Source organism: Streptomyces sp. NPDC033165, from assembly GCF_055577965.1.
In genome coordinates this window covers 55629-111269 of sequence record NZ_JBVIPK010000010.1, presented here as the reverse complement: position 1 = coordinate 111269, position 55641 = coordinate 55629, and the positions used below count along the sequence as shown (strand labels likewise).

Here is a 55641-nt window from a genome sequence, read left to right as displayed (position 1 = left end):
CGGCCACCCAGGATCGGCGGAGTTCGGCGGGCAGCAGGTCGTGCGGCGAGAAGGTCACGCGAAGCTCCAGGGGTCGGGAACGGCGGGGGCACCATGCGCGTCACGGCTGATGGAGCCCGGGAACCGCGCGTCGTGGTGGAGGGTGGAGAGATCGGTGGTGACGGCAGTGGCGGTGAGACCCCGCTGACCCAGCCGGGCCAGCGCGTCGCTCGTGGAGAGTTCACGCAGGTCGTACGAGGCGGCGGACTCGGCGCTCGCATCCGACGGGGCGATCCAGCCGTCGGCGGTCGGCAGCGGGTGCCGGAATCCGGCGGGCCGCCGGGCGTCCTCCCCGGAGGCCGCCCGCCGCAGCGCGGGGCCGGTCAGGGTGTCGGCGGCGCCGAGGAGGGAGGAGTCCACCCGTACGCCGCTGCCGGTGCGTTCCCTGAGCAGCAGCCCGGCGAGCACGGCTTCGGCGCCGTGCAGTCCCCCGAGCACGTCGAGCAGGGTCATCAGGGAAGGGGCGGGCGCCTCGCCTTCGGGACGGACCGCCTCGCCCACCCCGGTGCGGGCCTGCACCATGAAGTCGGTACCCATGGGGGCGTCCTGGAGCCGGTCGGCCCAACCGCTCGTGTAGGCGTAGACCAGGGCGGGGTTGACCGAGGTGAGGTCGTCGGCGTCGAGGCCGAGTTCGGCGGCCTTGCCCGGGGCCCAGTTGTGCAGGAAGACGTCGGCTTCCGCGGCCATCTCCCGCAGTCGACGCCGGTCGCCCTCCGCCTTGATGTCGATCTCCACGGCCTTCTTGCCCCGGTTGAGCGCGAGCCAGCGGGCGGATATGCCGGAGCAGGCGGGTGGCATGCCACGCAGCGGATCGCCGCCCGGCGGCTCGATCCGGATGATCTCGGCCCCCAGCAGACCCAGGAGGCAGGCGGAGAGGGGGGCCTGAATCCGTCGGCCCGCCTCCAGGACGGTCAGCCCGGCGAGCGGCTGGGCGGAGGAGGGGGCGGCTGCCGTACGGGGGTTCGTCGAGGCGGGGCCGCCGAGCGGCCGCAGCGACCAGGGCGCTGAGCCGTCGGTCTCCAGAGCCCGCTCCGCCAGGGTCCTCAGTACGCAGACCTCGGCGCCGGAGTCCACCGCGGCCTGCCGGATCCGCGGGAGGGGGTGCGCCCGGGTCGTGGTGTGGAGTGCCTCGGGGAGGGGGGCGCAGGCGGTGGCGTAGCGGAACTGGAAGGGCCGCCACCCCGCCCGTATCGCGTCGGCCGGGGCCTCCAGGGCCCGCCAGAATCCGGCCCAGGCCTCCGGGTCGAGGGTCTCCAGCTCGAACAGCACTCCTTCGGCCGAGGTGAAGGGCGGTCCCCCCGGGGCGAGTTCGGTGGATTCGCCCTCGTCGGCACCGGCCGCTGCCAGGTACTGGGAGACGGCGAGCAGCCCGGCCCGGTCGGCACGGGCGGTGAGGTGCGAGGACGTGGCTCCGCGGGCCTGCCCGACGAGGCCTGCGAGCAGTCCTTGGACGGTGAGGACCGCGGTGGCCGTCGCCGCGTAGTCGACTGCCAGGCCGCGCGGGCTCCCGTCGCGGCGGCCGTGGACGGCCATCATGCCGGTCGCGGCCTGTACGGTCGCCTCGTCGACGAGCCCGCCGGCGGGGTTCCCCCAGGCCGCGGTCGCGCAGGCAGGATCGAAGCCCCCGCCGGAGAGCGTGATGCGGCCCGACGGGTCTGTGTGGTCGACCTCGTCGGGTCGCGCTCCGAGCAGCCACAGGTGCCGGGCGACGACACCGGTGATCTGCGGGGGCCCTGACGTGCCGAAACTCAGTGCGTCGAGGGGCCGGTCCGTCTGCGTGGTGGTGGGCAACGCCATGCCTCTCCTCTCCCGGCGCAACGGTGGCCGTCGCCCGGGTCGAACGGGGTGCGGGAACTCGGAGAGGTAGTCACCCGACCAGTTCCACAGACAGAGAGTCGGACAGCAGTTCCCGTGGGTTCCCGGAAATGAGGAGGAATGCAATGGCGAATTCAGCTACCGCACGCGTTGGATCGACTCAACACGCTTCAGGTGCTGGTGAGTTGAGCGAGAGGATCGACACCTTCATCCGAACGAGGGTGATCCCCGCCGAGACCGTGCTGGACGCGGGTGGCGGCGACGCGACCGGCGCCCTGAGGGAGTTGCGGGCCGCGGCACGGGCCGCCGGGCTGTGGGCCCTGCCGCTCCCGGCGGACCTGGGCGGCGGCGGCCTGACCTTCCCCGAGTACGCGGCGCTCGCCGAGACCGAGGGCGCCAGCGACCACGGTCCCGCCGCACTGGGCTCCGCCCCGCTGCTCGACGTCACCATGCTGAGACGCCACGGCAGCACCCGGGTGCGCGAGGAATACCTGAAGGGGCTGGTGGCGGGCGAGATACACAGCTGCTACGCCATGACCGAACCGGGTGCGCCGGGCACCGCCCCGCTCCTCACCGAGACCCGGGCCGAGGCCCGGCCGGACGGCAACTGGTCTGTCAGCGGCCGCAAGTGGTTCACCTCCGGCGCCGCGGGTGCCGATCTCGTCACCGTGATGGCACGCACCGGGGGGACGGCACGCGATCGTGACGGGCTGGCCCTGTTCGTCGTACCGACCGGCTCACCCGGGTTCCGCGTCGTACGTGAGCTCCCCGTACTGGGGGCGGCGGGCCAGTACGAGATCGAACTCGACCGGGTGGTGGTTCCCGCCGACCACCTCCTCGGCGCGGAAGGCGACGCCCTGGCCATCGCGGGCGAACGGCTCGCGCTCGGCCGCACCCTGCGCTGCCTGCGCTGGCTCGGCCAGGCCCAGCGGGCCTTCGACCTCATGTGTGAACGTGCCGCCACCCGCGACGGATCGCGCGGGCCCCTCGCCGACCACCAGTTGGTCCAGCAGCACGTCTTCGACGCGCTCCTCGCCCTGCGCACCACCCGCCCCCTGGTCCACGAGGCGGTCGCGCTGATCGCGGCGGGCAGGGACGCCCGTACGGAAGTGGGGCTGGCCAAGGTCGCCGCCGCCCGGATGCTCCAGCAGGTCACCGACTCCGCCATCCAGGTGCACGGCGCCGCCGGGCTCGGCCCCGACACCGCGCTGCCGTCCCTGTTCCGCGGCGGGCGGGCGGCCCGCATCCTGGACGGCCCGGACGAACTGCACATCACCTCGGTGGCCGGCCGGGTACTGCGCGGCTACGGCCAGGGGCACGGTTCCCCTACACACGGGTGATGTCGACAAGACCGTCGAGAGCGGCCAGTCCGAGGGCAAGGAAGAAGTCGCCCCAGATCAGTTCATGGCGCACCGCCAGGCCCTTGGCCGCGTCGTAGCAGCCGTCCAGGAGCATGCCCGCCGGGCGCCCGGGCCCCGGTCCGGTGAGGTGGGCCTCGACCAGGCGGTTCAGGATCGCCACGGCCCGGTGCGAACACGCCGCCGCCCGGGGTCCCCCGGCACGCGCCAGCTTGAGCAGTGCGACGGCGGTGATCGCCGCCGCCGAGGTGTCCACCGCCCCCTGCGGCCTGGACACGTCATCGGGCGGGACGACCGGCCCGGTCAGCACCTCCGTCCGCGCCAGCAACTGCTCGGCGGCCAGGGCGAGCCGCTCCGGCCGCCGGCCGGCCACATCCGGACGCAAGCGCGCGTCGGCGACGGCCAGGAGCATCCACGCCTCGCCCCTGCTCCAGCCCGGTGCGGGGTCCTCGCGGGGGCGCCACCCCGTTGCCGCGTCGAACTGCCAGGCAGGCGTCGGCCGGCCGACGCTCCCGGCGGGCCCCTCGCCGAGAAAGAGGCCGAGGTGCCGGTGCAGATGTGCCGCCGCCACATTCGGCCCGTCGCCGCCCGCTCCGGCCAGGAGGGGCACCAGACCCGGTACGGCGTCCGCCCGGGCCAGGAGCCGGGGTCCGCCGAACGCCGCACCCCAGGGCACGGTCCCGGACTCGGGATCGTACGAGGCCAGGCAGGCCCGACCGGCCGCTCCTCGCAGCGCGGCGGCTTCCTCCGCGTCGAAGGCCGGAGCCGTGGCGTACCAGAAGATCAGCCCCCGGGTGGCGGTGTCGGCGTCCACCCACGGCGCCAGACGGGCCGTGCACCGGGCCGCGGCGAGCCGGTCCGCTTCGCTGCGCGTGCAACGGGCTCGCAGCCACAGCAGCCCGGCCCAGAAGCCACCGGTCCATGAACCGCGGCCGGTCGTCGTCCACCGGCCGTCGCCGGGCTCGGCGTACAACGGGAAGCGCTCGCCGACCTCGGCCTCGGTCGCCGTCACCCGGCCGACGACGGCTGCGAGCGCCCGGCCGGCCCAGTCGTCGGCCGTCATCCCGCCGTCCCCGTCCGCGGGCGCCGGTCCCTTACGCTCCAGAGGAAGGCGACCGCACCCGCCGCGGCGAACTCCACCGCCACGAGCAACCAGCCCGTCCCGTACCGGCCGCTCTCCGCGAGCAGGCCGAACAGGGGCGGGCCCACGGCGAATCCGGCGAAGAACCCGGCCGCCACGAGCGCCGAGTCCGCTCCGGCCCGGCCAGGTGCGGCACGCTGCATGACCAGCACCATCGAGACGGCGTTGCCGGAGACCGCGAACACCCCGATGGCGACGGCACCGGCCCACACCAGCGGTACCGCGAGGAGCCCGGCTGCCAGCAAGGCCGCCGCACCCACCGCACCGCAGGCCAGCAGACCCGGCAGCCACTCGGCGCGCCCCGGGCGGGCGGCCTTCGACCAGCCGATCCGCCCGAGGATGCCCGCCACCCCGAGGACGGCGACGAGGCCGCCGGCCACGGTCGGCCCCATCTCCAGGCGCTCCACCCCGTACAGGGCCAGGTAGGTGTTGACGGAGGCGATGCCGGCTCCCAGGAACAGCGAGAAGCCCGCCAGCCACGCCACCATGCCCCGTGGCACGTACGACGTGGGAGCGGGCGGAGCCGACGCCGCCGACGGGTCCACCGGCAGGGCGCGCAGCGCCCACACCCCGGCGAGCAGAGCCACCCCGGCGGCGGTCCACACCGCGCCGCGCCAGCCGAGACCGCCCGCGAGCGCGGCCAGCGGCAGCCCGGCGGCGAACGCTCCCAGCTGCACACCGGACTGTTTGAGGCCGGTCACCGCACCCCGCCGGGCAGGTTCGACCGTCGCCAGGATCGCCTTGTTGGTGGCGGGGTTGGCCAGAGCCTGGGGTATTCCCCCCAGCGCGACCGCACCCAGCAGCAGACCCGCTCCGGGAGCGGCCCCGATCAGCGCGAGCGCGAGGGCGGAGACGAGGAACAGGAGCACCAGCGAACGCCGGGGCCCGATCCGGTCCACCATCCGGCCGCCGCTCGGGGACAGCACGGCAGCCGTCCCGAATCCGACCGTGGTCGTCAGTCCCAGCATCGTGGGTGTGATGTCCAGCGCCTCCACCAGGCGCGGCCCCAGGGCGCCCAGCAGGAACAACTGCAGCATCGAGAACGCCATGGCGCAGGTCAGCAGCGCGTTCACGGCGCGGGGCTCCCGCCCTCCCCCACCCGGCGCTGTCGCTGCCGTTGTTCTCTCCGCCACCACAGAAGTCTCCGTTCCTCACGCGTTGCAACAGCACGACCCACCGAGAAGACAGTCGGGTGAACCGGCGCTCCGGTTCCCTCATTCCCGTCCGGAGTCCTGTGACGACGTTCCTGCGCGGAGCCCGAAGGCCGACGCCACACACGCCACATGATGTGCTCGGAGGATCAGTGCGAGACGATCGGCAGGCTCACGAAGCCCTCTTCCACGCTCGCGAGGAGACCGACATGAAAATGCTCATCAACGTCCCGGAGACCGTCGTCGCCGACGCCCTGCGGGGTATGGCGGCGGCGCACCCCGAACTGACCGTCGATGTGGACAACCGGATCGTCGTGCGGCGGGACGCTCCCGTGGCGGGGAAGGTGGGGCTCGTCTCCGGGGGCGGGTCGGGGCACGAGCCGTTGCATGCCGGGTTCGTCGGGCCCGGCATGCTGTCGGCGGCCTGTCCCGGGGAGGTGTTCACCTCGCCCGTGCCGGACCAGATGGTGCGGGCGGCGGCGGCCGTCGACAGCGGGGCGGGGGTGCTGTTCGTCGTCAAGAACTACACCGGTGATGTGCTGAACTTCGAGATGGCCGCCGAGCTCGCCGAGGACGAGGGCGTGCAGGTCGCCCAGGTGGTGGTGGACGACGACGTGGCCGTCAGCGACAGTACGTTCACCGCGGGGCGGCGCGGTACGGGGGCGACCCTGTTCGTCGAGAAGATCGCCGGAGCGGCGGCGGACGAGGGTGCCCCGCTGGAGCGGGTCACCGCACTGGCGCGGCAGGTGAACGGGGCCTCGCGGAGTTTCGGGGTGGCGCTGAGCGCGGTGACCACGCCGGCGAAGGGCAGCCCCACCTTCGATCTGCCGCCCGGGGAGCTGGAGTTGGGCATCGGCATCCACGGCGAGCCGGGGCGTGAGCGGCGGTCGATGATGACGTCCGGGGAGATCGCCGACTTCGCCGTGAACGCGGTGCTGGAGGATCTCCGCCCGACCGGCCCCGTGCTGGCCCTGGTCAACGGCATGGGGGCGACACCGCTGCTGGAGCTGTACGGGTTCAATGCCGAGGTCCAGCGGGTGCTGTCCGAGCGGGGTGTCACCGTGGCTCGTACGCTCGTCGGGAACTACGTGACGTCGCTCGACATGGCAGGCTGCTCGGTGACGCTGTGCCAGGTGGACGAGGAACTGCTGCGACTGTGGGACGCGCCCGTGCGGACGGCCGCGCTCCGCTGGGGCTGCTGACGCCCCCTGGGACCCGACCGAGGAACAGGAGATCACGTGCTCGACGCCGACTTCTTCCGCCGCTGGATGGCCGCCACCGCGGCCTCCGTGGAGCGGGAGGCGGACCATCTGACCGAGCTGGACTCGGCCATCGGGGACGCCGATCACGGAAGCAACCTCCAGCGCGGCTTCACGGCGGTGACCGCCGCGGTGGGGAAGGAGGCCCCCGCCACCCCGGGCGCCGTGCTCACCCTGGCCGGGCGGCAGCTCATCTCCACCGTCGGCGGGGCGTCCGGGCCGCTGTACGGGACGCTGCTGCGCCGTACGGGCAAGGTCCTCGGGGAAGAGGCCGAGGTGACGCCGGACCAGTTCGCCCAGGCCTTCGCCGCGGGGGTCGCCGCGGTCGGGCAGCTGGGCGGGGCGCAGGCCGGGGACAAGACGATGCTCGACGCGCTGCTGCCTGCGGCAAAGGCCCTGGCCTCGTCGTTCGAGGGCGCCGCGAACGCGGCCCGCGCGGGCGCCCAGGCGACGGTGCCGTTGCAGGCGCGCAAGGGGCGTGCCAGCTATCTCGGTGAGCGCAGCATCGGGCATCAGGACCCGGGGGCGGCATCGGCGGCGCTGCTGGTGGAGGCCCTGGCGCGGACCGCGGCGGACGGGGGCGGCGCATGAGCGGCGAGCCGCAGGTGGGCATCGTGCTGGTCTCCCACAGCGGCCCGGTCGCCGACTCGGTGGCCGAGCTGGCCCGGGGGCTCGCCGCCGGTGGGGTGACCGCACCGGTCGCGGCGGCAGGAGGACTGCCGAACGGCGGGCTCGGTACGAGCGCCGAGCTCATCGGCCGCGCCGCCGCATCGGTGGACCGTGGCGTCGGGGTCGCGGTCCTCGTGGACCTGGGCAGTGCGGTCCTCACGGTGAAGGCGATGCTCGCCGAGGGCGACGAACTGCCCCCGGACACCCGGCTGGTGGACGCGCCGTTCGTGGAGGGTGCGGTGGCCGCCGTGGTGACCGCATCGGCGGGCGGCGACCTCACGGCGGTGGAGGCGGCGGCCTCGGAGGCGTACGGCTACCGCAAGACGTAGGGGCCACGACGAAGGGGTTAGGTGATATGCCGACAGGAAGGCGCAGCGCGGGGCTTCTTCTCTTCCGGGTCACGGGAACCGGGAGCGGCGGTGAGCGGGACGTCGAGGTGCTGATCGGGCACATGGGCGGCCCGTTCTGGGCGGGGCGGGAGGCGGCCGCCTGGTCGGTGCCCAAGGGCGAGTACGGGCCGGAGGAGGACGCGGAGGCGGCGGCCCGGCGGGAATTCGTGGAGGAGCTGGGGGTGCCCCTCCCGCCCGGCGACTGGATCGCGCTGGGCGAGGCCCGGCAGCGCAGTGGCAAGACGGTGACGGTGTGGGCGGTCGAGGCGGAGCTTGACGTGGGCTCCGTGGTGCCGGGGACGTTCACGATGGAGTGGCCGCGCGGCTCCGGCGTACAGCGGGAGTTCCCGGAGATGGACCGGTTCGCCTGGTGTACGCCCGAGGTGGCCGCCGAGCGGCTGGTAGCGGGCCAGCGGGTGTTCGTCGACCGGCTGCGCGCTCAGGTGCGCGGGAGGGCCGCCTCCCCCGAGGCGTAGACCGGCGTCGCCCCTGCCGGGCGGCCGTCGCGCAGTTCCAGGACGTCGCCGGTGAAGCGGGCGCGGAAGCTGCGGTCGTGCGAGACGACGACGACCGCTCCCCGGTACTGGTCGAGGGCCGCCTCCAGCTCCTCGACCAGGCTGAGCGCGATGTGGTTCGTCGGCTCGTCCAGCACCAGCAGATCGGCCGGCCGGGTCATCAGGCGGGCCAGCGACAGCCTGCGCTGCTGGCCGATGGAGAGCGCCGCGACGGGCACGGCCAGGTCCTCGGGCCGGAACAGGCCGAGGGCCAGGAGCTCGTCGGCGTACTCGTCCAGGAAGCCGGGGCGGCCCGCCGCGAAGGTGGCGAGCAGGGTGCGCCAGGTCGGCCGGGCGGGCAGCTCCTGCGGGAGGTAGCCGACCCGGGCGCGGCGGTGGACCGTGCCGGTGTCGGGCGTCAGGTCCCCCGCGAGGACGCGCAGGAGCGTGGACTTTCCCGCACCGTTCTCTCCCGTGACCAGCAGGCGCGCTCCGGACTCCACGCGCAGGGAGGGGAGGTGGAGGCGGTCGCCCACGGAGACGGAGTCCAGTTCGAGGAGCGTCCGGGGGGCGGCGCCCCGGCCCTCGGACGCGGCCGTCCCCTCGGTTTCCGTCGGGCGGCCGGTGAAGGCCGGCGGGCGGGGCGGGGCCGGTACGGGGGTCCGGCGCAGGGCCTCCAGCCGGGTGCGGGCGGCCCTGACCTGGCCGGACAGTTTCGCCTCGTGGGAGCGGCGGTGCTTGCCGAAGCCCTGCTTGGGGTCCTTGCCGGTGGCCGCGAGCCGTTGTCCGGCGGCCTCGGCCAGCTCTTCGGTGCGGGCCAGCTCCGCCAGGTACTCCTGGTGTTCCTGGGCCCGGCGGCGGCGGGCGGCGGCCTTCGCGGTGCGGTAGCCGTCCCAGCCGTCCCCGTACCGGGTGACCGTGCGCAGGTCGCGGTCGACCTCCAGGATCACCGAGGTGACGCGCGCCAGGAACGCCCGGTCGTGGGTGATCGTGACGACGGTGCCCCGGTGGGCGCGCAGGTGCTCCTCCAGCCAGCCGACAGCCCGTGCGTCGAGGTGGTTGGTCGGTTCGTCGAGCAGCAGCAGTTCGGGGGCGGCGGCCAGGACGCAGGCCAGGGCCAGCCGGGACCGCTCGCCGCCGGACAGGGTGGCGAGGGCCCGTTCGCGGGTGATGTGGGCGAGGCCGAGTCCGTGCAGAGCGGCTTCGGTACGGGCGTCCGCCCGGTAGCCGTCGCGGTCCTCGTAGGCGGCGAGGAGGTCTCCGTACGCCGCGAGCTCCGCGTCCATGGGCCCGGGGCCGCCGGGCTTGCGCTCCGAGAGGGCCGCCTCCGCCGCGCGGATGCGGTGTTCGAGGTCGCGCAGTTCGGCGAGGGCCGCGTCGACGGCGTCCTGTACGGTCCCGGCGGGGTCGAGGTCGAGCGTCTGGGCGAGGTAGCCGGTGCCGCCGGGGAACCGAACGGTGATCTCGCCGCTGTCCGGCGCTTCCACCCCGGCCAGCAGCCGGAGCAGGGTCGACTTCCCGGAGCCGTTCTCGCCGATCACGGCGGTCTTCTCGCCGGGCCGGACGGTGAGGGTGACCTGGTCGAGTACGGAGCGGTCCCCGTACGCCTTGGAGATGTCCTTGACGGTCAGTTGAGCGCGGTCGCGCTGGGGGTGCATGGGTGCCTGTTCCCTGGGTGACGGCCCGCGACAGCGCGCACGGGGGTGCGGCGGGAGAGCGGGGCGTGGATGCCGGACGGCGGAGGGGACGGCGAGGGCACGCGCGGCTCGCGAGCGCGCGGCGGCCGTCCGGGCCGGGAATCAGCGGAAGTAGTAGTACGAACCCATGGCGTCGAGTGTAACGGGGGTGCCGCCACCCGTGCCGGGGATTTCTCCCCGGGGGTACCGGGCGGGCCACGGGGAGCGGGGGCGGGGTCAGTCGCCGGGGGGAAGGACGGCCCGGCCGTTGCTCCGGCCTTCGCGCGGGTCAGGGCGCAGTGGCATCAGGGGACGGCTGGGGGCCCGGGCGCTCTCTCAGACAGCGGCGGCCCGTCGGCGCAGCCGGTCATCGGCCGGTGCCCGGCGCAGGGCGAGCGCGGCGATGTCGTCGCGCCGGACGCCGTCGGAGAAGTCCTCCAGGTCGGCGTGGAGCGCGGCGAGCAGTTCGCGCGGCCCCCGCCCGGCCCAGCGCCCGACCCGGTCGTCCAGGGGGTAGAACGCCCCGGCGGCGTCACGGGCCTCGGTCACCCCGTCGGTGACGACGAGGAGCGTCGCGTCCGGCGGGAGGGCGAACGACTCGGTCGTACGGATCTCCCTGCTGAGCCCGGCGAGGCCGAGGGGCACGTACGTCCGGTGGAGCGTGACGGCCGAGGCCCGGCCCTCGTGCAGGAGCCTCGGCGGCAGGTGGCCGCAGTTCACGGCCTCCACGCGGCCGCTCTCGTCGAACCCGAGAACCAGCGCGGTGACGAAGCGCTCGGCCTCCCCCGTCTGGGCGGAGAAGACGTTGTGCCGGACGACGGCGTCCTCCAGGGCCTCCACCACGCCGGTGAGCGTGGGCTCGCGGATCGCCGCCTCACGGAACGCGGCGATGGCCGCGAATCCGGCGCCGATGGCCGCGATCCCCTTGCCCTGGACGTCCCCGATGATCACCCGGGTGCCGTGGGGCGACTGGACGACCTCGTAGATGTCGCCGCCGACGAAGCGGTCCTCCTCGATCGGCTCGTAGAGCCCGTGTGCGAAGAGGTGATCGGTCACGACGGGCAGTGGCCGCAGGATCTGGCGCTGTAGCGCGACGGCGGCGGAGCGCAGCCGCGCCATCTCGGTGGCGTGGCGGATACGGGCGGCGCAGGCGGCGACGCCGAGAGCACAGGCGAGCACGGCGAAGCCGATGCCGAAGACGAAGTCCCAGAAGGTTCCGTCCGCGCCGACCCGGAAACCGACGACGACCGTGGTGATCCACACCGCGACCCAGACCGTCTGGCGGAGGGTGCAGTAGACGGAGGCCAGGGCCGGGACGACCACGAGCAGCGGAACGACCCGCAGCTCGTCGCCCGTCGTGTGGTCGAGGAACACCACCAGCACGGTCAGCAGCGCCAGCCCGGCGGCCAGCGGCCAGTCGCCGATCCGGCCCGCGGACGCCGCGATGACGCCCGTGTCCGGGGCGACGGCCGGTTCCGTACCGGGCAGGGCGGCATTCCGGGTCCGGGCCGCGTTCCGGCCTCGTGCCGTGTGCTGCTTCCGTGCCATGCGCAGGTTCCTCATGGGCACGGCCTGTCCTCCCGCTGGGTCTGTCGTCGCCGCCCGCACTTTCGGCCGGTCCCTTCCAGTTGACCGGGACCCGGGCGTCGGCGCAGGAGGGCTTAGGACCCTCAGGGGGTGCCGAAGGTCCCGGGCGGGACCTGTGGCCCGGGACTTTCGGCCCCGGCGGGGCCGGGTCAGCGCAGCGGGGGCCTGCGGGGCGTGTCGGCCGACGGAGGCTTCGCGGGGGCGAGGGCGGAGAGGAACTCCGTCCGGCGGCGGAGCCGGAAGCCGAGCGATTCGTAGAGCCGGATCGCCCCGGTGTTGGACCCGGCCGCGTGCAGGAACGGGGTTTCGCCGCGCTCGCGGATTCCGTGCGCGACCGCCAGGACCAGTCGGCCGGCCAGCCCCTGCCCCCGTACGGACTCGTCCGTGCAGACGCCGCTGATCTCGGTCCAGCCGGGCGGGTGCAGCCGCTCCCCTGCCATCGCCACCAGCGCCCCGTGCCGCCGGATGCCCAGGTAGACGCCCATCTCGACGGTGCGCGGCAGGAAGGGGCCGGGGCGGGTTCGCGCCACCAGGTCCAGCATCTCCGGCACGTCCGCCGGGCCCAGCCGGACCGCTTCCGGGTCCGGGGCCGCGGCCACCGACTCGTCGACGAGCTGGACGCCCTCGGCCCGGAAGAGGATCTCCCAGTCGTGCGGCGGCGGCTCCTGGAACGCGGTCAGGGCTATGGGGCCGTCGTCCCCGGCGAGCGCCGCGACATCGGCCCAGTCCTGGGCGTCCGGGGCGTCGGGGAGCGCCAGCCACGGGCTGACGTCGACGGGGTAGCGCAGGATGCGCCCGCGGCGCACGGCGAAGTGGGCGTGCGGGCCGGTGAGGGAGGACCGGGCGGGGTTGTCCAGCGGATGGTGGCGGGACGGGGGGAGCGGGTCGGCCTCGGGGCGGGCCTGGTGGTGTGCCGTGGGGCTGCCGGGGTGCTGCACGGGACGTTGCGCCTTTCCGGGTCGTCGGCGTCGGACGGCGGACGGCCGCGTCGAGCACGCCACGCCCACCAGGGGAAAGGCCGATGCCCACGGCGCGTATTCCACGACCGGCCGCTGTTCATGAGACCGCGGTCGACCGAGCGAGCCGCCCGGCCCCGGTGGCCCGCCCCCCGCCGCCCCGCGCGCGGCGCACGCCCGCGCGAAGGAGCGGCGAATTCGACTCATCCCTAGGCCGATACGCGCCGGTCGGGCCCCAACTGCCCCTCGCCTGTGGCACTCTGGTGGCGACCGCCCCACCGGGCTCCCCCGTACCGGTGGGGCGGTTCTGCGCGCCTCCGCGGCTTCCGCCCTCCCTGTGACGGCACTTCAGTGCCGAACAAGGCTCATTTCCGGCCAACTCGCGCCACGTGGCCAGATCACCTTCCTCTTTCACGTATGACGGCCCCGACTCAGGGCAGGCGACGAGACCTCATGGCCTACGACCAGGGGAGCGTGACGGAATGACGGAGCACAGTGCGCAGATCGCCGGTACGGAGCGGGCGGGCGCCACGGAGGAACTTCCGTGGATCGAGGACGCCGGGAAGGTCGCCCCGATGGACGCGCGCCGGCTCTCACGCCTCTTCTTCGACCGCCTCCAGGTGCTGGACGAAGGCACGCACGAGTACCAGTACGCGCGCAACACCCTCATAGAGATGAACCTGTCCCTGGTCCGCTTCGCCGCCGGCCGCTTCCGCAACCGGGGCAGCGGCGACATGGAGGACATCATCCAGGTCGGCACGGTCGGGCTGATCAAGGCGATCGACCGGTTCGACCTCTCCCGGGAGGTCGAGTTCACGTCGTTCGCGGTGCCGTACATCGTGGGTGAGATCAAGCGGTTCTTCCGCGACACCAGCTGGGCGGTGCATGTGCCCCGGCGCCTCCAGGAGCTGCGGGTCGACCTCGCCAAGTCGAAGGAGTCCCTCGCGGGCGACCTCGACCGGGACCCGACCGTGCCGGAGCTCGCGGAGCACCTGGGCATCGAGGAGTCCGAGGTCACCGAGGGCATCGTCGCCTCCAACGGGTACACGGCGGGTTCCTTGGACATGCCGACCGACACCTCCGAGGCCGGGCCCCACGGGACGGCGGGGCGGACGTTCGCCGACGTGCTCGGCGAACCGGACCCCGCGATGGAGACCGTCGAGAACCTCCACGCCCTCGCACCGCTGCTGGACGAACTGGACGAACGTGAACGCCGGATCATCGACATGCGCTTCGGCCGCGAGATGACCCAGGCGCAGATCGGCGCGGAGCTGGGGATATCGCAGATGCATGTGTCCCGGCTGCTGAACCGCATGCTGGGCAGGCTGCGGAGCGGCATGCTCACCCAGGAGTGACCCCTCGGCCCGCAAGCCGCGGACCGCGGGCCGCATAGTCGTTGCGGTTCTGACTGATGCATCAGTCAGAACCGCAATGCCTTCTTCTTTAGCCGAGATCGACCCATCTGAATTGAGGTTTTCTCAACACACCGTTACGGTGGCTGACCATGCAGCAGGACGAGGTGGCCGCACGGGTCCGGCAAGTGATCGACGCGGCGGGGGTGAGCGCCCGGGAGTTCGCGCGGCGGATCGTCATCGATCCGTCGAAGCTCTCCCGTTCCCTGAACGGGGCGCGCCGCTTCACCGCCGCCGAGCTGGCCCGTATCGCCGATACCGGCGGCGTGGACATCGGGTGGCTCCTCGGCTCGGCGGCCGGTACGGCAGCGGCACCGCCGCCCGTACGCTCGCCGTCCCACCCCCGCCCGTCCTCACCCGCACCGGAGGGCGGCAGGCCCTTGCAGATCGTGCGCGAGACGGTCCGGCTGATCGCCGAGCGCGGTTTCCACGCCGTACGGGTCGCGGACATCGCCGCGGCCTGCGACACCAGCACCGCGGCGATCCACTACCACTTCCCCGGCCGCGACGAACTCCTCGAAGCGGCCGTGCGCTGGTGCATGGACGAGGACACCCGTCGCCGCGCGGAGGCCACGGCCGGGACCCGCCATGCCGGGGACGAGCTGCGCCTGCTGATCGCGCTCCAGACTCCCCGCACGGATCAGCAGCGGCGGCAGTGGTGCGTCTGGCTCGACCTGTGGGCGGAGGCCGCCCGGTCCACCACCGTCGGACGGCTCCACGTGGAGTACTACCGCCAGTGGCGGGAGACGGTCGCCGACGTGATCCGGCGCGGCATCGAACAGCGCGTGTTCCGCCCGGTCGACGCGGACGGAGCGGCCCTCGCCCTCACCGCGCTGATCGACGGGCTGGCCTCCCAGGTCCTGGCCACCGAGCCCGGCCGTCCGGGCACCGACGCACAGTCCATGCACGACGCGCTGCTCGCCCATGTGGACGCCTGCCTCAGCGCGCCCACGCGTGCCTGACCGCCCGCCCGCCCGCCTCCGAAGAATCCCCCCCCGAAGACTCCCCACTCCCCACTCCCCACTCCCCGAGAGGAGACGCCCCCACATGCCCGTGAACCAGGACGTCATCATCACCTGCGCCCTCACCGGAGCCGGTGACACCGTCGGTCGAAGCCCCCATGTTCCGGTGACCCCCGAGCAGATCGCCGTGTCCGCCGTCGAGGCCGCCGGGGCCGGGGCGGCCGTGGTGCACATCCATGTCCGTGAGCCGGACACCGGCGCGCCCTCCCGCGACCCCCGCCTGTACCGCGAGGTCGTCGAGCGCATCCGGGAGAGCGGCACGGACGTCGTCATCAATCTGACCGCCGGAATGGGCGGGGACCTGGTGATCGACCCGCAGGCCCCGCTCCGCAGGCTGCCGGGCACCGACCTGGTCGGCGGGCTGGAACGGCTGCCGCACGTCGAGGAGTTGCTGCCCGACATCTGCACCCTGGACTGCGGTTCGCTCAACTTCGGCGACGGCAGCAACCTCTACGTCTCGACCCCCGACATGCTGCGCACCGGCGCGAAGCGCATCCAGGAACTCGGGGTCCGGCCCGAGCTGGAGATCTTCGACACCGGGCAGCTGTGGTTCGCCAGGCAGCTCCTCGCCGAGGGCCTGCTCGACGACCCCACGGTCTTCCAGCTCTGCATGGGCATCCCGTGGGGCGCGCCCGCCGACCCGGGCGTCCTCCAGTCGATGGTCAACATGCTGCCCACCGGCGCCCAGTGGGCGAGCTTCGCCCTCGGCCGGATGCAGATGCCGTGGGTCGCGCAGTCGATCCTGCTCGGCGGACACGTCCGGGTCGGCCTGGAGGACAACCTCTACCTGGGCAAGGGCGTCAAGGCCACCAACGCCCAGCTGGTGGAGCGCGCCGTACGGATCACCGAGTCCCTCGGCTCCCGGGTCGCCACGCCTGACGAGGCCCGCAAGAAGCTCGGCCTGCGCCCGCGCACCTGACGCTCTCCCCTCGCCTCCCCTTTCCCCCCTCGCCCCCCTCGCCCGCCTCTCCCGCCTCTTCCCCCCCACCTCGTTCTGGAGTGCCGTCTGTGTCTGTCACCCCCTCGGCCGCCGTGCCCGCCCCCGCCCCCTGCGCCCCGGAGGACGTACGCCGCGTCGCGTGCATCGGGGCCGGGGTGATCGGCGGTGGCTGGGCCGCCCATTTCCTCGCCCGCGGTTACGACGTCACCGCCTGGGACCCGGCACCCGACGCGGCAGCCCGGCTGCGCCGCCTGATCGCCGCCGCATGGCCCGCGCTGGAGCAGCTCGGCCTGGCCGAGGACGCGTCGCCGGACCGGCTGACCGTTGCCGCGACACTCGAAGAGGCCGTCGCCGAGGCCCAGTTCGTCCAGGAGAGCGCCCCGGAGAAGCTGGACCTCAAGCGCGACCTGCTGGCCCGGCTGGACGCCGCCGCCCCCGCCGGTACGGTGATCGCCTCGTCCACCTCCGGCTACCCGATGACGGACATGCAGACCGAGGCCGCCACCCCCGGACGGCTCGTCGTCGGACACCCCTTCAACCCGCCCTACCTCATCCCCCTGGTCGAGGTCGTCGGCGGCGAACGGACCGCTCCCGCGGCGGTGGAGTGGGCCTCGCGCTTCTACGGGGCCGCGGGCAAGTCCGTCATCACCATGGACCGCGAGGTGCCGGGCTTCATCGCCAACCGGCTCCAGGAAGCCCTGTGGCGGGAGGCCCTGCACATGGTCGCGAACGGTGAGGCGACCGTGGCGGAGATAGACGCGTCGATCACCGAGGGACCGGGGCTGCGCTGGGCGGTGATGGGCCCGATGCTGACGTTCGCCCTCGCGGGCGGCGAGGGCGGCATGGCCCATATGCTCGACCACTTCGGTCCCTCCCTGAAGTCGCCCTGGACCCGGCTCGAAGCCCCCGAACTGGACCGCGCCTTGTACGACGCGGTGGTCGCGGGCTGCGAGGAGGCGGCCGACGGCCGGAGCATCGCCGACCTGGTGGCCGAGCGCGACCGGGGCGTGATCGACGTCCTGCGCGCGACCGGTCGCCTGCCCCGGTCGGCCGAGGAGGCCACCCGATGAAGGAGCAGCAGACCCCTGAGGCGACAGCGGAGACAGCGGTGGCAGAGGAGGCAGAGATGACAGAGGAGACGGCCGCGGTCGGGGACGCCACCGAACTCCCCCTGGTCCGCCGGACCGTGCGGCCCGAGTGGATCGACTACAACGGCCATATGAGCGAGGCGTTCTACGTCCTGGTCTTCGGGCACGCCACCGACGCCATGATGATCGAGACCGGCCTGCACGCCGGATACCGCGAGAGCACCGGTTGCTCGCTCTACACCGTCGAGTCCCACATACGCTACCTCCGCGACGTGGCCGAGGGCGCTCATCTCGCCATCCGCACGCGCTTGTTGGGGACGGACGCGAAGAAGGTGCGCCTCTGCCACGAGCTGTACGCGCTCGGCTCGCCCGACGCCGTACCGGAACCGGAGGCCGCCCCGGTCGCGACGAGCGAACTGCTCGCGCTCCACGTGGACCAACAGGCGGGCCGCACCACACCGTTCCCCGAAGCCGTCCGGGCACGGCTGGCGGGGCTCACCGAACCGGCCCCCGCGTGGGCGGGCCGCTCCATCGCCGAGGTGCCGACGCCCCGCTGAGCCGGGACGGAACCCGCCGCACGATCCAGCGCGGCGCGGACATCGTGGTCCACTTCCGGTCGCAGGCGGCCGAAGGCGACCGCGCACCACCAGCAGGGCTGCCTGTCCGACGCGGTGGGGCGGCATCCGGTCACGGTGAACCGACCCCGTTCACCGCGCCGGGCGGGCCCCTGCCAGTACGGCGGTGTGCACGGCCCGGGCGATCCGCGCGCCCCAGGCGGAGCGGGGTCCGGCGAAGGGTTCACCGCCGGCCGGGCCCGGTTCCGGGGCGGCGACGCACACCGCGTCCGTGGGGGTTCCGGAGCAGTCGAGTCCGGCGTCCAGGAGCGCCTGGACCTTGGCTTCGGTGGCGGTGGCGACGGCGTTGACGAGGGCGGCGTCGGACAGGGCGACGGGGACGGTGACGACGATGTTGACCGTGCCGGGCTCGTGCGGTGACCCCGTGCTCTCGTCCGGGACCGCCGCCCACCCCCGTACACCGAGGCCCGCGGTGACGGTCGCGGTGACGCCGCCGTCGTGCCCGGTGGTGTACGCGGCGACTTCGGCCGCGGTCATCAGCCCGGCGCCGGGGCCGGTGAGCCCCTCCGCCGCGGCGATCTCGGCGAGGTGGCGGTCCGGGTCGAGGCGGGGGTAGCCGCCGGGGACCTGGACGTTGAGGATCCAGGCGCGGGCCCCGATGCCGCCGCCGAGTACCGCGCTGCTGCACACCCGGACACCCGGTCCCAGCCGCCAGAGGAGGTGGTGGAGGCGGTGCCCGTCCTCGTGCCGGTCGCGCAGTTCACCGCGTTGCGCGGGCAGCTGGACGCGTACGGAACGGATGGCGCACCCCTGGTGGCTCGGCAGGTCGGCGGGTCGGCGGGTCGGCGGGTCGGCGGGTCGGCGGGTCGGCGGGTCGGCGGGTCGGCTGTGGGCTTCCCCGAGGTCGCCGTGACCCCATGATCCTATGCGGGGACCCCCTGATCCTTTGCGGGCACCCGCAGACCTCGTGCGGGCGGCGCCGCTCCCGCACGGACACCGCACGCCTTCACCCGTTCGGCCTAATTCCGGTCGGGGCCGCACCAGCCCGTCGTACCGCGCCCGGCGCCGCTCGCCGGGCCTCCCGGAGCCCGCCCCGGGAGGCTCCGTGGGCGCGGCCCGGGCGGGCGGGCGGTTGCAGCGTCCATGCGGGTGAGGCGCGATGGAAGCCGGACGCGCCACATCTGGTGGAGCCACCCACAGGGCGTGCCCGAGAGGAGGAATCGGTTATGGGAGCCGCTGACGGTTTCACGGATTCCGGAGAGCTCGACGGTCTGACCGTGTACGACAACCAGGGCGAGAAGGTCGGCAGTGTGGGCCGGGTGTACGTCGACGACGCCACCGGCAAGCCCGACTGGGTGACGGTCAAGACCGGCCTGTTCGGCATGAAGGAGAGCTTCGTACCGCTCGCCGGAGCCCGTCGAGTGGGCTCCGACCTGCATGTCGCGCATCCGAAGGAGAGCGTCAAGGACGCGCCTCGGCTGGACGCGGACGCGCATCTCTCCGTCGCCGAGGAGGAGGAGCTGTACCGGCACTACGGCCTGAACCGGAAGTCCGGCAATCTCGGTGAGAACCGGCCGACCGGCATGGACGCGCCGACGGTCGCCGGGACCGGGACGATGGGTGGGGCAGGTGCCGCGGGGACGGCCGGAGCTGCCGGTGGGGCCGCTGCGGGCATGACCCGTACGACCGGAACGGCCGGGACGCCGCCGGGCGCCAAGGCGACCGGGAAGGCCACGACGGTGGGGACGGGCGCCGGAGCGGCGGGTGCGGGCACGACGGCAGGAGCGGGCATGGCCGGGGCAGGCAGTGGTGGTACGGGCAGGCATCGCGACACGGACGCCGCCACCACGGCGCGCCCGCTGGCGGGTGCCGGAGCGGGCACGTCCCGGGCCGCCGACATGAGCGGCAAGGATGAGCTGATCCGCTCCGAGGAGCAACTGCACGTCGGCACGGAGGAGTACGAGAGCGGCAAGGCGCGGCTGCACAAGTACGTGGTGACCGAGGAGGTCACCCGGACCGTGCCCGTGTCCCACGAAGAGGTACGCGTGGTCCGCGAACCCCTCCAGCCCGGCCAGAAGACCACCGGCACCACGGATATCGGCGAGCAGGACGTCGAGGTCACGCTGCACGCGGAGCGCGCCACCGTGCGCAAGGAGGCCGTGCCGGTGGAACGGGTCCGGCTGGAGACCGAACGGGTCACCGAGCAGAAGGAAGTCTCCGCCGAGGTCCGCAAGGAGAAGATCGACTACGCGGACGGCAAGGACATGGGCACCGGCAAGGACGCCGGTGGCGAGTTCGGCCAGGGGCGCCGCCGCTGACCGCGCAGCCGTTTCACCGGTGGCCTCCACGGCCGCTCCCACGTCCTCGGCCGCCGGGCGGGCTCGTACCTCCGAGTCCGCCCGGCGGGCTGTCCGCTGCCGTCCTCGGTTTCAGCGGCGCGGCAGGAACCGTACCGAGGGCCGCCCGTCCGGGCCGTCGGGGGTGACGACGGCGCGCACCCGGTAGACGTCCTCGATGAGTTCCTCGGTGAGCACCTCGGCCGGGGCGCCGCCCGCGACGACCCGGCCCGCCTTCATCACGGTGATCCGGTCGCAGAACATCGCGGCGAGGTTGAGGTCGTGCAGGGCGATGACGCTGGTGACGGGGAGGGCGGCGACCAGGGCGAGCAGGTCCAGCTGGTGCTGGATGTCGAGGTGGTTGGTCGGTTCGTCCAGGAGGAGTTCGCGGGGTTGCTGGGCCAGGGCGCGGGCGATCTGGACGCGCTGGCGTTCGCCGCCGGACAGGGTGTGCCAGGACTGCCCGGACCGGTCGGCGAGGCCGGTGCGCCGCAGTGCGTCGGCGACGGCTTCCTCGTCGGTGCGGTCCGGGGCGGACCAGGCGCGCCGGTGCGGGATGCGGCCCAGGCGTACGACGTCGAGGACGCTGAGGTCGACCTGGGTGACCGCGTGCTGGTCGACCACGGCGATCCGGCGGGCGACGGTACGGCGGCCGAGACCGGCGAGGGGATGGCCGTCCAGGGTGACGACCCCGGTGGCCGGGGCGAGGAGGCCCGCGAGAATCCGCAGCAGGGTGGACTTGCCGGAGCCGTTGGGGCCGAGGAGCCCGACGGTGGCGCCGGGCGGCGGGGCGATGTCGACCCCGTCGAGGATGAGCCGTCCGCCCGCATTCCTGCTGACCCGCTCGGCGCTCAGCCCGTGGGCGGGGGCGGCGGTGTGCGTCATGCCGTTCTCCGGGTGCGGTAGAGGACGAGGACGAAGACCGGGACGCCGATCAGGGCGGTGACGACGCCGACCGGCACCTCCTGCGGGTCCAGGACGGTCCGGGCGAGGGTGTCGACCCACACCAGGAACACGGCCCCGGCGAGCGCGGTGACCGGGAGCAGTCGCCGGTGGCCCGAACCGGTCAGGGCACGGGCGGCGTGCGGCAGGACCAGGCCGACGAAGCCGATCGCCCCGGCCGCGCTGACGAGGGCGGCGGTGAGCAGGGCGGTGGTGCACAGCAGCACGATCCGGGTGCGGCCCACGTCGACACCGAGCGCCGCGGCCGCGTCCTGCCCGAAGGCGAAGGCGTCGAGCGTACGGGCGTGGGCCAGGCAGACCACCAGGCAGACGGCGAGGACGGCGGAGCAGAACGCGACCTCGCTCCAGCCGACGCCGCCGAGCGAGCCGAGGAGCCAGAACAGCACTCCGCGGGTCTGCTCGGCGTCGGCGGAGGTCATCACGACGAAGGAGGTGAGGGCGGAGAAGAGCTGCATCGCGGCGACGCCGGAGAGCACGACCCGGTCGGTGGTGCCGCCCAGGGTGTGGCTGAGCAGCAGCACGAGGGCGAAGGAGCAGATCGCCCCGACGAAGGCCCCGGCGGACAGGGACACCGCTCCCCCGCCGACGCCGAGCACCACGATCACGACCGCCCCGGTCGAGGCGCCGGAGGAGACGCCGAGGACGAACGGGTCGGCCAGCGGGTTGCGCAGCAGGGACTGCATCACCGTCCCGCACACCGCGAGCCCCGCGCCGCACACGGCGGCGAGCAGGGTCCGGGGCATCCGCAGGTTCCAGATGATGCCGTCCCGGATCGGGCTGAGCTCCGAGTCACCGATCCCGAGGTGGGCCGCGACGGCCGACCAGACGTCGGGCACGGAGATCCGGGCGGGCCCGATGGTCACGGCGACCGCGACGGAGAGCAGCAGGAGCAGCAGGCCGCCGGCCCAGAGCAGCACGGCGAGCGGCCCGCCGCCGCGGGCCGGGCGGGGCCGGTCGGCGAGGGGCGGTGCGCCGGCCCGCTCCACGGCCGTACGACTGTCCGTGCTCACCCCGCGAGGCCGAAGTCGCGCAGTCCGGCCGCGACGCGCTCCAGGCCCTCGACGGTGCGGATGGTCGGGTTCATCGCCTGGCCGCTGAGCAGCACGTAACGGCGGTTCTTGACGGCGTCCATGGTCTGGGTGACCGGGTTGGACTCAAGGAACTCGATCTTCTTCTCGGCGCTCTCGGCGGTCTGCGTCGTACGGCTCAGGTCGCCGATGACCAGGACGTCGGGGTTGCGGTCGGCGACGGTCTCCCAGCTGATCTGGGGCCATTCGTCGTGCGTGTCGTCGAAGACGTTCTTCGCGCCGAGTTCCTTGGTGATGACGCCGGGGGCGCCGCAGCAGCCCGCGAGGTAGGGGGCCTTGGAGTCGGAGAACCAGTACAGGAGCGACGCTTCGGAGGCGTCGATGCCCTCGGTGGCCTTCTCCACCCGCGCCTGGAGCTTCTTCACCAGGGCGTCACCACGCTCGGGCACCCCGAACACCTGGGCCAGTTCGCGGACTTCCGTGTAGACGCTGTCCATGGTGAGGGGTGCGGTACGGGCTCCGTCGCCGCCGCCGCTGTTGTCCTTGCCGGTGCAGTCGGCGGGCGAGATGTAGGTGGGGACGCCGAGCTTCTCGAACTGCTCGCGGGGGGCGACGCCGCCCTTGGCGAGGGTCGAGGCGAAGGAGGCGCTGAGGAAGTCGGGTTCTTTGTCGAGGACCCTCTCCGACGACGGCCGGTTCTCGGATATCCGCTCGACGCGCGCGTTGGCCTTCTCCAGGCCCTTCATGACCGGGTCGCTCCAGGTGGCGCTGCCCGCGAGGCGGTCGGCGAGGCCGAGCGAGAGGAGGATCTCCGTCGACCCCTGGTCGACCGAGACGGCCCGCTGCGGCGGGGCCTTGACCGTGACGGTGCGCCCGCAGTTCTTGAGGGTGACCGGATAGCCGTCGGCCTTGCCGCCGCCGTCGGCGGCCCGGTCGGTGGTGGTGCCGCAGGCCGTCAGCAGGACGAGTCCCGCAGCGAACAGGGCAGCGGTGCGTATCGGGGCGGGCAGGGCCGTGGGCAGCACGAAAGGACCTCGGTGTCTCTGGGCCCAGCCGCGGAGCCCGTCGTACGGTTCCCGTGCCCCGGTGCGGGGCGCGGGCGCCAGCAGGTCTTCGGACTCGGGTTCGTCCGGGCGGGACGCCTTCCCGGAGCAGGTGAGTACTCCAGTGGCCGTGGCCCCGCCCGTCCCCCTCACCGCTGCGCGTCAGTTCCGGTTTCGCACCGGATTCCCTGACCCCGTCGTTGGGGTTCGACTGGCCCCGGCAAGCTATCACGCGCCTTCGCGCGGAATCAGAGGCGGTGAGACGAGAGTGCGCTGGGGATGACGTCCGGGAAGGCGGCCGGGGCGGGACGGTACGGCGCGGGATCGTCCGGCCGCACCGGCCCGCCGGCTTCCGTTACGGCGTTACGGCGTTACGGCGTTACGGCGTTACGGCGCCTGTAGGGCGATCACCGCGTTCTGGCCGCCGAAGCCGAAGGAGTGGCTGACGGCACGCCGGAAGGGCAGTTCGCGCGGCGTCTTCGTGACGCAGTCGATGTCGAACCCTGGGGCCGGGGCGTCCAGGTTCGCGATCGGCGGGATCAGCCCGTGCTGGAGCGTGAGGATCGTCAGACCGGTCTCGATGGCCCCGGCCGCCCCCATGCAGTGGCCCAGTACCCCCTTGGGGGCGGTGACGGGCGGCCGGTGCGGGTAGGCCCGGCCGATGAGGGCGGCCTCGGTGGCATCGCCCTGGGAGGTCGACGTCCCGTGCGCGTTGACATGGCCGACGTCCTCGGCGCGCCAGCCCGCGTCGCGCAGTGCGGCGTCCACGGCCGCCCGCGCGACGTCCCCCGAGGGGTGGGGGCTGGTGGGGTGGTGGGCGTCGGTGGTCTCCCCGACGCCCGTGATCAGCGCCCGGGGTGCGGCCCCCCGGGCGTGCGCCTCGTCGGCCCGCTCCAGGACCATGACGGCGGCGCCCTCCCCCATGACGAGACCGGCGCGGTCGGCGGCGAAGGGGCGGCAGAGGCGGGCCGGGTCGCCGTCCCGCGGTGCCGCCGCGCCCGAGCGGGCGAGGCCTGTCATGGCGACCGGGAACACGATCGACTCGGTGGCCCCGGCGATCGCGATGTCGCACCGGCCGAGGGTCAGCAGGTCCCGGGCCACGGACAGCGCGGTCACCCCGGACGAACAGGCCGTGCACGGCGCCAGGCTGGGCCCGGTGGCCTTCATCCGGATGGCGATCTCGGCCGCGGGCATGTTCGGGATGGTGAGCAGGATGCCCGAGGGCGAGGTGGCCTCGGGGCCCCGCCGTTCCAGGGCGACGGCCTGTTCGGTGAGTCCGGCCGAGCCTCCGCTGCTGGTGCCGACGACGACGGCGACGCGGGCTCCGTCCCAGTGCGCCGGGTCGAGTCCGGCGTCCGCGACCGCTTCCCGGGCGGCGAGTACGGCGAACTTGACGTACCGGCCCATGCGGAAGGCCGTACGTCCGCCGACCGCGTCGTCCAGGTCGATGCCGGAGACCGTGCAGGCGAAGTCGACCGCGCAGCCGTCCAGTTCGGGGACGGTCCGGGCGGGCGACCGCCCGGCCAGGACCCCCTCCCAGGTGGTTTCGGTGGTGGTGCCGACCGGGGTGATCATTCCCAGGCCGGTCACGGCGATGGCGGGTCGCTTCATCGGGTGTTGCTCACCGGCACCGTGGCCCCGGCCGCCGCGCCGCCGACGGCCGCGTCGATGAACGCGGAGACGTCGGCCAGCGTGGCGTCCTTGTACAGCTTCTCGGAGTCGGCGTCGACGCCGAGGGTCTCCTTGATGATGACCGCGAACTCGGCCACCGCCAGGGAGTCCATCTCCAGGCTGTCCATGGTGGATTCCGGCAGGATCTCGGCCGCGGGCACCTTGAACGTCTCGGTCAGCACCTCGGTGATCTTCGGGTGGATGGTCTTCACGGTGATTCCTCTTCCTGTGTGTGTCATCGGCGTCGTGTGATCGGCGTCGCTGGAACGGCAGGTGGTCGAACGCAGCGACCCACCGCCGAAGTAACTGGAAGACGATCTTCCGGTTACGCCCTGGGGCGAACCGATTCGTCTACGCTCACCTGCGGCTTCTCGAACCATCGGGAGACCATGGACGTGGTTCCCCAGTACGCCAGCAGGACCCCGCGGACGCCCAGCGACGCCACCCTCTCGCGCAGCGGGCGCCTCCTGCTGCCGCGGGCGGGCCGCCGGAACTCCCCGGGACGGCCCCCGGCTCCGGCCATGCGGCCCCGGTGCCACGGCCCCTCGGGGTCGTCGTAGGCCGCCGCGTAACCGGGTCCGGCGATCGGCCAGTCCGACATCAGCCGCTCCGGCAGGGCGAAGGACTCCACCAGGGCGGGGGTGTGCCGGGCCACGGCCGCGATCGCGTCCTCCACCGCGTCGGGGAGAAACGTGACCTGATCGGCGGTCAGCCGTCCGGTGGCGAGCAGGTCGCCGCTGTTGCGGGCGATCCACCGCAGCGCGAACAGCCGCCGGAGCTCCGCGAGCCGATCACGCGCGGGCCCTTCCGGCAGGGAGGCCACGGCCTGCTCGAACGCCTCGCCCGCCTGCCGGTAGCCGTACGCCTCGACGCCGAGCAGCGCGGCCGGGGAGGCGGCGTTCCAGCGCCCGAGCCGGTCGCCGGGCGCGGCGGCGCTCATCCGCTCGCGGGCACGGGCGAACCACAGGTCCTCCACGGCCGTGAGCAGCCGGTCCAGGAAGGCGGGCTCGTCGAGGTCGCCTGGCCCTTCGTCCGCCGCCTCCCGGGTGGTGGCGCTGAACAGCATCTCGGCGGCGGCTTTGGCGTGCACGGCCAGGTTGTCGCCCTCGGCGGTGATCGCGCCCTCGATGCCGGTGAACAGCTCGGTCATGCCGTTGTTCTCCAGCAGCCCCTGGGCCCCGCACCGCTCACGGCACTCGACGATGACGCCGCGTGCCTGCCAGGTGATCCAGCCCTTGGCGACGGCCACCAGACGCTCCGCCTCGTCCCGGTCGGCGTCGGGAGCCGACTCCCAGCGGTCGAGCGCCCTGCGGTGCAGCAGGCTCATCGCGAAGACGGTCGCCATCGCGTCGGCCAGCGGCCCGTGGTGGGTGCGGTGGGCGTAGACGGGGACGCGCTGCGCGGCCCGCGACCCGGTGATCAGCCGGTGGCCCGCGTAACGGACGGCGATGGCCAGGGTGACCCGGGCGGAGCCGACCGCGCAGGCGCTCATGGAGAGCTTGCCGGGGGTGACACGGCCGATGGAGGCGAGGAACCGCCTTCTGCGGTTGGCCAGTTCGCTGGTGAACCGGCCGCCCTCGCCGATCCGCCCCTGCGCACCGTCGAGCAGCGCGTCACGCGGGACGAAGTACTGGTCGAAGGAGGTCAGACAGTGGTCGACCGGCGATCCCATCCGGGCGGGCAGCCGCCGCACCCGTACGCCCGGCAGGGCGCGGACGTCGTCGGTGAGGGGGGCGAGGAAGAGGAAGACGCCGTGGTCGGCGCCGTCGGCGAGCAGCCTCGCCGCCACCACACCGGACTTGGGACCGCCGGCGGGGCTGGTGTTGGGCATGAACTTCTGCGCCCCGGCGTGCGGGGTGTGCAGGACGAAGCCGTCGCGTTCGCGGTCGTAGGTCGCGGTCGTCTCGACGGCCGCCGCGTCGTTGCCGTGGGCCACCTCCGTACAGAGGAAGGTGCCTACGCGCTGCAGGGCGAGGTAGTCCGACAGATCACGGAGTGTGCCCGGGTCATGGTCGAGGAGGCTGCCGAGGAAGAGGTTGTAGTGGATGCCCGCGACGGTGGTCAGCGCCGGGTCGACCGGGCCCAGCCACTCGTGCAGGGCGGCCAGTGCCCGGGGGTCGGCGGCCAGCCTCGCGCCGCTGTCCAGCGCGTTGTTGAGGATGCGCAGTCGGTGGTAGGAGAGGGCGAGCCGTTCGTCAGGGGTGCCGCCACCGGGGCGGCGAAACGGTTCTGTTGTGAGCAGTCGCCGCCAGAAGCCGTGCTCCCGGCGGAAGTTCGGCCCGAAGAGCACACCGGTGAGCAGGTCGTTCGTGGACGGCGGGGCCGCGTCGTTCGTGGTTACGGTCACGGTATGGGAACGATCAAGGAACGGCGAGGACACCCCTCGCCGTCCCAAACGGCCGTACGGATCAGGTGCGTTGGAAGGCGAGGGCGACGTTGTGTCCGCCGAAGCCGAAGGAGTGGCTCACGGCCGTCTCGATCCGCCGGGGACGTGCCTCCTTCAGCACGCAGTCGAGCGGGAACGCGTCGGGGAGCGCGTCCAGGTTGGCGATCGGCGGAATGACGGAACGTTCCAGCGTCAGGACCGTGGCCACCGCCTCGATCGCGCCCGCCGCCGCCAGGGTGTGTCCGACGACGCCCTTGGGCGCGGTCACCGGCGGGCGGTGCGGGAAGAGCCGGGAGATGAGGGTGGTCTCCATGGCGTCGTTCAGGGGCGTTGAGGTGCCGTGGGCGTTGATGTGGTCGACCTCTCCGGGCGCCCAGCCCGCCTGGTCCAGGGCGGCCTGCACGGCCCGTTGGGCGCCCTGGCCGTCGGGGGCCGGGGCGGTGGGGTGGTGCGCGTCCGTGCTGGACCCGGCCCCGGTGAGCAGGGCGCGCGGACGGCCGCCCCGGGCGCGGGCCGTCTCCACCCGCTCCAGGACGAGCATGGCGGCGCCCTCCCCGATGACGAAGCCGTCCCGGTCGGCGGCGAACGGCCGCGAGGCCCCCGCCGGGTCGCCGGTGCGGGTGGACAGGGCGCCCATCCGGGCGAAGGCGGTCACCACCAGCGGGGTCAGCACCGATTCGGCGCCGCCCGCCACCACCACGTCGCAGCCGCCGCCCAGCAGCAGGTCGCGGGCGACGGCGATGGCCGTGGCCCCGGAGGCGCAGGCGGTCGCGGGGGCGAGGCTAGGGCCGCCCGCCTTCAGCGCGATGGCGACCTCGCCCGCCGCCGCGTTGGGGATCATCATCGGGACGAGCAGCGGGGAGACCGCGTCGGGGCCCGAGCCCGCGAACTTCGCCGCGTTGTCCACCAGTACGGAGACACCGCCGACGCCCACGCCGAGGACCACCCCGACCCGGGTGCCGTCCCACCGCGCGGGGTCGAGTCCCGCGTCCGCGACGGCCTGCCGGGCGGCCACCACGGCCAGCTTCACGAACCTGGCCATCCGCCACACCGACCGGCCGCCCACCGCGGCGTCCAGGTCGATGCCGTCGACCGGGCAGGCGAAGTCGACCGGCAGACCGGCCAGTTCCTCGCACCGCCGAGCGGTGGAGTGCCCGGAGCACAGCCCCTCCCAGAAGCTGTGCTCGTCCGCCCCTGCGGGTGTCACCAGACCGACCCCCGTCACCGCGATCGCGGTGCCGGCTGCGGCCTCGGTGCCCTGATCAGCGGGGAGCGACATGCTGTGTTCCTTCCGTAGAATCCGTGGAAATCGTCTGCGGGGTCCCCGGCCAGCGCAGGGCCGCCGAACCCCAGGTCAGCCCGCCCCCGAACGCGGTGATCAGCACCCGGTCGCCGCCCCGCAGCAGCCCCTGGTCCGCCGCGTCGGCCAGGGCGAGGGGGATGGAGGCGGCGCCGGTGTTGCCGACCCGCTCCAGGTGGGTGACGCAGCGCTGCGGCGCGATGCCGACCCGGTCGGCGACGGCGCTCAGGATGCGGGCGTTGGCCTGGTGCGGCACGAACCGGTCCACCTGGGCCGGGTCCCAGCCGACCCGGTCCAGGAGCGTGCGGCACGACCCGGTCATCCGCTCGACGGCGTGCTGGTAGACGGTGCCGCCCTGCATCCGGAAGTACGCGTCGTCCGGCTCCGACGGCTTCCGGCCGGACCGGGCACGGGCACCGCCGCCGGGGACGGTGATCAGGTCGTAGCCGGTGCCGTCGCTGCCGAGGTCGAACGCGAGCAGCTCGCCGGGATCGCCGGACTGCCCGGCGGCCACCAGGGCCGCGCCCGCCCCGTCGCCGAAGACGACGCCCGCCGAGCGGTCGGCCGGATCGAGCCAGGTCGAGTAGACGTCGGCACCGACCAGCAGGACCCGCTCGAAGAGGCCCGAGGCGATCAGCCCGTGGCAGACGGCGAGTCCGTAGACGAAGCCGCTGCACACGGCGGCGATGTCCAGCGCCGGTACGGTGCCGAGCCCGAGCCGGGCCGCGAGCGCGGGGGCGGTGCCGGGGCAGAGGTGGTCGGGGGTGGCGGTGGCGAGGAGCACGGCGTCCACGGGTCCGGCCGCCGGGCAGCCCGCGATCAGCCGGGAGGCCGCCTCGTAGGCGAGGTCGCCGGTGGCCACCCCGGGCCCGGCGCGGTGCCTGCTGCCGATGCCGGTGCGGCGGCGGACCCAGGCGTCGTCCACGTCCCAGTCGAGGGGCAGCCGGTCGTTGCCGACGGGCTCCCCCGGCACCCAGCCCGCCACGCTCTCCAACAGCGCCGTGCGCGCCCCGGCCGCTAAGACGCCCGCCCGCGCCTCCGGCTCCGTACCGCTGCCGGCCGCCCGTCTCCTCGCCACCCGCTGCCCCGATGCCACCGCTGCCCCGATCCCGTTGTCGTACTGCAACCGGTTGACGAACGGCGGAACGTCTCACGAGGATGCGTTCGACTGCGCCGAACGGGTCATGACGATCAGTCAGTTACGGGACCGGATCTCCCGGAACTCGACGGCGTCGGGAGGGTTGGCTCCCGCACGGGAGACGGTCACGGCGGCGGAAGCGGTCGCATGGCCCAGGACGTCGGTGACGATGTCCCGGCCGACGGCGTGCAGCCCGGCCCGGCCCGCCGCGCCGAGGAGCCCGTGCCGGGCCAGGGCGTGCAGAGTGCCGGACATGAACGCGTCGCCCGCTCCGACGGTGTCGACGACGGTGACGGGCAGCGCTTCGGCCGGGACACGGCCGCCGTCGAACACCGCGAACGCGCCCGCGCCGCCCCGGGTGACGAGGACCAGCGCGGGCCCGGCGGCGAGCCACCGCTCGGCGATCCGCTCCGCCTCCTCGCCCGGGTAGAGCCAGGCCAGGTCCTCGTCGCTGGCCTTCACCACGTCGCTGAGTGCGACACAGCGCTCGACGCGAGCCACGGCCGGGGCGCGCTCGCCCATCAACTCGGCCCGCACATTGGGGTCGTAGCTCACGGTGGCACCCGCCCGCAGCGACTCCACGCCGGCCAGGACGGTCGCGGCTCCGGGCTCGACGACCGCCGCGATCGAGCCGGTGTGCACATGGACCGGCGGCCGCTCCAGCGCCACCGGCCCCAGGGTCCAGCCGATCGCGAAGGTGTACGTGGCGTGCCCGTCGGCGTCGAGGGTGACGGCGGCGGTGGGGGTGGGCCCGGTGGAACCGTCGGTGCGGAGCCCGACCCCGGCGGCCGCCAGATGGTCCCGGATGAGCCGCCCGTGAGCGTCGGGGCCCAGCTGGGTGAGCAGGGTGGCGTCATGGCCGAGCCGGGCCAGTCCGTACGCGACGTTCGCCGGGCTGCCGCCCGGGTGGACCACGTCGGCCTCGCCCGGCAGCCGGACGATGTCGGCGACGCACTCGCCGATGACCAGCAGTTCACCGGGGTCGGGCATGGGGCCGGGCCTCCTGAGGTGCCGTGATGGTGGTGTCCTGGTCGAGCCTGACATTCTCCGGGGGCTCCGGGGCGGCTCGACGGACCCACAGGAGGGCGCCCGCGAGCAGGACGGCGGCGCCCAGCAGCCAGGGCAGCGGGCCGAGCGGCAGCACTCCGGCGACGAGTCCGGCGGCAGCGCCGCACAGCTGGAGGGCGAGCGACTGCACGGAGAGGGCGGTGGCCCGGCCCGAGGAGTCGACGCGGCGGTGGAGCAGGTCGTTCTCGTTGGGACCGGCGATGCCGAGCCCCAGGTAGACGAGCCCGTATCCGGCGGCGGCCGTCGCCGTGGCGAGCGCGTCCGTGGAGGAGGCGGTGGAGGCCGTGATCCCGAGCAGGGCCAGGCCCGCCGCGCCCGCCCCGAGGCCCAGGAGCGCCGCGCGTTCGCTGTTTCCGGTCCATCTGGCCGCCGCCGGGGCCAGCTGGCTGCCCAGGGCGGAGCAGACGAACCCGGCACAGGCGAGTCCGGCGAAGAGTACCGCCCCGGATTCGGGGGCCCCGGTGAGCGCGGCGGCGCGGCCGGGGGTGAGGAGTTCGAGCGTGGCGAGCGCGGCCCCGGCGGCGCTCGCGGCCAGCAGTACGCGGCGGACCAGGGCGTCCCGGGCGCCGAGCCGCAGACCCTCGGCGACGGCGGCGGGCACGCCGCTCAGGACCGTGCGCAAAGTGGCCTTGGGCCGGGGCGGTTCGGACAGGGCCCGCAGGACATGGAGGACGAAGACGACTTCGACGACCGCGCCGAGGAGTGCGGGCACCGAGAGCGGCAGGACGAGCCCGGAGGTCGCGTCGGTGAGCCAGGCTCCCGGGTCGGGGCCGAGGCCGAGCAGCCAGGGCAGCGCGCCGCCGAGGAGTGTGCCGAGGGCGAGCGCGACGGAGACCGCCGAGCTGCCCCGGGCCAGACCGGTGCGCACATCGGCGCCGGGTCCGGCGGCGGCGTGCACGGTGTCGACGTACCAGGCCTCGGCGGGACCACTGGACAGGGCGCGTGCCGAGCCCATCAGCGCCATGCCGAGGATGAACACCCAGGCGGCGGTGGTGAGTCCGAGCAGGGTCAGGGCGGTCAGGTTGAGGAGTCCGGCGGTGGCGAGGACGGCACGCCGCCCGATGACGTCGGAGAAGCCTCCGGTGGGCAGCTCCAGCGCGGCGGCGGTGAGGGAGTGCGCGGCGAAGAATCCCGCGACGGCGGCGAGGCCCATACCGCGTTCGGTGAACAGGAGCACGGCGGGGGCCAGGCTCATCCCGATGGGCAGCCAGAAGAGGAAGGAGACGGCGACGAACCGGCGACGCGCGGTCGCCTCGTCCAGGCCCGGCCCTGTGGGGACGGGGGCGGACACGTCCGCCGCGCCGGTCACGCCGCTCATATGGCGTCCCCGGCATCGGAAGCATCGGACCCCGCGTCGGGTCCAGGGGCGGCCGCCGCACGGTCCGGCCCGGCCACCGGGTCCGGGGCCAGCGGGAGTCCGGCGGCGAACAGGACGACCTGCTCGGCGCGGGGATCGCCAGAGTCGCGGGCGGTCAACTCGTCCGTCTTCGCCTGGAGAACCTCCCACAACTCGGCGAGCGACTCGGGGGTCAGCCGGGGCATCGAGTCGCTGACGCCCGACGGCTCCTGCCACTCCGGGCCCAGCCTGCCGCTCTCCAGATCCGCCTCGTGGCGGTCCAGCGACTGCTGGAGGTGCTCGACCTGGCGGCGGCGCAGGACGCTGAGGATCACGCTGCCGCCGGGGCTGCGGTGCATCGCCTCGTTGCTCCACGAGGTCATGTCGTGTACGGACTTCCAGCGCCGTTCCCGGCCGTCCCGGTGGTCGGCCTCGGTGACGAACGCGTACTTCGCGAGTACCCGAAGGTGGTAGCTGGTGGAGGCCGAGGACTCCCCCGTCCTGACCGCCAGCTCGCTCGCAGTGGCCGGTCCGTGCTGCCGCAGCAGGCCGAGGAGCGTGAGACGCAAGGGGTGGGTGAGGGCCTTGAGAGCGGCCCCGTCCTGCGCCGGATCGAGCACGCGGCGGTCGTCTTCGCTGTCCATGGCGTCAGCCTAGGACGACGAGGACACTTTCCCAAAGTATTTTTGCAGAATATTTTTGGGAAATCCTGGAGCGGTCCGCTCAGGACCCCGGCCCGGCCCCCCGCCTCGCCCGGAGCACCGCCACCACCTCACGGCACCAGTCGCGGTTGGCGCGCTCGAAGTCCAGCCCCCGACGGCAGGTGAGGTAGGGGCCGACCCGCGCCCCGCGCAGCAGGAACTCCGCCTCGTCGCGGTCGCCGCGCATGACGCGCAGCAGCTGTTCGAACGACGCGGCCTTGGCATCGGCGAAGGCGGCCCGCTCCAGCAGCCGCCCGATCAGCACCTCGGAGTCGAGGTGGTCGGCCGCCTGCACCTTGACCAGCAGGTCGTCGCGGAGGAACGAGGGCTTGGCGGCGGCCGCAGCGAACCGCTCCAGCTCGGCCAGCCCCTCGCCGGTGACGCGGAACAGCCGCTTGTTGGGGCGCGCCTCCTGGACGACCTCCCGCCCGGCGACCAGGCCCTCCTTCTCCAGCTTGGCCAGCTCCGCGTACACCTGCTGCGGCAGCGCGTGCCAGAAGTTCGCGACGCCCACCGCGAATGCCTTGGTCACCTGATAGCCGCTCAGCTCCTCGTCGAGCAGCGCCGCCAGCACGGCATGACGCAACGCCATCGGACCGCCTCCCTCTCTCCCGCACCCCGGCGCACCCCTGTCCGGAACACCGGGCCTCATGATAGTCATGAAACTGACTAGTCACTTTCATGACTATGCAGAGCGTCCCAGCGAGGACGCACCTCATCGAGGAGGACCCATGACCACCGCAGTGGACCGCTTCCGCGCCGCCGTCGACAGCCGCGACCTCAGCGCCCTGGACGATCTGTTCACCGAGGACGCCCGGCTCTACAGTCCGGTGAAATTCAGCCCGTTCGAGGGCAGGCCGATGGTGCTCGGCCTCTTCGGGGTCCTGCTGCGCACCTTCGAGGACTTCCGTTACGTCGGCGAGCTCGCGGGCACCTCGCAGACGAGCGCCGACGGGACCGAGGCCCCGTCGGCGGTCCTGCTCTTCCGGGCGACCGTCGGCGGCCGGGAGATCCACGGCATCGACCTGCTGCACCTGGACGAGGACGGGCGGATCAAGGAGTTCACCGTGATGGTCCGCCCGCAGTCCGCAGTCCACGCGCTGGGCGAGGCCGTGCTCGCTGGCCTGGTCGCCGACGGACTCGTCCCCGCCCCGTAGAACCCCGCCCCGTAGAACCCCGCCCCGTAGAACCCGGCCCCGTAAGACCCGGCCTCGTAGAACCGCCCCGTGACACCGCTGCGCGTCAACGCGCCCGCGCGGCCTCCAGGGCGTCCGCGACCAGGCCCAGGAACCGGGCGTGGTCGCGGGGGCCGTAAAGGGGCTCCGGATTCCACGGGACGACGGGCGTCGGGCGGGCGTCGCTCCCCCGCAGAGCGTCCAGCGAACCGGCGTGGGCGCGGATGTCGGTCAGGATCACCTCGGGGCGCAGGGCGAAGGTGTCCGACCGGTCAAGCGTGGACCAGTTCGCGCCGGAGCCTTCGGCCGGTTCCACGACCTGGACGCCCAGTTCGGTGAGGACGCGCAGTTCCGGCCACATCCGGGGGCGCGCGACATGCGCCTGGTCCGGCCCGGCCGGAGAGAGGGCGAGCACCCGGGGCGCGTCGGCGGAGGTGGCGACAGCGCGCAGCCGGGCCCGGGCGGCGTCCAGGTCACGGTCCGCGTCCGCCCGGCCCGCCGCGCCGAGGGAGCGCGCCAGTTCGGCGAACCGGTCGCCGATCTCGGCGAACGTACGGGCCTGACTGACGTCGATGACGACCACCGGGACCCGCTCCTCCAGGGGCTTGGCGGCCTCCGGGGCGAGCCCGTAGACATGACCGTTGCCGTAGCTGACGGCCACCACGAGGTCGGGTCCGGCACTCAGCAGCCGCTCCACGTCCAGACCGCTGCCCGCACCCACGTAGTCGACCTCGTCCAGCGGCAGCGTCCCGGCCTTGGCCCGGTCGGGGGCCGGGCCGTCGTGGTCGGAACCGAAGATTCCGACCGGCCGGACGCCGAGGTCCCACAGGGTGGCCCCGGCCTGGACATAGGCGAGCACCCGCTCCGGCGGCCGGGGCGCCGCCGACTGCTGACCCCGGTCGTCGGAGAACCGCCATTCGCTCTGTTCCGTCACGTCACACACGCCCCTCCGCCGCCGACTGCCGTCCCGCTCGTCCGAGTTCGTACAGGTGTACCTGCCCACCTCCCCGCCGCCACACCCCTCCGGCCAGGGAACAAACGCACTCACCCGGTATCCGGAGCGGCGAGCCGGGCGGCGTCACGGAATGTTAGAAAGTAGGCACCCTCGGTCAACCGGGCAGTGCCCTGAGCCGGCCCCTTCCGGACGGAGTCGACTCTCCCCATGCGCCCGACCCTCCTCAAGGCGGCTCTGGCCGCTGGCCTCGCATCGCTCTGCGCGGCCTCCGCGTGCGCCCCGGCACCGGCTCCGCCGCGCCCGGCGACAGGGGCGTCCGGGGCTGCGCGGTGTCCCGTGGTCGACGTGCTCGCCGTCTACACCCCGAAGGCGGCGGAGCGGGTCGGGGGCGAACACCGGGTGCCCGCCTCCGCCCAGCGCATCGCGACCAGGATGAACCTCTCCCTGGCGGCGGGCGGACTCTGCGGCATCATCCGGATCGTCCACCCCTACACGGCGTCCGGCTACGGGGGTTCGGAGGAGTTCCGTGCCGCGTACGCCGTCCTCAAGGACCACGCGTCGGCGGGGCTCGGGCGCCAGGTCCACGAGCGGCGCGCACGGTACGGCGCGGACCTGGTCACGCTCGTCGTGGACCGGCCGGAGCGGGGCGGCGGAACAGCGGACTACACGCCCGCGCTCGACGCTTCGACCCACGAGTATGCCTACGCGGTCGTCGACGTCGACGGCATCGAACTGGATTCGGCGAGCCACGAGATCGGCCATAATCTGGGCCTGGCCCACGACCGTACGACGCTGGCGGGCAACGCGGGCGGCTCGATGAACGTGAGCAGGACCCGCCCGTACAACACCGGCTGGATCACCGAGGACGGGAACCACTACACGATCATGGCGTACCGCTCGGCGTGCGGCGATCACTGCCGGCGGATCAGCCGGTTCTCCAGTGCGACGGGCACCTGGAACGGGCGCCGGCTCGGCGACGCGGACAACGACGGTGTACGGGTGCTGCGCGAGACGATGCCGATCGTGGCCGGATACCGCGAGCGTGACTGACCGGCCCGACGCCCCCTAAGTGCTTGTCGTGCCGGAAGAGTCCCGCCCGGGCCGGTCCAGTTCGACGTTGAACTGCGCCCCGGCCAGCAGGGCGAGGTTGGCGAACCACACCCAGATCAGGAAGACGACGAGTCCGGCGAGCGAGCCGTAGAGCCTGCTGAAACCGCCGATCCGGGTCGCGTACAGCGCGAAGCCCGCCGAGGCGGCGAGCCACAGGAACGCGGCCAGCACCCCGCCGGGCAGGCCTCGCCGGAAGCCGCGCGCCGGGCGCGGTCCGGTACGGAAGAGCACCAGGATCAGGCAGGCGACGAGGCACAGGAGCACCGGCCATTTGAGGACCGCCCAGACGGTTTCGCTCTCGTGGGGCAGGCCGGAGCGGCGGCCGAGCCAGCGGGCCAGGGGGCCGGTCATGACCAGGGCGAACGCGCTGGTCATGAGCAGGACGAGCAGCCCGATCGCGGAGGCGACGATGATGTGCGCCTTGCGCAGCGCCGGGCGGGTGTCCTGGACGCCGTGCATGGCGTGCATCGCCCGCCGGAACACCGCGAGGTAGCTGCACGCCGACCAGACGGCGCTCACGCTGCCGGTCGCCACGAGCACCCAGACGGCGGTGCGCTCCTGGGTGGCCTCCTCCAGCGGGCGGCGCAGCGCCTCTCCGGACTCGGCGGGGGCGAAGGCCGTGATGTCGGCGATCAGGACCGCGGTGGCGTCGGGATTGGCCAGGCCGATCACGGACACGGTGACCAGGAGCGCGGGGAGCAGCGCGAGGATGGCGTAGTACGTCAGGGCGGCGGCCCAGTCGGAGACGTCGTCGTTCCACAGCGAGACCGGGGTGCGGCGCAGGGCGGTCAGCCAGCGGCGCGGCGGGCCGGTACGACCGGCGGCGGGGGCGGTGTTTTCCGCGGGTGCGGCGGTCTGGGTGGGCAAGCTGGTCCTCCGGGGAGGTGGGCGGGCGCGGCGGGCGGTACGGCGGGTCCGTTCCCTTTCCCGGACGCGCCGACGCTCTCGATCCTCTCCTGCCGCGTCGGCCCGGATGCACACCCCTCTCCGGGCCCCGGGCGGGTGCGTCAGCCCTGGACTGGCCGCGGCTCAGTCGTTGACGGCCGTGAGGAGGACCACCGCGTCCTGGAGCGCCAGCAGCCCGTGCCGTTCCTGCGGGATCGGGTGCAGGGTCCCGGCCGGCAGCTCGGCGTCCCCGGAGGCGGCCGTGAGGCGGACCGTGCCGTGCAGGACGAGGAGGGAGGCGGCGGGCGGGGCGTTGTGCTCGTCGAGCGCGGTCCCCTCGGTGAGGGCGATCACCGTCTGCCGCAAGGGGGGCTCCTGGAGCAGGAGGTGGGCGCTGCGGCCGTGCGCGGAGGCGCGGGCCGCGGCCAGGTGTTCCTCGGCGAGTGCGTTGAGGTCGTCCATGTGCCCACTGTGCCGCAGCCGTGGCAGGCCCGCGATCCGCCGGGCTCAGCCGGGTGCCTTCGCGGTGGAACACCGCCGGGCGGGCGGACGAGCGGGGCCGGTGAGCGGGGGTACGTGGCGCGGTCGCCGCTCACCGGCCCCGACGGCAGGCCGTCAGAGGCCGCCGGTGTACAGCAGCCGGTCCGGCGAGCCCTGGCCGAGTCCCGAGAGCACGTCCGGGGTGGCCGTGTCCGTCAGCCAGCGCCTCACGGCGGCGGGCGAGGCCGACGGGTTCTCCTCCTTGTAGAGCGCGGCGACCCCGGCGACGTGCGGGCTGGCCATGGAGGTGCCGTTCAGCGAGACGGTGCCGCCGCCGAGGCGGGCGGAGACGATGTCGGAGCCGGGGGCGTACAGCTCAAGGCAGGAGCCCCAGTTGCTGAAGGCGGTCTCCCGGTCCTGCCGGTCGCTCGCCCCGACCGTGACCACACCGTGAGCGCCGGCCGGAGAGACGCCGCAGGCGTCGCGGTCGTCGTTCCCGGCGGCCACGACGGGCAGCACGCCCGCGTGGGCGACGGCCTCGACCGCCGCGTCGACCGCGCGGGAGCGGGCCCCGCCGAGCGAGGCGTTCAGCACGGCCGGTGTGTCACTGCCCGCCGCGTCCCTGGCGACCCAGTCGAAGCCTGCGAGGATGCCCGCCCAGGTGCCCCGGCCCCGGCAGTCCAGGACCCGGACGTTGACCAGTGAGGCGTCCTCGGCCACTCCGGAGGTGGCGCCGCCCGCGGTGCCCGCGACGTGGGTGCCGTGCCCGTTGCAGTCCATGCCGTCGCGGCCGTCCCGGACGGAGTCGTAGCCGTTCACGACCCGGCCGCCGAACTCGCTGTGCGCGGCGTCGATCCCGGTGTCGACGACGTACAACGTGACTCCCCGGCCGGTGGCCGTGGTGGTGAAGGTGCCGTCCAGCGGAAGGGTCCGCTGATCGATGCGGTCGGTGCCCCAGCCGGCCGCGGGGGCCCGGAAGAGGTCTCCCGCCCTGGGCGCGTCCACGCCTACTTCGGCGTTCTCCTCGACGGCGAGCACCCCCGGTACGGTCCGCACCGCTTCGAGTTCGGTGGCGGTGAGCGTGGCGGCGAAGCCGTGCATGACATTTCCGTACGTGAACAACGGGCGGAGCCCGAACTCCTTCAGGACGGCGTCCGGCGAGAGTTCGGGCTCCAGGGTGACGATGTACTGCCCGGGCACGGCCCGGGTGGACCGCTCCACCGGGACCCCTTGCGGTCCGGTGTCGGCGGAAGCCGGGGCGGGGGCGGCGATCAGCGGGGCGATCAGCAGCAGGGCGGCCGTGGCCCAACGGGCGGGCAGGCGCATGCATTCTCCTCGGGGTGGGGAATCCGTTCACGGATCGGGTGCATCCGCGAAGTGCGAACACCCGTTCCTTCGTCCCGGCCCGTCGGGCGCCTTAGCGGGTTCAGCCGGACAGCGCAACGCTCGGGATCAGCCCCAGCCGGTCCAGATCGCGTTCGACGTCCGCCCGCGGGTCGTGGCGCGCCCAGCTGCCCACGGCCACCTCGGCGGTGATGCCGGGGCCGAACCCGGCGATCAGCCCCTGCGCGGACTCGGCCGCGCCCCCGTCGTCGAAGAGCCGCGCCAGGGCGTCGAAGACGACGGAGCTGGCGATGTTGCCGCGCTCGGTGAGGGTGGCCCTGCTGTACCGGAACATCTCCGGCGGCAGCTTCAGGAAGTGGCACAGGTCGTCCAGAATGCGCGGCCCGCCCGCGTGGACGATGAAGAAGTCCATGTCCGGTACGGACCAGCCGTGCAGATCGACCAGGTCCTGGAGCACCGGGGCCAGCATCTCCATGGTGCCGGGGACCCGTTTGTCGAGCAGGAAGTGGAACCCGGTGTCGCGGACCGCGTAGGAGATCCAGTCCTCGGTGTCGGGCACCAGGTGCGAGCCGTTGCGCTCCAGGCACATGCCGGTGCCGCCCTGCCCCCGCACGACGGCGGCGGAGACGGCGTCCCCGAACAGGCCGTTGGAGAGCAGCGATCCGACGCCGATGTCGGTGGGCTGGTAGCAGAGTGAGCAGAACTCGCAGGAGACGATGAGGACGTTGGCCTCGGGATAGGCCCGGCAGAAGTCGTGCGCGCGGTTGATCGCCGCGCCACCGGCCGCGCAGCCGAGCTGCGCGATGGGCAGCTGTCTGGTCTCAGGCCTGAACCCCATGGTGTTGATGAGCCAGGCGGTCAGCGAGGGCATCATGAAGCCGGTGCAGGAGACGTAGACGATCAGGTCGATGTCGGCCGGTTCGGTCTCGGCGTGGGCGAGGGCCTGCCGGACGACTTCGGGGACCCGGGCCTTGGCCTCGGCCTCGTACACCTGGTTGCGCACCTCGAAGCCGGGGTGTCTGAGGGTCTCCTCGACGGGCTGCACGAGGTGCCGGGTCCGGACGCCGGTGTTCTGGATGAGCCGCAGGACGAGGTCGCGCTGCGGGTGCCCGTGATGGGTCTCCCGCGCCAGCTCCAGGGTCTGCTGCATCGTGATGACGTGCTCGGGCACAGCGATGGCCGGTCGGCACAGGGTCGCCATGGGTTCTCCTCGTTCTCTGAAGCGGAGGCTCTCGTCACCGTGCGCTCGCGTCACCATGTGACGGGCAGGGCGAGGGGGTAGCGCCAGATGGACGTCGTGTTCCACCCGATGGTCTCGGGCGACGCGTCGAGGCGCAGGCCCGGGAAGCGGGCCAGCAGGGTGGCGAAGGCGACCTCCAGCTCCATGACGGCGAGCGGCGCGCCGAGGCAGTGGTGGGCGCCCCAGCCGAACGTCATGTGCGGGATGGCCGGGCGGTCGGGGTCCAGCTCGTCGGGGCGGTCGAACTTGGCCGCGTCCCGGTTGGCCGTCAGATAGGACACGTGCACCACGTCGCCCGCCTTGATGGTGACCCCGCCGAGCTCCACGTCCTCGGTGGCGATGCGCGGGATGCCGACGCCCTTGCGGAAGGGGATGTACCGCAGCAGCTCCTCCAGGGTGCGGGGCAGCCGCTCCGGTTCGGCCCGGAGGGGGTTCAGCAGTTCGGGGCGGGTCAGCAGGGTGTAGGCGATGTTGCCGAGCTGGTAGGTGGTGGTGTCCTGACCGGTGATGAGCAGGACCATCGCCATGACGGTCAGTTCGTCGTCGTCGAGCAGTTCGGCGCCGTCCCGGGCGGTGGCCAGGGTGCTGATGAGGTCCTGGCCCGGGGAGCGGCGCCGGTCGGCGGTCAGTTCGCCGAAGTAGCCGCGCAGTTCGGCCTTGGCGCGGATGGCGTCCTCCTTGTCCGCGGCCCCGACGGTCATCATCGTCATGGCGTGGGCGCGGAGCCAGGGGCGGTCGGCCTCGGGGATGTCGAGCGCCTCGCAGATGGTGATCAGCGGCAGCGGTGCGGCGACACGGGCCATGAAGTCGGCCGGGGAGCCCGCGTCCGCCATCTCGTCGAGCAGCCGGTCCACGACGCGCTGGGTGCCGGGGCGCATCTGCTCGACGCGGCGCGGGGTGAAGCTCTTGGCTACCAGGCTGCGCAGCCTGCTGCTGGCGGGCGGGTCCATGAGGTTGATGGACTCGGCCTGGACGATCGGCTCCGGGGTCATCCGGGGGAAGTCGCGGCCGAGGACGGCGCCGCGGCTGAAGCGCCGGTCGGTGGTGACCGTCCGGACGTCCTCGTAGCGGGTGACGAGCCAGGCCTCGCCCTCTCCGTAGGCCATACGGATGCGGGACACCGGCTCCTCGGTCAGCAATTGCCTGAGCTGGGGGTCGAACTCCAATTGCCGCGCGTAGTCGAACGGGCAGCTCCGTACGGATTCCGTGTCCTGCACCGAGGTGTTCTCCACCGAGGTTCTCCCAATGACCGCTTCGAGAATGGGGCGTGCCGGATCCGGGCCCGGGACCAGACCTCCCCTGTGTCCCCCATCGGGTCTCGAAACATGTCAGTCATCCTCCGCAGTGAACCCGATCAGCGGGGGCGCGCGCTCCGGCGCTCAGGCGGTGGTCACCTGGGCCTTCACACGGTGGCGGCCGATCCACGGCGGGGGTGATCGTCCAGATCCGGTCGCCGGCCACCGCGGTGGCCCCCTCCGCCCCGGGCGCACGCCCGGGGCACACTCCTGTGCCCCGCCCCCGAGCCTGCCTCGCCCGGAGGTTTGCGCGGTGATCATTCCATCGTTCAGGTGAAGCGGCCCGGGCTTCCTCGTGCCCGGCCCCTGTCGGGGCCGACAGTGGGCGGGCGGACCGGGCACCTGGCTCCGGTCGCAGCGCACAGTCGCGGAGAAAGGTGACGGATCCATGAGCACTGAGGCCACCAGGCGCGTCGCACTCGTCTTCTCCCTGCTCGACGCCAACGCCAACGGTGTGCTGGAAGCGGACGACTTCGACCTCATGGCCGACCGCGTCGTGCGGGAGGCACACGGCTCGGACCCGGCGGCGAAGGACGCGATGCGCGCGGCGTTCCGCCGGTACTGGACGACCTTGCGCACGGAGCTCGACGCCGACGGCGACGGGGAGATCAGCTTCGAGGAGTACACCGCCTGCGTACTGTCGCCGGAGCGGTTCGACGCGACCATCGGCGTGTTCGCGGAGGCGCTCGCCGCGCTCGGGGACCCGGACGGCGACGGCCTGATCGAGCGGCCGCTCTTCGTCGCGCTGATGACCGCCATCGGTTTCGAGCCCGCGAACACCGACGCGCTCTTCGACGCCTTCGAGCCCTCCGACGGGGACCGCATCCGGGTCGAGACCTGGGTCGAGGGAATCAAGGACTACTACGCCCCCGACAAGACCGGCATCCCCGGAGACCACCTGGTCGTCGGCACCCCCGTCTGACCCGCCGCCCCCGCAACGACGACGAAGGAGCATGGTTGAAACCGGTCATCGGGCTCGCGGTCGGCCGCGGAACGGGTACGGAAGTGGCCGCCGTCTTCGAACGGGTGCTGGGCGCACTGGCCCGGCTCCACGGAACGGAGATCGGCGTGCTGCGCTCGCCCCGCACCTACCACTCGTACATATCGCTCAGGGCGGAGGGGGGCGTGGAGGCGGTTCGCCGGCTCACGGAGGAGGACGCCGGGCACTACGAGCACTTCTGCCGCACGCAGGCCGCACTCGGCACCCGGGCGGTCTTCCGCACGGCGATCAACGCGCAGTCCCTCTACCTCGTGAGGCAACGGCTCCAGGCCGTGAAGGTGGACGCCCTGCCCCTCGGGAGCGGGTCGTCGTCGCTGCTGCTGGTCCGCGATCAGGCACAGGGCTTCTACACCGGTGAGAACCACCATCTGGACGGTGTGGTCCGCCGGACCATGGAATTCAGCCGGGATCTCACCGAGAAGGTGCTCTCCTACGCGGTGGAGCGGGCCTGGCGGCAGTGGCCCGACGCGGGTCCGGCGCGGGTCGTCATGGCGTACAAGTTCCATCTGCTGGACGGTGTGCTGGATTCCTGGGTCACGGACATCGCCGCCCGGTACGACGTACCGGTGGGGCTGTTCCAGCCGGACACGGTCAACCGCAACCTGATCGCCCACGGGTTCGGTGACCGCACGGTCGTCGTCGCGGGCAACGAGTGGGCCGACATCATGCACGTCGTCCTGCTGGACCGGTTCGGCTCCGACCGGCAGGAGAACCGCTGCACGGAGAACGTCCATCTCCATCCCGACGTACACGGGCTGACCGAGTACCAGACGGTCCACGGCTCCGCCGACGACCTGGAAGGGCTGGACCGGGTCAATCCGGTGGCGACCGTACGGGCAGCCGCGGCGATCGCACAGCGGTACGGCGGCTGCGAGGGCGCGGTGGGCGAGGCCGAACGAGCGCTCGCCCTGCTCGCGGAGGGGGGCGTCGGTACGCCGGACGTCGGCGGGCGGCACTCCACCACCGCGGTGGTCGACACCCTGCTGGAGGCGCTGAATTCCCAACAGCCAGTACGAGCAACCCCGTTGGCCGTGACCGTACGGGCCGACGCCTCATGAGCGCGCCGGGCGGGACCGCGCTGATCGTCGTCGATCTCCAGAACGACTTCTGCGCGGGCCCGCTCGCCGCGTCCCGCTACCCGGGCGATCCGGCCCGGCTGGAGCGGGTCACGGCGAACGCCGCCCGGGCGATCGCGGCTGCCCGGGCCTCGGGCGCGGAGGTCGTCCACGTCCGCTTCCTCGGGGACGCCCGCTTCCAGGGCCCGGGCTGGCGGCGGCGGGACGCGGTGCTCGGGAAGCGGCCGAAGTGCCTGGAGGGCTCCTGGGGCGCGGAGTTCGCCGACGGGGCGGAACCGGGGCCGGGCGAGGCGGTGTTCACCAAACGGGCCTGCTTCGACGCGTTCCTGAGCGACGGTTTCGAGCACCACCTCCTCGACCGGGGTGCGGACCATCTCGTGTTCGTCGGGCTGTTCGCGGACGTCTGCGTGGACTCGACGGCCCGCACGGCGTTTCAGAAGGGCTTCCAGGTGACGGTGTTGCGCGACTGCACCACCGCGCTGCACCTCGCCGACGAACAGATCCTGAGCTTCATGGCCCGCCTGTACGGGGCCCGGATCACCACCGGTGACCAGGTCGGGGTGTGGTCGCGCCACCCCGGAGAGGAGGACCTGTGCCCGATACCGCCCGGCAGGACAGCGGCGTCACCGGAGGCGTCGGGCTGACCGCGCTGATGGTGGCCGCCGCCCGGGCCGTGGAGTCCCACCGCCCCGACGCGCTGGCCCGGGACGTCTACGCCGAGCACTTCGTACGGGCGGCCCGGCCGTCCGCGCGGTGGCCGGTGCGTCCGGACCAGGTGCCGGACGGGGACGCCGATCCGCTGTGGGGGCGGCTGGGACGCTACTTCGGGCTGCGGACCCGGGTCCTCGACGACTTCCTGCTCCGGCAGACGTACGGCGGCGTCCGGCAGGTCGTGCTGCTCGGGGCCGGTCTGGACACCCGGGCGCTGCGCCTGGACTGGCCGCCCGGCCGCACGGTCTTCGAGATCGACCAGGAGGAGGTCCTCGCGTTCAAAAGGGCGGTCATCGACGGACTGCCGAGAGAGCGGCGTGCCACCCGTGCCACCCGCGTCACGATCGCCGCCGATCTGCGCCTCGACTGGGCCGGGGCCCTCACCGGGGCGGGATTCGACCCGGCCTCGCCCGCGGCCTGGCTGGCGGAGGGGCTGCTGCTCTACCTTCCCGGGGCCGCCGAGCGGCGGCTCGTCGCCACGGTGGACGCGCTCGGCGCGGCGGGCAGCGCGCTCGCGTACGAGGCGAAGCTCGGCATCGAGTCCGCGGCCGTCCGCGACAGCCCGGTCTACGCGGCGGCGAAGGAGCGCATCGGCGTCGATCTGCTCGCCCTGTTCGACGGGGAGCCCCGGCCGGACTCCGCAGCGGACCTGGCCGGGCGGGGCTGGTCCACGACGGTCCACACCCCCTTCCACTTCACCCGTCGCCATGGGCGCGGCCCCCGCCCGGAGCGCCGTGACGCGCTGGCCGCCAACCGGTGGGTGTTCGCGCACAGGCCCCGGGGCTGAGACGGCCCCGGGTCAGCCGGTGAGCAGGCCGGGGCTGACCGCCAGGGCGGCGAGGCGGCCCCGCGGGTCCGGGACGAGCCGGCGTTCGGTCAGATCCAGAACGCCGGCCACTCCGGTGATCTCGGCCGCCACCGTGCCGTCCTCCTTGATGATCTGCTGCTCCAGGGTGAACGTCTTGCCCGTGCCGTAGTCGAACCGGCAGGTGACCCGCACCCGCTCACCGCCCCGCAGCTCGCGGCGGTACTTGACGGTGACCTCCAGCTGCACCGGCCCGATCCCGTCGGCCAGCAGCTTCTCCTGGGGCAGTCCGGCGGCCCGCAGCAGCTCCCAGCGGGCGTGTTCGGCGTACTGGAGGTAGACGGCCTGGTTGAGGTGGCCCTGGGTGTCGAGTTCGTAGCCGCGCACGGTCACGTCAACGGAGAAGGTCATGACCGTGCGAACGCCCGAGCGCGGCGGGGCATTCCGGGAGGTCGGCGCGGCGGGCCCGTATCCGACCATGTTCGCCGCCATGACGGCGTACGACACCATCAGCCGCGGCCTCCACGTTCCCGCACGGGTGACCACCAGCGGGTCCGCCTCGGTGCGCCGCACCCTGGCCCACCGCATCCGGCGGGACCGGCTCGGGAACGAGAACTGAGCCGCAACCGGGGCCTCCCCTCTTTCCCCCTCGGCCGGTTTCCGTGAAATGCCGTTTCCGGGGTATCCGACACCTCAGCCAGAAAGCTCACGCAACGGGGTGGCAGCGATGAACGACCGCATGCTGATGACACTTTCGCCGGACGGGGGGACCCGTACCGACTACGTCTGCCGGCCGGAGAAGGCCGCCGACGCGCGGGACGCGGTCAACAGCTTCGCCGCACGGCTGCACCCCGCACCCGCCGCGCATGTGGTCCAGGACCTGCTGCTCCTCGTGTCGGAGCTGGTCACCAATGCCATCCGGCACGCGGGAGCCGTCACGACCCTTCGGCTGACCGCCGACCGCAGGGGCGTCCGCGTCCGGGTCACCGACCCGAGCCCGGCGCATCCGCAGGACCGGGCGCCCGACCTGACCGGCCGGACCGGCGGGTTCGGCTGGCCGATGATCCAGCGGCTGGCCCAGGAGGTCCGGGTCCGCGAGGCGGCGGGCGGCGGGAAGGTCATCCTCGCCACCGTGCCGCACTGACTCGCCACCGTGCCGCACCGGGGAGACGCGATCGCGCCCCGCCGAGCAGACGCGAGGGCGCCCCGCAGCGGAGATGCGACCGGCCGTGCTGGGCAGATCCGGCGGCCGAGCCGTCGGCGGCGGGCGCCAATCGTTACGTATCGGTAGAATTTCGGGCATGGGAGAGCGGCCTGCGACCCCGACTGCGCCCGAACTCGTACTGGAGACGGATCTCGGCTCCACGGTGATGAGTCCGAGCCGGGACTACCATGTCGGGCGCGACCCCGAGAGCGACATCGTCATCGACGACGTCCGGGTCTCCTGGCACCACGCGATCCTGCGCCCCGACGCCGGCCACTGGACGCTGGAGGACGAGGACAGCACCAACGGCACGTACACCGACGGCCACCGCGTTCACGCGTCGGACGTCGGCGCGGGCAGCGTCATCCGCTTCGGCAGTCCGAGCGACGGCCCCCGTGCCGTGCTGGTCGGGCTGGAGCCGCCCGCCCCAGCGGTCGCCCCGGACCGGCCGTCGGCCGTCTCGATGCCCGCGGCGACCGGCACGTTCCGGCAGCCGACCACCGTACGCCCGCTGCCCGCGAAGACCCTGCGGATCGGCCGCGACGCGGGCAACGACCTCGTCATCGACGACCTCGTGGTCTCCCGGCACCACGCCGAACTGCGGGCGCTCGCCGACGGCCGTCACGAGATCGTCGACCTCGGCAGCCACAACGGAACCTTCCTCAACGGCCAGCCGGTGGCGCGCGGACCCGTCGGCCCCGGGGACGTCGTCGGCATCGGCCACTCCGCGTTCTGCCTGGTCGGGGACGTCCTCCAGGAGTTCGTGGACACCGGCGAGGTGTCACTCGACGTACAGGATCTGGCGGTCACGGTCGGCCGGGCGGGCAAGGGCGTCAAGACCCTGCTGGACGGCGTCTCGTTCCCCGTCGGCGAGAAGTGCCTCCTCGGCGTGGTGGGGCCCAGCGGCGCCGGGAAGTCGACCCTGCTCAACGCGCTCACCGGGCTGCGCCCCGCCAACAGCGGCACCGTGCTCTACGACGGGCGCGACCTCTACCGCGACTTCGCCGAGCTGCGCCAGCGCATCGGGCTGGTCCCGCAGGACGACATCCTGCACTCCCAGCTGACCGTGCGTAAGGCCCTCGGTTACGCCGCCGAGCTCCGCTTCCCGCAGGACACCGCGAAGGCGGAGCGGCAGGCCCGGGTCACCGAAGTGATCCAGGAACTCGGTCTCGAACAGCGCGCCGACCAGCCGATCCACTCCCTGTCCGGCGGCCAGCGCAAGCGGGTGAGCGTGGCTCTGGAGCTGCTCACCAAGCCCTCGCTGCTCTTCCTCGACGAACCGACCTCCGGACTCGACCCCGGCATGGACCGTTCCGTCATGCACATGCTGCGCGGGCTGGCCGACGACGGCCGTACGGTCATCGTGGTCACGCACAGCGTGCTCAGCCTGGAGGTGTGCGACCGGCTGCTCGTCCTGGCGCCGGGCGGCCGCATCGCCTACTACGGCCCCCCGGAGGACGCCCTCGCCTTCTTCGGCTTCGAGGAGTGGCCGGAGGCCTTCGAGGCGTTCGAGAACGACCGCGACCGGGACTGGGCGACCACCTACGCGGGCTCGCCCTTCCACCGGCAGTACATCGTGGGCGCCTCGGCCCAGCCCCATCTGCCCCCGGCCGCGCCCGGAGCGCTGGTGGCGCCTCCCCCCAAGACCCGTAACTGGGGCGCGCAGTTGCACACCCTCGTCCGCCGTTACGCCTCCGCCCTCGGCGCGGACCGGACGTTCCTGATCATCATGATCGCGCTGCCCTTCGTCATGGGCGCGATGGCCCGAGCGCTGGCGGGCAGCCGGCTCACCCAGGAGACGGCGATGAACGCCCTGCTCATCCTGTGCGTGGGCGGCGTACTGACCGGCGCGGCCAACGCCGTACGGGAGTTGGTCAAGGAACGGGTGATCTACCAGCGGGAACGTGCGGTCGGCCTGTCCAGATCCGCCTACCTGATGTCGAAGATCGTGGTGCTGGGGACCGTCACCGTCCTCCAGGCCGTCGTACTGACCCTGGTCGGTCTGGTGGGCGTCGATCTCAACGCGCCGGGCGGCGAAGGGGTCTTCCTGCCACCCCTGGTGGAGATCACGCTGGCCGTCGCCCTGTTGTCGTTCACCGCGATGATGCTCGGTCTGCTGGTGTCCGCGCTGGTGCGCAAGGAGGAGGTGACGATGCCGTTGCTCGTCCTCCTCGCGATCGTCCAGGTGGTCTTCTGCGGCGCCCTCCTCAAGTTGCACGGGGTCCCCGGGGTGGAGCAGCTGTCCTGGCTGGTGCCCTCGCGGTGGGCGCTCGGCGCGATGGCCGGGACGATCGATCTGGCGCGGATCGTGCCGGGCGAACTGACGTCCGACCCCCTCTTCGGGCACTCCGCAGGGGTCTGGCTGCTCAACATGGGCATGCTGGCCCTCCTCTCGCTCGTCTTCGGATACGTGGTCGCGAAACTGCTGAGGCGGCACGAGCCCGCGGTCATGCGGAAGTGAGGCGGTTCCATGGCGACGCCGGAGTTCCGCCCCACGCATGTCGTCCCTCCGGACGGGCTGCCGGCCTGGGAGGCGCCCGACGCCTCCCGGCCCACCGACCCTCTGGACGCCCTGCTTCCGGTGCAGTTGCTGGACCGGCGCGGGGACTGGGCGTACGTCGGCTGTTCCAACGGCTGGTCGGCTTGGGTCGACGGACGGCTCCTCGTCTCCGTACCGCAGACGCCCCCGGCCCCCGGGCAGCCGCTCGCCCGCACCGCGGACCCGCGACCACTGCTGGCGAGGGCGGAGGAGTCGCTGAGCGAGTACCGCCGCGCGGCCCAGGACCTGGCCGAGGGCCGCAGCGACGGTGAAGCCTTCCGGCAGCGGACGCGGGGGCGGCGGGTGGGGGTGGTCGTGGACGGGGAGTCGGTGTGGCTGTACGACGCGGAGCACGAGCGGTGGGTGTTCTGCGACGGGACGCAACTGAGTACGTACGCGGCGCAGTCGGGGCCGGGAGCGAGCCAGGAGGGCGCGGGCGGGGAGGGTGCGACTCCGGAGAACGCGGGCGGCGCGGGGGCACGCGCCGCGGGAGCGACACCGGAGGAAGCGCGCCATGCGGCGGCGGGCCGGGCCCGTGACGGCGGCGGCCCCGGGGCCCATCCCGCCGAGGAGGGCCCCGAACCTACGCGCGTGGTTCCGGCGGAAGGACCCGAACCGGCCCACGTCGTTCCGGCGGACGGACCCGAACCCACCCGCGTGGTCCCAGCCGAAGGCCCCGAACCCACCCGCGTGGTCCCAGCCGAAGGCCCCGAACCCACCCGCGTGGTCCCAGCCGAAGGCCCCGAACCCACCCGCGTCGTACCCCCCGACGCCCCCGAACCCACCCGCGTGGTCCCAGCCGAAGGCCCCGAACCCACCCGGGCGGTCCCCGTAGCCGGGGCCGACGAGCCGCGTGGTGGCGGGGCGTCGGGGAACGCAGGGCGGTGACCGCCGATGACGCCGCCGCCTCCGCCCCCGCCGCCTCCCCCGTCGCACGAGGCCTCGCTGCCCACCGGGCGGGACGACGATCTCGTCGGCAAGCGGATCGCGGGCTACCTCGTGGAGGCCGAGGTCGGCCGGGGCGGTATGGCGGTCGTGTACCGGGCCAGGGACCTGCGGCTGGACCGGACCGTCGCGCTGAAGCTGCTCGCGCCGGAGCTGGCCCGCAACGACACCTTCCGGCAGCGGTTCACTCACGAGTCGCGGGTGGCGGCCGCGATCGACCACCCCCACATCGTGCCGGTGTTCGAGGCGGGTGAGACCGAGGGGCTGCTCTACATCGCCATGCGCTATGTCGCGGGCGCCGATCTGCGTGTCCTCATCGACCGGCGCGGGCCGCTGGACCTGACGGCCGCCGTCCGGATCGGCGCGCAGGTGGCCTCCGCGCTCGACGCGGCCCATGACCACGACCTGGTGCACCGGGATGTGAAGCCGGGGAACATCCTGGTGGCGGCGGGTACCGACAGCGACCATCCGGAGCACGTGTACCTCACCGACTTCGGGCTGACGAAGAAGTCGCTGTCGCTGACCGGGTTCACCACGGTCGGCCAGTTCGTCGGCACCCTCGACTACGTGGCGCCGGAACAGATCTCCGGGCGGCCCGTCGACGGGCGGTGCGACGTGTACAGCCTCGCCTGCGTCGTCCAGGAGACCCTGACCGGAGCGCCCCCCTTCCAGCGGGACGACGACATGGCCCTGCTGTGGGCTCATCAGTACGATCCGCCGCCCCCGCCGAGCGGGCTGCGGCCCGGTCTTCCGGCCGCCATCGACGGCGTGCTGGCGAAGGCGCTCGCCAAGGCCCCGGATGACCGTTACGAGACCTGTCTGCGGTTCGTCGCCGCGCTGCGGGCCGCGGCGGCCGGGAACGGGCCCGGGCAGCACGCGCCGACCCGGGTGGACGTACGGGCCGGTTCGTGGTCGGCGGCCTCCGCGCCGCCGCCCCGGCCGCCGCGCTGGGCCGCTCCGGTGTTCCCGGGCGACGGCTGAACAGGCACCGGCTGAACAGGCGTCAGGGGCTGAACAGGTCAGGCTGGACTGGCAGCGGGCTGGACTGGCAGCAGGCTCGGCTGACGGCAGGCTGGACTGGCCGGCGGCGCGGCTCGGTTACCCGGGGAGGGGGTCAGGCAGGCGGCGGGCTCTCGTCCGGGATCTCGCCGCGCCGGTGGACGCGGGAGGCGGCGAGGCCCCCGAGGAACCCGGTGACCAGGCCCCAGAGCACGGCGAGGCCGAGGGCGGTCCACAGTTTCGGGCGCAGTGACACCTCACCGCCGAGTCCGCCGCCCAGGTCGCCGAGCCCCATGAGGGACAGCCCGTAGTGCGCGGAGACCCGGGCGGTGAGGCAGATGAACAGCACGGTCAGGGCGAGCGCCGCCGCCATGTGCACCGTGTGCTGCCACAGGCGCATCCGGGCGGGCGAGCGGGCCGCCATGAGGAACGCGGCGCCGAGCAGCAGCAGCGTGGCGGCGGCCACGAGCCAGCGGACGCGCCCGTCCTGCGCGGCGAGGGTGGTCAGGTTGAGGGTGGAGAGGTCGGGGGTGCGCAGGACGGTGTCGAGGACCTGGGGCATCGGCAGTCCGAAGGGGCCCTCGACCTTCCCCTCCCAGGAGGCACCGAGGCCGAGGGTGAACGCGAGCCAGACCAGGTTGGGAAGCCCGAGGAGGATGACCGCCGCGGTCTCGGCGGGGTGCCCGTGCGTGATCATCACGACGAGACCGGCGACGACGCCGAGCGCGACGCACACGAGGAGCAGCACCACCATGGCGAAGGCAGCCGGGCGTACGGGTTCCTGGAAGCGCACGAGCCGGGGCGGCAGCGGAGCGCGGCGCGAGACGAGCAGGGCCAGGACGAGGACCCCGGCGAGCCAGAGGAGCCCGAAGACCAGGGTGAGGGGGATCTCCGCCCGGAATCCGACCTCGGGCGAGCCGCCCAGGAGGTCCCCGGCACCGCTGCCGGTGAGTTCGTCGGCCGAAAGAGTGAAGGTGTGCCGGGCCACGAGCGAGAGCACGATCAGGGCGACGATCCACAGCGCGGCGACCCGGCCCGCCCAGCCCGCCAGTTCGCGGGTGCCCGCCACGGCCCGGTGGCGCAGCGGGCGGAGGAATCCGCGGGCGACGAGAAAGGCTCCCACCAGGGTCACGGAGAGCGGGAGCACCGAGAGGTCGGCCTGCGTCCCCACGAGGGGGCCGGCGTCCCCGGAGAGTCCTACGGAGCCTCCGGCCGCCATCACCACGACCGCGGCGACGACCGCTGGAAAGGCCCCGCCGGGCAGCCCGGACGCACCGGCGGCCCACAGACCGAGGGCCGCGGTCGCCAGCATGGCGAGCACGCCGGGGAGGACCGCGACGAGCGCGGCGCGCCAGCCGTGCGGGGTGCGTGCGGTGTTCCTGTCGTTGCTCGCGCGGACGTTCACACTGCCACGCTAGGCAGAGGCCGGACGCCGTGCCCCCCGAAAGAACCGGTCCCTCCCTCCGCTTGCGGGGACCGCCCGGACGGGACACACAATGAGGCGATATGCCCCGGATGACCGATCGGTGCTCGTGCGGCAACGACATGGGTGCCCCGGTACGGAAACGGAACCCGGCACGGGTATCCGGGGCGGGTACCGACGTCGGGAAGAAGAGCCCGTGAGTGTCCAACCGCCGTCATCCGGCCGCCCCGCAGGACCACCCTCCGGCCCGCTCTCGGGCCCTTCGCAGTCCGGTGGTCCGACGCCTCCGCCTCCCACCGTGTCCAGTCCACCGCCCGGCCCGCCCAGCGGTGACGACCACGGCGGACCGGGCGGCTCCGGCGGTTCGGGGGACGGCGGCGGCTCCGGCGGCGCGGGAGGTTCCGGCGGCGCGGGCGGAGGCCCCGGGCACGGCTCGGGCGCCGCTCCCGGTTCCGGCCCCGGGCGCCCCTGGTGGCGTTCGGCCCCCCGGATCGCGGCGATCGCGACAGCGCTGGTGGCGGCGGTCGTGCTGATCGTCTTCCTGACCCGGCCCGACGGCGGCTCGAAGGCGGGCGGCGAGGTGTTCCTCCAGGCGGCGGGCTCCTCGGGGCCCGATCCGTTCACGGAGTCCACGGCCAACGACGACGCGTCCGAGCCCGGGACGGCGCCGCCCTCGAAGGAGCCCAGCGGGACGGCGACCGGCACCCAGGTGACACGCGGGGTCGACGGCGCGGCGCCCGGTCTGTACGGGGGCACCCGCAAGGTCGCCAGCTGCGATGTGGAGAAGCAGATCGACACGCTGACGGCTGCCCCGGACAAGAACCGGGCGTTCGCCTCGGTCCAGGACATCGAGCCGTCCGCCGTCCCCGGCTATCTGCGCGACCTCACCCCCGTGACGCTCCGGATGGACACCCGTGTCACCAACCACGGCTTCCGGGACGGCGAGGCGACGGCCTATCAGGCGGTACTCCAGGCCGGTACGGCGGTCCTCGTCGACGACCGCGGCGTGCCCCGGGTCCGCTGCGCCTGCGGCAACCCGCTGCTGCCGCCCGTCGCCCAGGACAGCACTCCGCGCACGACGGGGCAGGCCTGGCCCGGTTACCGGGCGTCGGACGTGGTCGTGGTCGAGCCGTCGGCGAAACCGGTGAAAGAGTTCGTGATGGTCGACCCGGAGAACGGCGACTGGTTCGAGCGGCTCGCCGGCGACACGGGCGACGGCGACAAGAAGACCGATCCTCCCGAGGACGCGTCCCCCTCGCCCTGCCCGCCGGGATCGCGTGACGACCAGGACCGGCCGTGCCCCCCGTCGGATCCCTCCGCCTCGCCGGACGAGCAGACGTCACCGCCGGGTGAGGACCCGGCGACCTCCGAGCCCCCGCCGGACGACCCGGCGACCTCAGAACCGCCCCCGGACGACCCGGCCACCTCCGAGCCGCCGCCCGCCGACCCGCCCGGCTCCCAGTCGGCCCCGCAGCCCCCGGCGCCCGGTTCGCCGAACCCGCAGGCCCCCGAGCCGCAGACGGAGGCACCAGCGGCGGCCGCCCGGGCCTGAGGGCTGCCCCGTAGTCACGCTGATCCGCCAGGGATGACGGGAGCCCTGGGCTGTGTCCGGAAAGTCGCGCCTGGACCGTGGCTTTCCGGACGCCCGCCCATCAGCCGCGTCGCCGACACCGTGGGACAGCCCTCAGAGGGTCTTCACCTCCACCGGGGCGCTCGTCGGCGCCTCCGCCCGCTTGCCCGTGCGCACTCCGGCGGCGGAAGCGGCCGCGTGCAGGGAGCGCAGGGCGACCAGCAGGAGTCCGATGTCATCGAGGTAGACGGGGTCCGGCAGCAGGTCGACGGGCGACACCGTGTAGATCACGGCCGCCCAGACGAGCGCCTTGCTGCGCAGCGGAATCCCGGAGTCCACCAGCAGTTTCCTGGCCTTGAAGACGCGCACCAGCAGCACGGCGGCCAGAACCAGGGTGATCAGCGCGGCCACGGCGGCGACAACGAGCCAAGCGGTTGTGTCCATGGCTCATCATCTACCCATTCTTCGCGTGCTTCCGCCCGCCCCGTACGCCTACGAGCGGCGCGCGCCGCTCGTCATGCATGCACGCCCAGGGGCCGGTGCAGGGCGAGGAGCGCCTGATCGTCCTGGATCCGGCCGCCGGTGTGCCGTCCCAGGTCCTCGATCATGAGGTGGAGGATCTGCGCCGGGGTGGCCGGATCTCCGGTCAGCGCCCGGTGGCGTACGAGGCGGGGCAGGCGCACGGCCGCGTCGTAGAAGACCCCGGACTCGTCGCGGGCCTCGGTGACCCCGTCCGTGTAGCAGACGAGGGTGGCGCCGGGCGGGAAGGGAAACGTGTCGACCGGGGCCGACCAGGCGCCCAGGGCGCTCATGCCGAGCGGGGGCGCCTCCTCGGACGGCTCCAGGACGGCGGCCCGGCCCCCGGCGTCCAGCAGCACCGGGGGCGGGTGCCCGCGGTTGACGACCCGTACGGTGTCGAGGCCGGCGGAGAACTCGGCGATCAGCGCCGTCGTGAACCCCTCGTCCCGCTCGTGCCCGCCGCGACGGCCGCCCTCGCGCAGCAGGGCCCGCTCCAGGGCGGCCTCCAGGCGGGGCAGGTCCTCGGCCTCGTCCGCGGCGTAACGGAAGGCGCCCAGGTCCGCGCAGACCGCGCTCACCGCGCCCAGGCCCTTGCCCCGTACGTCCCCGACCATCACGCGCACCCCGTGCGGGGTGTCCTGGACGACGTAGAGGTCGCCGCCGATCATGGCCTCGTCCTCGGCGGGCACGTACCGGGCGGCGATCCTGAGCTCGCCGAGCCGCGACGGGGGCCTGGGCAGGACGGCGCTCTGGGCCACGGCGGCGACCTGCCGGGCGCGCCGGGTCCGGGCGGTCTGGCCCTCCAGGGCGCGGTGGATGAGGACGGCCAGCACGGTTACGGCCAGAAGGGTGAGCTGGTTGGCGACGCCCCGGTGCCAGCCGAAGGTGCCGTTGATCCAGGCCAGGGCCGCGTGGACGGCCATGGACAGGGCGCCGATCGCGATGATGCCGGGCAGGCTCAGGAGCGGTGCGGCGGCGACGGGCGCGGCCATCAGCAGCGGCGCGGAGGTGACGTCCGTCGGAGTGGCCAGGTCCAGCACGGCGGCCAGCGCGATGACCCCCACCGGGATCCACTGGGCTCTGCGCAGCTCCGCCACTCCCCCACGCTGTACGGGGCCGGCGGCCCTCGCATCCCGGCGCGGGCCGGAAGGGCTCCGCCCGAGGCCGCTCACTCCGGCAGCGGGGTCCCGGGACGGGGCGCGGCGGCGCACGCGGCGTCCAGCCGGATGCGATGGGCCATCACGGTCTCGGGGTCGTCGACGACGTCGACCCGGACGCCGGGGGTCTCCAGGACGGCCTGGTCGCCGATCTCGGGGGCGGGGACCCGCAGCAGGTGGAGGGGCGGCATGCCGGTCAGGGGGTGCGGCGGGTGGTCCATGGGCACCACCTGGACGGTGATGTGCCGCTCCCGCATCGCCTCGGCCAGCGCCGCCCGCTGCCCGGCCATCGTCTCCGGTCCGCCGACCCGGGTGTGCAGGGCCGCGGCCGGGAACAGGGCCCACAGGTCGGCTCCGCGCTCACGCATCCGCCGGCGGCGCTCCCGCAGCAGTTCGACGCGGCGCTCCAGCCGGGCCGGGGGGTCGTCCGGATACTGCGTGCGGTGGAGCGCGGCGGCGTACGCGGGGGTGCGCAGCAGCTCGGGCACGAGCGCCGGGTGCCAGGTCCGCACGAGACTCGCCGAGGACTCCACGCCGATGACCTCCTGCTGCCAGCCGTCCATCGCGTCCCGCCAGCGGTGCCACCAGCCGGGCAGGTTCGCGTCGGCGAGTTTGGCCATCATGGGCTCGGCGACAGCGGGCGGGACTCCGTAGCAGCGCAGCAGTTC

54 protein-coding genes, 1 pseudogene and 1 riboswitch (2 of these 56 running past the window's edge) are annotated in these 55641 nt (G+C 73.5%); of the genes and pseudogenes, 24 read left to right on the top strand and 31 right to left on the bottom strand.

Going from position 1 to position 55641, the window contains the following annotated elements; genetic code table 11:
• Together ACZ5WC_RS23385 and ACZ5WC_RS23380 are read right to left on the bottom strand one after the other, a co-directional pair.
• On the bottom strand, window positions 1-58 hold the beginning of the coding sequence (locus tag ACZ5WC_RS23385; protein ID WP_468542612.1) for a class I adenylate-forming enzyme family protein. 1631 nt of this gene lie to the left of the window's left edge; 58 of the gene's 1689 nt are visible here — the first part of the coding sequence; it begins with the start codon at window positions 56-58; its stop codon lies off the left edge, out of view.
• Window positions 55-1836: a CoA transferase gene (locus tag ACZ5WC_RS23380; protein ID WP_468542611.1), complete on the bottom strand. Its 1782-nt coding sequence runs from the start codon at window positions 1834-1836 to the stop codon at window positions 55-57. Before ACZ5WC_RS23380 ends, ACZ5WC_RS23385 begins: the two co-directional genes overlap by 4 nt.
• 143 nt (window positions 1837-1979) lie before the next feature.
• On the opposite strand from ACZ5WC_RS23380, the gene ACZ5WC_RS23375 reads away from it, so the two are divergent.
• The gene (locus ACZ5WC_RS23375) at window positions 1980-3194 is read left to right on the top strand and encodes an acyl-CoA dehydrogenase family protein (protein WP_468542610.1); all 1215 of its coding nucleotides are present in this window, start codon (window positions 1980-1982) and stop codon (window positions 3192-3194) included.
• On the opposite strand, the gene ACZ5WC_RS23370 is transcribed toward ACZ5WC_RS23375, so the two are convergent.
• A complete protein-coding gene (locus tag ACZ5WC_RS23370; RefSeq protein WP_468542609.1) occupies window positions 3181-4275 on the bottom strand; it encodes a sugar ABC transporter permease in 1095 nt (364 codons plus the stop codon). The two genes, ACZ5WC_RS23375 and ACZ5WC_RS23370, sit on opposite strands and share 14 nt — an antisense overlap.
• Window positions 4272-5426, bottom strand: a complete 1155-nt coding sequence (locus ACZ5WC_RS23365; RefSeq protein ID WP_468542608.1) for an MFS transporter — start codon at window positions 5424-5426, stop codon at window positions 4272-4274. Before ACZ5WC_RS23365 ends, ACZ5WC_RS23370 begins: the two co-directional genes overlap by 4 nt.
• 287 nt (window positions 5427-5713) lie before the next feature.
• Here ACZ5WC_RS23365 and dhaK point away from each other — a divergent pair, with 287 nt between their 5' ends.
• From dhaK to ACZ5WC_RS23345, 4 genes are read left to right on the top strand one after another with little or no spacing between them, the layout of a single operon-like run.
• The gene (gene dhaK, locus ACZ5WC_RS23360; protein WP_468542607.1) at window positions 5714-6706 is read left to right on the top strand and encodes a dihydroxyacetone kinase subunit DhaK; all 993 of its coding nucleotides are present in this window, start codon (window positions 5714-5716) and stop codon (window positions 6704-6706) included.
• Between the two features lie 36 nt (window positions 6707-6742).
• Window positions 6743-7354 carry a dihydroxyacetone kinase subunit DhaL gene (gene dhaL / locus ACZ5WC_RS23355; protein WP_468542606.1) on the top strand — a complete coding sequence of 204 codons (612 nt, stop codon included), beginning with the start codon at window positions 6743-6745 and terminating at the stop codon, window positions 7352-7354.
• A complete protein-coding gene (locus tag ACZ5WC_RS23350) occupies window positions 7351-7761 on the top strand; it encodes a PTS-dependent dihydroxyacetone kinase phosphotransferase subunit DhaM (protein ID WP_468542605.1) in 411 nt (136 codons plus the stop codon). Before dhaL ends, ACZ5WC_RS23350 begins: the two co-directional genes overlap by 4 nt.
• A 26-nt stretch (window positions 7762-7787) precedes the next feature.
• Window positions 7788-8297 carry an NUDIX hydrolase gene (locus ACZ5WC_RS23345; protein WP_468542604.1) on the top strand — a complete coding sequence of 170 codons (510 nt, stop codon included), beginning with the start codon at window positions 7788-7790 and terminating at the stop codon, window positions 8295-8297.
• On the opposite strand, the gene abc-f is transcribed toward ACZ5WC_RS23345, so the two are convergent.
• The 3 genes from abc-f to ACZ5WC_RS23330 form a co-directional block, all read right to left on the bottom strand.
• Window positions 8261-9973, bottom strand: a complete 1713-nt coding sequence (abc-f, locus tag ACZ5WC_RS23340; RefSeq protein ID WP_468542603.1) for a ribosomal protection-like ABC-F family protein — start codon at window positions 9971-9973, stop codon at window positions 8261-8263. The genes ACZ5WC_RS23345 and abc-f overlap by 37 nt on opposite strands.
• Before the next feature lie 354 nt (window positions 9974-10327).
• Window positions 10328-11539, bottom strand: coding sequence for a PP2C family protein-serine/threonine phosphatase (locus tag ACZ5WC_RS23335; RefSeq protein ID WP_468542602.1), 1212 nt, complete (start codon window positions 11537-11539; stop codon window positions 10328-10330).
• Between the two features lie 188 nt (window positions 11540-11727).
• Window positions 11728-12435, bottom strand: a complete 708-nt coding sequence (locus ACZ5WC_RS23330) for a GNAT family N-acetyltransferase (RefSeq protein ID WP_468542710.1) — start codon at window positions 12433-12435, stop codon at window positions 11728-11730.
• A gap of 581 nt (window positions 12436-13016) precedes the next feature.
• Here ACZ5WC_RS23330 and ACZ5WC_RS23325 point away from each other — a divergent pair.
• The 5 genes from ACZ5WC_RS23325 (at window position 13017) to ACZ5WC_RS23305 (ending at window position 17553) form a co-directional block, all read left to right on the top strand.
• Entirely contained in the window at window positions 13017-13889 is an 873-nt protein-coding gene (locus ACZ5WC_RS23325; RefSeq protein WP_468542601.1) for an RNA polymerase sigma factor SigF, read from the top strand.
• Between the two features lie 149 nt (window positions 13890-14038).
• Window positions 14039-14908 carry a TetR/AcrR family transcriptional regulator gene (locus ACZ5WC_RS23320; protein ID WP_468542600.1) on the top strand — a complete coding sequence of 290 codons (870 nt, stop codon included), beginning with the start codon at window positions 14039-14041 and terminating at the stop codon, window positions 14906-14908.
• Window positions 14909-14993: 85 nt separating this feature from the next.
• Entirely contained in the window at window positions 14994-15887 is an 894-nt protein-coding gene (locus ACZ5WC_RS23315) for a beta-keto acid cleavage family enzyme (RefSeq protein ID WP_468542599.1), read from the top strand.
• Between the two features lie 89 nt (window positions 15888-15976).
• Window positions 15977-16978, top strand: coding sequence for a 3-hydroxyacyl-CoA dehydrogenase NAD-binding domain-containing protein (locus ACZ5WC_RS23310; protein ID WP_468542598.1), 1002 nt, complete (start codon window positions 15977-15979; stop codon window positions 16976-16978).
• A gap of 56 nt (window positions 16979-17034) precedes the next feature.
• Window positions 17035-17553, top strand: coding sequence for a thioesterase family protein (locus ACZ5WC_RS23305; RefSeq protein WP_468542597.1), 519 nt, complete (start codon window positions 17035-17037; stop codon window positions 17551-17553).
• Between the two features lie 150 nt (window positions 17554-17703).
• Here ACZ5WC_RS23305 and ACZ5WC_RS23300 read toward each other — a convergent pair whose 3' ends face one another.
• Window positions 17704-18372: an adenosylcobinamide amidohydrolase gene (locus tag ACZ5WC_RS23300; RefSeq protein ID WP_468542709.1), complete on the bottom strand. Its 669-nt coding sequence runs from the start codon at window positions 18370-18372 to the stop codon at window positions 17704-17706.
• Here ACZ5WC_RS23300 and ACZ5WC_RS23295 point away from each other — a divergent pair.
• On the top strand, window positions 18304-18492 hold the full coding sequence (locus tag ACZ5WC_RS23295) for a hypothetical protein (protein ID WP_468542718.1): 189 nt from the start codon (window positions 18304-18306) through the stop codon (window positions 18490-18492). The genes ACZ5WC_RS23300 and ACZ5WC_RS23295 overlap by 69 nt on opposite strands.
• A gap of 305 nt (window positions 18493-18797) precedes the next feature.
• Window positions 18798-19889, top strand: coding sequence for a PRC and DUF2382 domain-containing protein (locus ACZ5WC_RS23290; protein ID WP_468542596.1), 1092 nt, complete (start codon window positions 18798-18800; stop codon window positions 19887-19889).
• A 111-nt stretch (window positions 19890-20000) separates the two neighbouring features.
• On the opposite strand, the gene ACZ5WC_RS23285 is transcribed toward ACZ5WC_RS23290, so the two are convergent.
• The 12 genes from ACZ5WC_RS23285 to ACZ5WC_RS23230 all read right to left on the bottom strand — a co-directional run bounded on the left by ACZ5WC_RS23285 (window position 20001) and on the right by ACZ5WC_RS23230 (window position 33133).
• Window positions 20001-20792 carry an ABC transporter ATP-binding protein gene (locus ACZ5WC_RS23285; RefSeq protein WP_468542595.1) on the bottom strand — a complete coding sequence of 264 codons (792 nt, stop codon included), beginning with the start codon at window positions 20790-20792 and terminating at the stop codon, window positions 20001-20003.
• Window positions 20789-21880 carry a FecCD family ABC transporter permease gene (locus ACZ5WC_RS23280; protein ID WP_468542594.1) on the bottom strand — a complete coding sequence of 364 codons (1092 nt, stop codon included), beginning with the start codon at window positions 21878-21880 and terminating at the stop codon, window positions 20789-20791. The genes ACZ5WC_RS23285 and ACZ5WC_RS23280 overlap by 4 nt, the downstream gene beginning before the upstream one ends.
• A complete protein-coding gene (locus ACZ5WC_RS23275) occupies window positions 21877-22923 on the bottom strand; it encodes an ABC transporter substrate-binding protein (RefSeq protein WP_468542593.1) in 1047 nt (348 codons plus the stop codon). The genes ACZ5WC_RS23280 and ACZ5WC_RS23275 overlap by 4 nt, the downstream gene beginning before the upstream one ends.
• Window positions 22924-22985: 62 nt before the next feature.
• Window positions 22986-23172: riboswitch (cobalamin riboswitch) on the bottom strand.
• Window positions 23173-23328: 156 nt separating this feature from the next.
• The gene (locus ACZ5WC_RS23270) at window positions 23329-24552 is read right to left on the bottom strand and encodes a beta-ketoacyl-[acyl-carrier-protein] synthase family protein (RefSeq protein WP_468542592.1); all 1224 of its coding nucleotides are present in this window, start codon (window positions 24550-24552) and stop codon (window positions 23329-23331) included.
• On the bottom strand, window positions 24549-24824 hold the full coding sequence (locus tag ACZ5WC_RS23265) for an acyl carrier protein (RefSeq protein ID WP_096623919.1): 276 nt from the start codon (window positions 24822-24824) through the stop codon (window positions 24549-24551). Before ACZ5WC_RS23265 ends, ACZ5WC_RS23270 begins: the two co-directional genes overlap by 4 nt.
• Window positions 24825-24937: 113 nt before the next feature.
• Window positions 24938-26959 (bottom strand): acyl-CoA dehydrogenase family protein, encoded by a 2022-nt coding sequence (locus ACZ5WC_RS23260; RefSeq protein WP_468542591.1) that lies wholly within the window; start codon window positions 26957-26959, stop codon window positions 24938-24940.
• A gap of 61 nt (window positions 26960-27020) precedes the next feature.
• On the bottom strand, window positions 27021-28277 hold the full coding sequence (locus tag ACZ5WC_RS23255; RefSeq protein WP_468542590.1) for a beta-ketoacyl-[acyl-carrier-protein] synthase family protein: 1257 nt from the start codon (window positions 28275-28277) through the stop codon (window positions 27021-27023).
• Complete coding sequence (locus tag ACZ5WC_RS23250; protein WP_468542708.1) at window positions 28261-29295, bottom strand: beta-ketoacyl-ACP synthase 3; 1035 nt, start codon at window positions 29293-29295, stop codon at window positions 28261-28263. The genes ACZ5WC_RS23255 and ACZ5WC_RS23250 overlap by 17 nt, the downstream gene beginning before the upstream one ends.
• A gap of 198 nt (window positions 29296-29493) precedes the next feature.
• The gene (locus ACZ5WC_RS23245; protein WP_468542589.1) at window positions 29494-30426 is read right to left on the bottom strand and encodes a carbohydrate kinase family protein; all 933 of its coding nucleotides are present in this window, start codon (window positions 30424-30426) and stop codon (window positions 29494-29496) included.
• Window positions 30410-31822, bottom strand: a complete 1413-nt coding sequence (locus ACZ5WC_RS23240) for an MFS transporter (RefSeq protein WP_468542588.1) — start codon at window positions 31820-31822, stop codon at window positions 30410-30412. Before ACZ5WC_RS23240 ends, ACZ5WC_RS23245 begins: the two co-directional genes overlap by 17 nt.
• Window positions 31819-32484, bottom strand: coding sequence for an ArsR/SmtB family transcription factor (locus ACZ5WC_RS23235; protein ID WP_468542587.1), 666 nt, complete (start codon window positions 32482-32484; stop codon window positions 31819-31821). The genes ACZ5WC_RS23240 and ACZ5WC_RS23235 overlap by 4 nt, the downstream gene beginning before the upstream one ends.
• Window positions 32485-32563: 79 nt before the next feature.
• Window positions 32564-33133 carry a PadR family transcriptional regulator gene (locus ACZ5WC_RS23230; protein WP_468542586.1) on the bottom strand — a complete coding sequence of 190 codons (570 nt, stop codon included), beginning with the start codon at window positions 33131-33133 and terminating at the stop codon, window positions 32564-32566.
• A gap of 139 nt (window positions 33134-33272) precedes the next feature.
• Between ACZ5WC_RS23230 and ACZ5WC_RS23225 the strand changes: the two genes are divergently transcribed.
• Window positions 33273-33698: a nuclear transport factor 2 family protein gene (locus ACZ5WC_RS23225; protein ID WP_468542585.1), complete on the top strand. Its 426-nt coding sequence runs from the start codon at window positions 33273-33275 to the stop codon at window positions 33696-33698.
• Window positions 33699-33783: 85 nt separating this feature from the next.
• Here the strand turns inward: ACZ5WC_RS23225 and ACZ5WC_RS23220 are convergent, their stop codons facing one another.
• A complete protein-coding gene (locus ACZ5WC_RS23220; protein ID WP_468542584.1) occupies window positions 33784-34650 on the bottom strand; it encodes an ABC transporter substrate-binding protein in 867 nt (288 codons plus the stop codon).
• A 228-nt stretch (window positions 34651-34878) separates the two neighbouring features.
• Between ACZ5WC_RS23220 and ACZ5WC_RS23215 the strand changes: the two genes are divergently transcribed.
• The gene (locus ACZ5WC_RS23215; protein ID WP_468542583.1) at window positions 34879-35721 is read left to right on the top strand and encodes a M12 family metallo-peptidase; all 843 of its coding nucleotides are present in this window, start codon (window positions 34879-34881) and stop codon (window positions 35719-35721) included.
• Window positions 35722-35736: 15 nt separating this feature from the next.
• On the opposite strand, the gene ACZ5WC_RS23210 is transcribed toward ACZ5WC_RS23215, so the two are convergent.
• The 5 genes from ACZ5WC_RS23210 to ACZ5WC_RS23190 all read right to left on the bottom strand — a co-directional run bounded on the left by ACZ5WC_RS23210 (window position 35737) and on the right by ACZ5WC_RS23190 (window position 40962).
• Window positions 35737-36648 (bottom strand): YihY/virulence factor BrkB family protein, encoded by a 912-nt coding sequence (locus tag ACZ5WC_RS23210; RefSeq protein WP_468542582.1) that lies wholly within the window; start codon window positions 36646-36648, stop codon window positions 35737-35739.
• A gap of 162 nt (window positions 36649-36810) precedes the next feature.
• Window positions 36811-37128, bottom strand: coding sequence for a cupin domain-containing protein (locus ACZ5WC_RS23205; RefSeq protein ID WP_468542581.1), 318 nt, complete (start codon window positions 37126-37128; stop codon window positions 36811-36813).
• 153 nt (window positions 37129-37281) lie between these two features.
• Window positions 37282-38472 carry a S8 family peptidase gene (locus tag ACZ5WC_RS23200; protein ID WP_468542580.1) on the bottom strand — a complete coding sequence of 397 codons (1191 nt, stop codon included), beginning with the start codon at window positions 38470-38472 and terminating at the stop codon, window positions 37282-37284.
• Between the two features lie 100 nt (window positions 38473-38572).
• Window positions 38573-39748, bottom strand: a complete 1176-nt coding sequence (locus ACZ5WC_RS23195; RefSeq protein ID WP_468542579.1) for a type III polyketide synthase — start codon at window positions 39746-39748, stop codon at window positions 38573-38575.
• Window positions 39742-40962, bottom strand: coding sequence for a cytochrome P450 (locus ACZ5WC_RS23190; protein ID WP_468542578.1), 1221 nt, complete (start codon window positions 40960-40962; stop codon window positions 39742-39744). The genes ACZ5WC_RS23195 and ACZ5WC_RS23190 overlap by 7 nt, the downstream gene beginning before the upstream one ends.
• 451 nt (window positions 40963-41413) lie before the next feature.
• Between ACZ5WC_RS23190 and ACZ5WC_RS23185 the strand changes: the two genes are divergently transcribed.
• Genes ACZ5WC_RS23185 through ACZ5WC_RS23170 form a run of 4 tightly spaced genes read left to right on the top strand, consistent with a single transcriptional unit; the run spans window position 41414 to window position 44599 of the window.
• Window positions 41414-41947 carry an EF-hand domain-containing protein gene (locus ACZ5WC_RS23185; protein WP_468542577.1) on the top strand — a complete coding sequence of 178 codons (534 nt, stop codon included), beginning with the start codon at window positions 41414-41416 and terminating at the stop codon, window positions 41945-41947.
• 35 nt (window positions 41948-41982) lie between these two features.
• Window positions 41983-43083, top strand: a complete 1101-nt coding sequence (locus ACZ5WC_RS23180; RefSeq protein ID WP_468542576.1) for an isocitrate/isopropylmalate family dehydrogenase — start codon at window positions 41983-41985, stop codon at window positions 43081-43083.
• Entirely contained in the window at window positions 43080-43745 is a 666-nt protein-coding gene (locus ACZ5WC_RS23175; RefSeq protein WP_468542575.1) for a cysteine hydrolase family protein, read from the top strand. The genes ACZ5WC_RS23180 and ACZ5WC_RS23175 overlap by 4 nt, the downstream gene beginning before the upstream one ends.
• Window positions 43746-43753: 8 nt before the next feature.
• Window positions 43754-44599, top strand: coding sequence for an SAM-dependent methyltransferase (locus tag ACZ5WC_RS23170; protein WP_468542707.1), 846 nt, complete (start codon window positions 43754-43756; stop codon window positions 44597-44599).
• A gap of 12 nt (window positions 44600-44611) precedes the next feature.
• Here ACZ5WC_RS23170 and ACZ5WC_RS23165 read toward each other — a convergent pair whose 3' ends face one another.
• Window positions 44612-45028 carry an acyl-CoA thioesterase gene (locus tag ACZ5WC_RS23165; RefSeq protein WP_468542574.1) on the bottom strand — a complete coding sequence of 139 codons (417 nt, stop codon included), beginning with the start codon at window positions 45026-45028 and terminating at the stop codon, window positions 44612-44614.
• On the opposite strand from ACZ5WC_RS23165, the gene ACZ5WC_RS23160 reads away from it, so the two are divergent.
• The 5 genes and pseudogenes from ACZ5WC_RS23160 (at window position 45027) to ACZ5WC_RS23140 (ending at window position 50286) form a co-directional block, all read left to right on the top strand.
• Window positions 45027-45236, top strand: a complete 210-nt coding sequence (locus ACZ5WC_RS23160) for a hypothetical protein (protein WP_468542573.1) — start codon at window positions 45027-45029, stop codon at window positions 45234-45236. The genes ACZ5WC_RS23165 and ACZ5WC_RS23160 overlap by 2 nt on opposite strands.
• Before the next feature lie 108 nt (window positions 45237-45344).
• Entirely contained in the window at window positions 45345-45761 is a 417-nt protein-coding gene (locus ACZ5WC_RS23155; RefSeq protein ID WP_468542572.1) for an ATP-binding protein, read from the top strand.
• 157 nt (window positions 45762-45918) lie between these two features.
• The gene (locus ACZ5WC_RS23150) at window positions 45919-48282 is read left to right on the top strand and encodes an FHA domain-containing protein (protein WP_468542571.1); all 2364 of its coding nucleotides are present in this window, start codon (window positions 45919-45921) and stop codon (window positions 48280-48282) included.
• A 9-nt stretch (window positions 48283-48291) separates the two neighbouring features.
• Window positions 48292-49026: pseudogene (locus tag ACZ5WC_RS23145) on the top strand (SH3 domain-containing protein); the annotation flags it as partial.
• 228 nt (window positions 49027-49254) lie between these two features.
• On the top strand, window positions 49255-50286 hold the full coding sequence (locus tag ACZ5WC_RS23140; RefSeq protein WP_468542570.1) for a serine/threonine-protein kinase: 1032 nt from the start codon (window positions 49255-49257) through the stop codon (window positions 50284-50286).
• A gap of 133 nt (window positions 50287-50419) precedes the next feature.
• Here the strand turns inward: ACZ5WC_RS23140 and ACZ5WC_RS23135 are convergent, their stop codons facing one another.
• Window positions 50420-51709, bottom strand: coding sequence for a streptophobe family protein (locus tag ACZ5WC_RS23135; protein ID WP_468542569.1), 1290 nt, complete (start codon window positions 51707-51709; stop codon window positions 50420-50422).
• A gap of 214 nt (window positions 51710-51923) precedes the next feature.
• Here ACZ5WC_RS23135 and ACZ5WC_RS23130 point away from each other — a divergent pair, with 214 nt between their 5' ends.
• Window positions 51924-53279: a DUF6777 domain-containing protein gene (locus tag ACZ5WC_RS23130; RefSeq protein ID WP_468542568.1), complete on the top strand. Its 1356-nt coding sequence runs from the start codon at window positions 51924-51926 to the stop codon at window positions 53277-53279.
• A 132-nt stretch (window positions 53280-53411) separates the two neighbouring features.
• On the opposite strand, the gene ACZ5WC_RS23125 is transcribed toward ACZ5WC_RS23130, so the two are convergent.
• From ACZ5WC_RS23125 to ACZ5WC_RS23115, 3 genes are all read right to left on the bottom strand, one after another.
• On the bottom strand, window positions 53412-53741 hold the full coding sequence (locus ACZ5WC_RS23125) for a YkvA family protein (RefSeq protein ID WP_468542567.1): 330 nt from the start codon (window positions 53739-53741) through the stop codon (window positions 53412-53414).
• A 71-nt stretch (window positions 53742-53812) separates the two neighbouring features.
• Window positions 53813-54913, bottom strand: a complete 1101-nt coding sequence (locus ACZ5WC_RS23120; protein WP_468542566.1) for a PP2C family protein-serine/threonine phosphatase — start codon at window positions 54911-54913, stop codon at window positions 53813-53815.
• 71 nt (window positions 54914-54984) lie between these two features.
• Window positions 54985-55641, bottom strand: partial view of a helix-turn-helix domain-containing protein gene (locus ACZ5WC_RS23115; RefSeq protein ID WP_468542565.1) — the 3' portion only. The gene runs 177 nt beyond the window's last position; only the last 657 of its 834 coding nucleotides appear in the window; the start codon falls outside the window, past its right edge; the stop codon is at window positions 54985-54987.

Coding starts and splice junctions, on each gene's coding strand:
- ACZ5WC_RS23380 (WP_468542611.1), bottom strand. CDS start 1,836: ATGGCGTTGCCCACCACCACGCAGACGGACCGGCCCCTCGACGCACTG.
- ACZ5WC_RS23375 (WP_468542610.1), top strand. CDS start 1,980: ATGGCGAATTCAGCTACCGCACGCGTTGGATCGACTCAACACGCTTCA.
- ACZ5WC_RS23370 (WP_468542609.1), bottom strand. CDS start 4,275: ATGACGGCCGACGACTGGGCCGGCCGGGCGCTCGCAGCCGTCGTCGGC.
- dhaK (WP_468542607.1), top strand. CDS start 5,714: ATGAAAATGCTCATCAACGTCCCGGAGACCGTCGTCGCCGACGCCCTG.
- ACZ5WC_RS23350 (WP_468542605.1), top strand. CDS start 7,351: ATGAGCGGCGAGCCGCAGGTGGGCATCGTGCTGGTCTCCCACAGCGGC.
- ACZ5WC_RS23345 (WP_468542604.1), top strand. CDS start 7,788: ATGCCGACAGGAAGGCGCAGCGCGGGGCTTCTTCTCTTCCGGGTCACG.
- abc-f (WP_468542603.1), bottom strand. CDS start 9,973: ATGCACCCCCAGCGCGACCGCGCTCAACTGACCGTCAAGGACATCTCC.
- ACZ5WC_RS23335 (WP_468542602.1), bottom strand. CDS start 11,539: ATGGCACGGAAGCAGCACACGGCACGAGGCCGGAACGCGGCCCGGACC.
- ACZ5WC_RS23325 (WP_468542601.1), top strand. CDS start 13,017: ATGACGGAGCACAGTGCGCAGATCGCCGGTACGGAGCGGGCGGGCGCC.
- ACZ5WC_RS23320 (WP_468542600.1), top strand. CDS start 14,039: ATGCAGCAGGACGAGGTGGCCGCACGGGTCCGGCAAGTGATCGACGCG.
- ACZ5WC_RS23315 (WP_468542599.1), top strand. CDS start 14,994: ATGCCCGTGAACCAGGACGTCATCATCACCTGCGCCCTCACCGGAGCC.
- ACZ5WC_RS23305 (WP_468542597.1), top strand. CDS start 17,035: ATGACAGAGGAGACGGCCGCGGTCGGGGACGCCACCGAACTCCCCCTG.
- ACZ5WC_RS23290 (WP_468542596.1), top strand. CDS start 18,798: ATGGGAGCCGCTGACGGTTTCACGGATTCCGGAGAGCTCGACGGTCTG.
- ACZ5WC_RS23285 (WP_468542595.1), bottom strand. CDS start 20,792: ATGACGCACACCGCCGCCCCCGCCCACGGGCTGAGCGCCGAGCGGGTC.
- ACZ5WC_RS23270 (WP_468542592.1), bottom strand. CDS start 24,552: ATGAAGCGACCCGCCATCGCCGTGACCGGCCTGGGAATGATCACCCCG.
- ACZ5WC_RS23255 (WP_468542590.1), bottom strand. CDS start 28,277: ATGTCGCTCCCCGCTGATCAGGGCACCGAGGCCGCAGCCGGCACCGCG.
- ACZ5WC_RS23245 (WP_468542589.1), bottom strand. CDS start 30,426: ATGCCCGACCCCGGTGAACTGCTGGTCATCGGCGAGTGCGTCGCCGAC.
- ACZ5WC_RS23240 (WP_468542588.1), bottom strand. CDS start 31,822: ATGAGCGGCGTGACCGGCGCGGCGGACGTGTCCGCCCCCGTCCCCACA.
- ACZ5WC_RS23235 (WP_468542587.1), bottom strand. CDS start 32,484: ATGGACAGCGAAGACGACCGCCGCGTGCTCGATCCGGCGCAGGACGGG.
- ACZ5WC_RS23230 (WP_468542586.1), bottom strand. CDS start 33,133: ATGGCGTTGCGTCATGCCGTGCTGGCGGCGCTGCTCGACGAGGAGCTG.
- ACZ5WC_RS23225 (WP_468542585.1), top strand. CDS start 33,273: ATGACCACCGCAGTGGACCGCTTCCGCGCCGCCGTCGACAGCCGCGAC.
- ACZ5WC_RS23215 (WP_468542583.1), top strand. CDS start 34,879: ATGCGCCCGACCCTCCTCAAGGCGGCTCTGGCCGCTGGCCTCGCATCG.
- ACZ5WC_RS23205 (WP_468542581.1), bottom strand. CDS start 37,128: ATGGACGACCTCAACGCACTCGCCGAGGAACACCTGGCCGCGGCCCGC.
- ACZ5WC_RS23200 (WP_468542580.1), bottom strand. CDS start 38,472: ATGCGCCTGCCCGCCCGTTGGGCCACGGCCGCCCTGCTGCTGATCGCC.
- ACZ5WC_RS23195 (WP_468542579.1), bottom strand. CDS start 39,748: ATGGTGACGCGAGCGCACGGTGACGAGAGCCTCCGCTTCAGAGAACGA.
- ACZ5WC_RS23185 (WP_468542577.1), top strand. CDS start 41,414: ATGAGCACTGAGGCCACCAGGCGCGTCGCACTCGTCTTCTCCCTGCTC.
- ACZ5WC_RS23175 (WP_468542575.1), top strand. CDS start 43,080: ATGAGCGCGCCGGGCGGGACCGCGCTGATCGTCGTCGATCTCCAGAAC.
- ACZ5WC_RS23170 (WP_468542707.1), top strand. CDS start 43,754: ATGGTGGCCGCCGCCCGGGCCGTGGAGTCCCACCGCCCCGACGCGCTG.
- ACZ5WC_RS23160 (WP_468542573.1), top strand. CDS start 45,027: ATGACCGTGCGAACGCCCGAGCGCGGCGGGGCATTCCGGGAGGTCGGC.
- ACZ5WC_RS23165 (WP_468542574.1), bottom strand. CDS start 45,028: ATGACCTTCTCCGTTGACGTGACCGTGCGCGGCTACGAACTCGACACC.
- ACZ5WC_RS23155 (WP_468542572.1), top strand. CDS start 45,345: ATGAACGACCGCATGCTGATGACACTTTCGCCGGACGGGGGGACCCGT.
- ACZ5WC_RS23150 (WP_468542571.1), top strand. CDS start 45,919: ATGGGAGAGCGGCCTGCGACCCCGACTGCGCCCGAACTCGTACTGGAG.
- ACZ5WC_RS23140 (WP_468542570.1), top strand. CDS start 49,255: ATGACGCCGCCGCCTCCGCCCCCGCCGCCTCCCCCGTCGCACGAGGCC.
- ACZ5WC_RS23125 (WP_468542567.1), bottom strand. CDS start 53,741: ATGGACACAACCGCTTGGCTCGTTGTCGCCGCCGTGGCCGCGCTGATC.